Source organism: Kocuria flava, assembly GCF_001482365.1.
GTDB classification, from domain to species: domain Bacteria; phylum Actinomycetota; class Actinomycetes; order Actinomycetales; family Micrococcaceae; genus Kocuria; species Kocuria flava.
Map to the genome: position 1 here is coordinate 3,140,679 of NZ_CP013254.1, position 57,088 is coordinate 3,197,766.

At 74.5% G+C, this 57,088-nt stretch carries 51 protein-coding genes, 3 tRNA genes, 1 pseudogene and 1 riboswitch (2 of these 56 only partly in view); of the genes and pseudogenes, 12 read left to right on the forward strand and 43 right to left on the reverse strand.

Annotation, left to right across the window (positions count from 1 at the left end; genetic code table 11):
• From fusA to AS188_RS14180, 26 genes are all read right to left on the reverse strand, one after another.
• Positions 1–1,231, reverse strand: the 5' portion of a protein-coding gene (fusA, locus tag AS188_RS14055) for an elongation factor G (RefSeq protein WP_058859367.1). The gene continues 884 nt to the left of window position 1, outside the view; 1,231 of the gene's 2,115 nt are visible here — the first part of the coding sequence; its start codon is at positions 1,229–1,231; its stop codon lies off the left edge, out of view.
• A gap of 69 nt (positions 1,232–1,300) precedes the next feature.
• Complete coding sequence (gene rpsG / locus AS188_RS14060) at positions 1,301–1,771, reverse strand: 30S ribosomal protein S7 (RefSeq protein ID WP_058859368.1); 471 nt, start codon at positions 1,769–1,771, stop codon at positions 1,301–1,303.
• Entirely contained in the window at positions 1,771–2,145 is a 375-nt protein-coding gene (gene rpsL, locus AS188_RS14065; protein ID WP_017833291.1) for a 30S ribosomal protein S12, read from the reverse strand. The genes rpsG and rpsL overlap by 1 nt, the downstream gene beginning before the upstream one ends.
• Before the next feature lie 312 nt (positions 2,146–2,457).
• The gene (locus AS188_RS14070; protein ID WP_058859369.1) at positions 2,458–3,270 is read right to left on the reverse strand and encodes an IclR family transcriptional regulator domain-containing protein; all 813 of its coding nucleotides are present in this window, start codon (positions 3,268–3,270) and stop codon (positions 2,458–2,460) included.
• A gap of 185 nt (positions 3,271–3,455) precedes the next feature.
• Positions 3,456–4,148, reverse strand: a complete 693-nt coding sequence (locus AS188_RS14075) for a 3-oxoacid CoA-transferase subunit B (RefSeq protein WP_058859370.1) — start codon at positions 4,146–4,148, stop codon at positions 3,456–3,458.
• 5 nt (positions 4,149–4,153) lie between these two features.
• Positions 4,154–4,846 carry a 3-oxoacid CoA-transferase subunit A gene (locus tag AS188_RS14080; RefSeq protein ID WP_058859371.1) on the reverse strand — a complete coding sequence of 231 codons (693 nt, stop codon included), beginning with the start codon at positions 4,844–4,846 and terminating at the stop codon, positions 4,154–4,156.
• Between the two features lie 34 nt (positions 4,847–4,880).
• Positions 4,881–6,074 carry a thiolase family protein gene (locus AS188_RS14085; protein ID WP_058859372.1) on the reverse strand — a complete coding sequence of 398 codons (1,194 nt, stop codon included), beginning with the start codon at positions 6,072–6,074 and terminating at the stop codon, positions 4,881–4,883.
• Between the two features lie 110 nt (positions 6,075–6,184).
• Positions 6,185–6,592, reverse strand: a complete 408-nt coding sequence (gene pcaC / locus AS188_RS14090; RefSeq protein ID WP_058859373.1) for a 4-carboxymuconolactone decarboxylase — start codon at positions 6,590–6,592, stop codon at positions 6,185–6,187.
• A complete protein-coding gene (locus AS188_RS14095) occupies positions 6,589–7,407 on the reverse strand; it encodes an alpha/beta fold hydrolase (protein WP_058859374.1) in 819 nt (272 codons plus the stop codon). Before AS188_RS14095 ends, pcaC begins: the two co-directional genes overlap by 4 nt.
• Positions 7,404–8,870, reverse strand: a complete 1,467-nt coding sequence (locus AS188_RS14100) for a lyase family protein (protein WP_083529473.1) — start codon at positions 8,868–8,870, stop codon at positions 7,404–7,406. Before AS188_RS14100 ends, AS188_RS14095 begins: the two co-directional genes overlap by 4 nt.
• A 109-nt stretch (positions 8,871–8,979) precedes the next feature.
• Positions 8,980–9,564, reverse strand: a complete 585-nt coding sequence (gene pcaG / locus AS188_RS14105) for a protocatechuate 3,4-dioxygenase subunit alpha (RefSeq protein ID WP_058859375.1) — start codon at positions 9,562–9,564, stop codon at positions 8,980–8,982.
• Positions 9,557–10,378, reverse strand: coding sequence for a protocatechuate 3,4-dioxygenase subunit beta (gene pcaH, locus AS188_RS14110; protein ID WP_058859376.1), 822 nt, complete (start codon positions 10,376–10,378; stop codon positions 9,557–9,559). The genes pcaG and pcaH overlap by 8 nt, the downstream gene beginning before the upstream one ends.
• A gap of 163 nt (positions 10,379–10,541) precedes the next feature.
• Positions 10,542–11,738, reverse strand: coding sequence for a 4-hydroxybenzoate 3-monooxygenase (locus tag AS188_RS14115; protein WP_058859377.1), 1,197 nt, complete (start codon positions 11,736–11,738; stop codon positions 10,542–10,544).
• 96 nt (positions 11,739–11,834) lie between these two features.
• Positions 11,835–12,611, reverse strand: coding sequence for an IclR family transcriptional regulator (locus AS188_RS14120; protein ID WP_204356354.1), 777 nt, complete (start codon positions 12,609–12,611; stop codon positions 11,835–11,837).
• A 157-nt stretch (positions 12,612–12,768) separates the two neighbouring features.
• A complete protein-coding gene (locus AS188_RS14125) occupies positions 12,769–16,659 on the reverse strand; it encodes a DNA-directed RNA polymerase subunit beta' (RefSeq protein ID WP_058859378.1) in 3,891 nt (1,296 codons plus the stop codon).
• Between the two features lie 59 nt (positions 16,660–16,718).
• Positions 16,719–20,228 carry a DNA-directed RNA polymerase subunit beta gene (rpoB, locus tag AS188_RS14130; RefSeq protein ID WP_058859379.1) on the reverse strand — a complete coding sequence of 1,170 codons (3,510 nt, stop codon included), beginning with the start codon at positions 20,226–20,228 and terminating at the stop codon, positions 16,719–16,721.
• Between the two features lie 245 nt (positions 20,229–20,473).
• On the reverse strand, positions 20,474–21,586 hold the full coding sequence (gene gcvT, locus AS188_RS14135) for a glycine cleavage system aminomethyltransferase GcvT (protein ID WP_058859380.1): 1,113 nt from the start codon (positions 21,584–21,586) through the stop codon (positions 20,474–20,476).
• Complete coding sequence (gene gcvP, locus AS188_RS14140; RefSeq protein ID WP_058859381.1) at positions 21,583–24,465, reverse strand: aminomethyl-transferring glycine dehydrogenase; 2,883 nt, start codon at positions 24,463–24,465, stop codon at positions 21,583–21,585. Before gcvP ends, gcvT begins: the two co-directional genes overlap by 4 nt.
• 157 nt (positions 24,466–24,622) lie before the next feature.
• A riboswitch (glycine riboswitch) is annotated at positions 24,623–24,728 on the reverse strand.
• A 159-nt stretch (positions 24,729–24,887) separates the two neighbouring features.
• The gene (gene rplL / locus AS188_RS14145) at positions 24,888–25,274 is read right to left on the reverse strand and encodes a 50S ribosomal protein L7/L12 (RefSeq protein WP_058859382.1); all 387 of its coding nucleotides are present in this window, start codon (positions 25,272–25,274) and stop codon (positions 24,888–24,890) included.
• 96 nt (positions 25,275–25,370) lie between these two features.
• The gene (gene rplJ / locus AS188_RS14150; RefSeq protein WP_058859383.1) at positions 25,371–25,895 is read right to left on the reverse strand and encodes a 50S ribosomal protein L10; all 525 of its coding nucleotides are present in this window, start codon (positions 25,893–25,895) and stop codon (positions 25,371–25,373) included.
• A 292-nt stretch (positions 25,896–26,187) separates the two neighbouring features.
• Positions 26,188–27,327, reverse strand: a complete 1,140-nt coding sequence (locus AS188_RS14155; RefSeq protein WP_058859384.1) for a GNAT family N-acetyltransferase — start codon at positions 27,325–27,327, stop codon at positions 26,188–26,190.
• A 126-nt stretch (positions 27,328–27,453) separates the two neighbouring features.
• Positions 27,454–28,161, reverse strand: a complete 708-nt coding sequence (rplA, locus tag AS188_RS14160; protein WP_058859385.1) for a 50S ribosomal protein L1 — start codon at positions 28,159–28,161, stop codon at positions 27,454–27,456.
• Between the two features lie 91 nt (positions 28,162–28,252).
• Positions 28,253–28,681 carry a 50S ribosomal protein L11 gene (gene rplK / locus AS188_RS14165; RefSeq protein ID WP_058859386.1) on the reverse strand — a complete coding sequence of 143 codons (429 nt, stop codon included), beginning with the start codon at positions 28,679–28,681 and terminating at the stop codon, positions 28,253–28,255.
• Positions 28,682–28,831: 150 nt separating this feature from the next.
• On the reverse strand, positions 28,832–29,632 hold the full coding sequence (gene nusG / locus AS188_RS14170) for a transcription termination/antitermination protein NusG (RefSeq protein ID WP_058859387.1): 801 nt from the start codon (positions 29,630–29,632) through the stop codon (positions 28,832–28,834).
• A 65-nt stretch (positions 29,633–29,697) separates the two neighbouring features.
• Positions 29,698–29,976, reverse strand: coding sequence for a preprotein translocase subunit SecE (gene secE / locus AS188_RS14175; RefSeq protein WP_058859388.1), 279 nt, complete (start codon positions 29,974–29,976; stop codon positions 29,698–29,700).
• A 138-nt stretch (positions 29,977–30,114) separates the two neighbouring features.
• A tRNA-Trp gene (locus AS188_RS14180) sits at positions 30,115–30,187 on the reverse strand.
• Between the two features lie 288 nt (positions 30,188–30,475).
• On the opposite strand from AS188_RS14180, the gene AS188_RS14185 reads away from it, so the two are divergent.
• Positions 30,476–31,681: a pyridoxal phosphate-dependent aminotransferase gene (locus AS188_RS14185; protein ID WP_058859389.1), complete on the forward strand. Its 1,206-nt coding sequence runs from the start codon at positions 30,476–30,478 to the stop codon at positions 31,679–31,681.
• Entirely contained in the window at positions 31,678–32,010 is a 333-nt protein-coding gene (locus tag AS188_RS14190) for a hypothetical protein (protein ID WP_058859390.1), read from the forward strand. Before AS188_RS14185 ends, AS188_RS14190 begins: the two co-directional genes overlap by 4 nt.
• Positions 32,011–32,052: 42 nt before the next feature.
• Here AS188_RS14190 and ppk2 read toward each other — a convergent pair whose 3' ends face one another.
• Positions 32,053–32,964, reverse strand: coding sequence for a polyphosphate kinase 2 (ppk2, locus tag AS188_RS14195; RefSeq protein WP_058859391.1), 912 nt, complete (start codon positions 32,962–32,964; stop codon positions 32,053–32,055).
• A gap of 215 nt (positions 32,965–33,179) precedes the next feature.
• On the opposite strand from ppk2, the gene AS188_RS14200 reads away from it, so the two are divergent.
• Entirely contained in the window at positions 33,180–34,211 is a 1,032-nt protein-coding gene (locus AS188_RS14200; RefSeq protein ID WP_058859392.1) for a 6-phosphofructokinase, read from the forward strand.
• A 160-nt stretch (positions 34,212–34,371) separates the two neighbouring features.
• Here AS188_RS14200 and ygfZ read toward each other — a convergent pair whose 3' ends face one another.
• From ygfZ to AS188_RS14215, 3 genes are all read right to left on the reverse strand, one after another.
• Positions 34,372–35,460, reverse strand: coding sequence for a CAF17-like 4Fe-4S cluster assembly/insertion protein YgfZ (gene ygfZ / locus AS188_RS14205; protein WP_236945134.1), 1,089 nt, complete (start codon positions 35,458–35,460; stop codon positions 34,372–34,374).
• Between the two features lie 5 nt (positions 35,461–35,465).
• Positions 35,466–36,065, reverse strand: a complete 600-nt coding sequence (locus AS188_RS14210; protein ID WP_058859393.1) for a nitrobindin family protein — start codon at positions 36,063–36,065, stop codon at positions 35,466–35,468.
• Positions 36,066–36,181: 116 nt separating this feature from the next.
• Positions 36,182–36,787 carry a hypothetical protein gene (locus tag AS188_RS14215; protein WP_058859394.1) on the reverse strand — a complete coding sequence of 202 codons (606 nt, stop codon included), beginning with the start codon at positions 36,785–36,787 and terminating at the stop codon, positions 36,182–36,184.
• 180 nt (positions 36,788–36,967) lie between these two features.
• Here AS188_RS14215 and AS188_RS14220 point away from each other — a divergent pair, with 180 nt between their 5' ends.
• The 9 genes from AS188_RS14220 to AS188_RS14260 all read left to right on the forward strand — a co-directional run bounded on the left by AS188_RS14220 (position 36,968) and on the right by AS188_RS14260 (position 45,717).
• Complete coding sequence (locus AS188_RS14220; protein ID WP_058859395.1) at positions 36,968–37,654, forward strand: response regulator transcription factor; 687 nt, start codon at positions 36,968–36,970, stop codon at positions 37,652–37,654.
• A gap of 57 nt (positions 37,655–37,711) precedes the next feature.
• Positions 37,712–38,662 carry a mycothiol synthase gene (gene mshD, locus AS188_RS14225; RefSeq protein ID WP_058859396.1) on the forward strand — a complete coding sequence of 317 codons (951 nt, stop codon included), beginning with the start codon at positions 37,712–37,714 and terminating at the stop codon, positions 38,660–38,662.
• Between the two features lie 77 nt (positions 38,663–38,739).
• Positions 38,740–40,935, forward strand: coding sequence for an RNA degradosome polyphosphate kinase (locus AS188_RS14230; RefSeq protein WP_058859967.1), 2,196 nt, complete (start codon positions 38,740–38,742; stop codon positions 40,933–40,935).
• A gap of 223 nt (positions 40,936–41,158) precedes the next feature.
• Positions 41,159–42,145: an NUDIX hydrolase gene (locus AS188_RS14235; RefSeq protein WP_261766185.1), complete on the forward strand. Its 987-nt coding sequence runs from the start codon at positions 41,159–41,161 to the stop codon at positions 42,143–42,145.
• Between the two features lie 32 nt (positions 42,146–42,177).
• Positions 42,178–43,017: a thymidylate synthase gene (locus AS188_RS14240; protein WP_058859397.1), complete on the forward strand. Its 840-nt coding sequence runs from the start codon at positions 42,178–42,180 to the stop codon at positions 43,015–43,017.
• Positions 43,014–43,547: a dihydrofolate reductase gene (locus AS188_RS14245; RefSeq protein WP_236944995.1), complete on the forward strand. Its 534-nt coding sequence runs from the start codon at positions 43,014–43,016 to the stop codon at positions 43,545–43,547. The genes AS188_RS14240 and AS188_RS14245 overlap by 4 nt, the downstream gene beginning before the upstream one ends.
• 206 nt (positions 43,548–43,753) lie before the next feature.
• Positions 43,754–44,146: a GNAT family N-acetyltransferase gene (locus AS188_RS14250; protein ID WP_058859398.1), complete on the forward strand. Its 393-nt coding sequence runs from the start codon at positions 43,754–43,756 to the stop codon at positions 44,144–44,146.
• A gap of 10 nt (positions 44,147–44,156) precedes the next feature.
• Positions 44,157–45,305: an aspartate-semialdehyde dehydrogenase gene (asd, locus tag AS188_RS14255; protein WP_083529478.1), complete on the forward strand. Its 1,149-nt coding sequence runs from the start codon at positions 44,157–44,159 to the stop codon at positions 45,303–45,305.
• Positions 45,306–45,309: 4 nt separating this feature from the next.
• On the forward strand, positions 45,310–45,717 hold the full coding sequence (locus AS188_RS14260; RefSeq protein ID WP_236944996.1) for a GntR family transcriptional regulator: 408 nt from the start codon (positions 45,310–45,312) through the stop codon (positions 45,715–45,717).
• Between the two features lie 64 nt (positions 45,718–45,781).
• Here the strand turns inward: AS188_RS14260 and AS188_RS17565 are convergent.
• The 13 genes and pseudogenes from AS188_RS17565 to AS188_RS14320 all read right to left on the reverse strand — a co-directional run.
• Positions 45,782–45,829: pseudogene (locus tag AS188_RS17565) on the reverse strand (PGPGW domain-containing protein); the annotation flags it as partial.
• Positions 45,830–46,013: 184 nt separating this feature from the next.
• Complete coding sequence (locus AS188_RS14265; protein WP_058859400.1) at positions 46,014–47,129, reverse strand: UDP-N-acetylmuramate dehydrogenase; 1,116 nt, start codon at positions 47,127–47,129, stop codon at positions 46,014–46,016.
• 61 nt (positions 47,130–47,190) lie between these two features.
• The gene (locus AS188_RS14270) at positions 47,191–47,667 is read right to left on the reverse strand and encodes a MaoC/PaaZ C-terminal domain-containing protein (protein WP_373865646.1); all 477 of its coding nucleotides are present in this window, start codon (positions 47,665–47,667) and stop codon (positions 47,191–47,193) included.
• A 2-nt stretch (positions 47,668–47,669) separates the two neighbouring features.
• The gene (locus tag AS188_RS14275) at positions 47,670–48,119 is read right to left on the reverse strand and encodes a MaoC family dehydratase N-terminal domain-containing protein (RefSeq protein ID WP_058859402.1); all 450 of its coding nucleotides are present in this window, start codon (positions 48,117–48,119) and stop codon (positions 47,670–47,672) included.
• Between the two features lie 151 nt (positions 48,120–48,270).
• Positions 48,271–48,344: transfer RNA gene (locus AS188_RS14280), tRNA-Met, on the reverse strand.
• A 61-nt stretch (positions 48,345–48,405) separates the two neighbouring features.
• Positions 48,406–48,477 (reverse strand) — tRNA-Thr (locus AS188_RS14285).
• Between the two features lie 192 nt (positions 48,478–48,669).
• On the reverse strand, positions 48,670–49,104 hold the full coding sequence (locus tag AS188_RS14290; RefSeq protein ID WP_058859403.1) for a hypothetical protein: 435 nt from the start codon (positions 49,102–49,104) through the stop codon (positions 48,670–48,672).
• A 54-nt stretch (positions 49,105–49,158) separates the two neighbouring features.
• Entirely contained in the window at positions 49,159–50,103 is a 945-nt protein-coding gene (locus AS188_RS14295; protein ID WP_058859404.1) for a phosphotransferase family protein, read from the reverse strand.
• Positions 50,104–50,802: 699 nt separating this feature from the next.
• On the reverse strand, positions 50,803–52,677 hold the full coding sequence (locus AS188_RS14300) for an ABC transporter ATP-binding protein (protein ID WP_058859405.1): 1,875 nt from the start codon (positions 52,675–52,677) through the stop codon (positions 50,803–50,805).
• Positions 52,674–53,927 (reverse strand): glycosyltransferase family 4 protein, encoded by a 1,254-nt coding sequence (locus AS188_RS14305; protein WP_083529479.1) that lies wholly within the window; start codon positions 53,925–53,927, stop codon positions 52,674–52,676. Before AS188_RS14305 ends, AS188_RS14300 begins: the two co-directional genes overlap by 4 nt.
• Positions 53,927–55,207: a glycosyltransferase gene (locus tag AS188_RS17265; RefSeq protein ID WP_186815366.1), complete on the reverse strand. Its 1,281-nt coding sequence runs from the start codon at positions 55,205–55,207 to the stop codon at positions 53,927–53,929. Before AS188_RS17265 ends, AS188_RS14305 begins: the two co-directional genes overlap by 1 nt.
• Positions 55,204–56,427, reverse strand: a complete 1,224-nt coding sequence (locus AS188_RS17270) for a glycosyltransferase family protein (RefSeq protein WP_058859406.1) — start codon at positions 56,425–56,427, stop codon at positions 55,204–55,206. The genes AS188_RS17265 and AS188_RS17270 overlap by 4 nt, the downstream gene beginning before the upstream one ends.
• Before the next feature lie 177 nt (positions 56,428–56,604).
• Positions 56,605–57,088, reverse strand: partial view of a response regulator transcription factor gene (locus AS188_RS14320; RefSeq protein ID WP_058859407.1) — the 3' portion only. It continues 185 nt past the right edge of the window; the window shows 484 of its 669 coding nt (coding positions 186–669); the start codon falls outside the window, past its right edge — the gene reads right to left on this strand; the stop codon is at positions 56,605–56,607.

Sequence of the window (57,088 nt, forward strand, 5' to 3'; positions counted from 1 at the left end):
AGGTCATCGACTCGAGCACGATCGGGTTCTGCGGGTCGCAGAGGGTGTCACCGGTGGTGGTGTCCTTCAGTCCGATGGCCGCGTAGATGTGGCCCGCACGGATCTCGTCGACCGGGTTCTCCTTGTTGGAGTGCATCTGGAACAGCTTGCCGATGCGCTCCTTCTTGCCCTTGGTCGAGTTGAGCACCTGCTCGCCGTTGACGGCCTTGCCCGAGTAGACGCGGATGTAGGTCAGCTGCCCGTAGAACGGGTGGGCGGCGACCTTGAACGCGAGGGCGGAGAAGGGGGCGCTGTAGTCGACCGGACGGGTGAGGATCTCCTCCTCGTCGTTCAGGGCGTGGCCCTGCACGTTGGGGACGTCCAGCGGGGAGGGCAGGAAGTCGATGACCGCGTCGAGCATCGGCTGCACGCCGCGGTTCTTGAACGCGGAGCCGCACAGCACGGGGTAGGCCTCGGAGTTGATGGTCAGCTTCCGGATGCCGGCCTTGAGCTCCTCGAGGGTGAGCTCCTCGCCGCCGAGGTACTTCTCCATGAGCTCGTCGTCGGACTCGGCGACGGTCTCGACCAGCTGGTTGCGGTACTCCTCGGCACGCTCCTGGAGATCGGCGGGGATGTCCTCGATCTCGTACTTGGCGCCCATGGTGACGTCGCCCTTGGAGTCGCCGGGCCACACGAAGGCCTTCATGGTCAGCAGGTCCACGACACCGGTGAAGGCGGACTCCGCGCCGATCGGCAGCTGCATCACCAGCGGCTTGGCCCCGAGCCGGTTGATGATGGTGTCGACGGTGAAGTAGAAGTCGGCGCCCAGCTTGTCCATCTTGTTGACGAAGCAGATGCGGGGGACGTCGTACTTGTCGGCCTGGCGCCAGACCGTCTCCGACTGGGGCTCGACGCCCTCCTTGCCGTCGAAGACCGCCACGGCGCCGTCGAGCACGCGCAGGGAGCGCTCGACCTCGACCGTGAAGTCCACGTGGCCGGGGGTGTCGATGATGTTGATCTGGTTGTCGTGCCAGTAGCAGGACGTCGCGGCCGACGTGATCGTGATGCCGCGCTCCTGCTCCTGGGCCATCCAGTCCATCGTGGAGGCACCGTCGTGGGTCTCGCCGAGCTTGTGGCTGATGCCGGTGTAGAACAGGATGCGTTCGGTCGTGGTGGTCTTGCCGGCATCGATGTGGGCCATGATGCCGATGTTGCGGACCTTCTTCAGGTCGGTAAGCACGTCGAGTGCCACGGTGTTTCCCTTCAGGAGATGGTGCCGGCGGCCTGCCGGCCCGGTGGGGCCGGCAGGCCGGAGAAGATTCTACCAGCGGTAGTGGGCGAAGGCCTTGTTGGACTCAGCCATCTTGTGGGTGTCCTCGCGGCGCTTCACGGCGGCACCGAGACCGTTGGACGCGTCCAGGATCTCGTTCTGCAGGCGCTCCGTCATGGTGTTCTCGCGGCGGAGCTTGGAGTAGCCCACGAGCCAGCGCAGCGACAGCGCCTGGGCGCGGCCGGGCTTGACCTCGACGGGCACCTGGTAGGTGGCGCCGCCGACGCGGCGGGACTTGACCTCGAGGGCCGGCTTGACGTTCTCCAGGGCCTTCTTGAGGGTGGCCACGGGGTCGGCGCCGGTCTTGCCGCGCACGCCCTCGAGCGCGCCGTAGACGATGCGCTCGGCGGTGGACTTCTTGCCGTCCTGGAGGACCTTGTTGATCAGCTGCGTGACGACCGGCGAGCCGTAGACGGGGTCGACGACGAGCGGGCGCTTGGGAGCGGGACCCTTACGAGGCATTACTTCTTCTCCTTCTTGGCGCCGTAGCGGGAGCGGGCCTGCTGGCGGCCCTTGACACCCTGGGTGTCGAGGGCGCCGCGGACGATCTTGTAGCGGACACCCGGGAGGTCCTTCACGCGGCCGCCGCGCACGAGCACGATGGAGTGCTCCTGCAGGTTGTGGCCCTCGCCCGGGATGTAGGCGGTGACCTCGACGCCGCCGTTGAGCTTCACGCGGGCGACCTTGCGCAGCGCGGAGTTCGGCTTCTTCGGGGTGGTGGTGTAGACGCGGGTGCACACGCCGCGCTTCATGGGGCTGCCCTTGAGCGCGGGCGCCTTGGTCTTGACGACCTTGGGGGTCCGGCCCTTGCGGACCAGCTGCTGGATGGTAGGCACTGTGTCTCCTGATCGGACGGGCCGCGCCGGCGGCCCGCTGGGATGGTCGGCTCCTCCTCCCCCGGTGCGGGACCGGGGGCGGGGACGGCGTCCCGGGTGCTGCCGGCGCGGCCGGGGCCGCACACCGGTGCCCGGGAGTTTCCGTGGGCAGACGAAAAGGATGGCATTTCGGCACATGCTGCGTGCCGGAGGACCGGGTCCGTTCTGCCATTGATTCCCGCGGTTCCCGCCGCCGCACGGGGCGAGGGCAGGGACCGTGCAATTCCACGACAGCCTATCAGAGAGGCCCCGCCCCCGGAAACCGGGGCGGGCTCAGCGGCCGGCGGCGGCGAGGTCCGCGGAGATCCGGCGGGCGCACTCGAGCAGCGGGGGCACGACGTCGCGCCGGGGGTCGGTGCCCGCGGCCCCCGGCACGCCCACGCGCATGGAGACGTTCACGGCGGCGACCACGCGGCCGGCGCCGTCGTGGACGGGGGCCGCCACGGAGCACAGCCCTGCCTCGAGCTCCTGGTCCACGAGCGCCCAGCCCTGGGCGCGGACCGTGCGCAGGTCCTCCTCGAGCAGGGCGCGGTCGGTGAGGGTGCGGTCGGTGCGGGCCTCGAGGCGGGCGGTGCGGAAGTACTCCGCGAGCTCGTCGGGCCCGAGCCCGGCGAGCAGCACCCGGCCCATCGACGTGGCGTGGGCGGGGAAGCGGGTGCCCACGGCGATGGCCACGGTCATGATCCGGCGGGTGGCGACCCGGGCGACGTAGACGATGTCGGTGCCGTCGAGCACGGAGGCCGAGGTGGACTCCTCCAGCAGCGCGGACAGGGCCTCGAGGTGCGGGCCCGCCAGCGCCGGCAGCGACAGGGCGGAGAGGTAGGCGTAGCCGAGCCGGAGCACCTTGGGGGTGAGCTCGAACAGCCGCCCGTCGGTGCGCACGTAGCCGAGCTCCTCGAGGGTCAGCAGGAAGCGGCGCGCGGTGGCGCGGGTGAGGCCGGTGCGCCGTGAGACGTCGCTGAGGGTCATCCGGGGGTGCCCGGCGTCGAAGGCGGAGATCACCTCCAGCCCGCGTGCGAGGGACTGGACGAACTGGCCGCCGGGGCCCCGCTCCCCCGCGGGCGTGCTCGGCTCGGGCTCGGTCACGGGGGCCTCCTCGGGCGGTGGGACGGCACGGGACGGGCGGGCGGCGGAGCCGGACGGCCGCCGGGACACCGTGTCCCGGCCGGACCGTCCCGGACCGGCGGACCGGCGGACCGCCCGGGCGGGACCCGCCGGGCGGGCGCAGGGCGTCCCCGCGGCCGGCGGGTCCGGCCGGCCGCGGGGACCGGTCAGCCGGCGGCGGGGCGCAGCGGCAGGCCGACGAGCTCCTGGAGCTCCTCGAAGTCGGTGCCGAAGGTCTCGCGCACGCTCAGGCCGTCCTCGTCGACGAGGAACACGGCCCGGTCGGTGTAGACGCGCGAGACGCAGCCGACGCCGGTGAGCGGCATGGTGCACTTCTCCACCAGCTTGGACTGGCCCTTCTTGGTGAGCAGGGTCATCATCACGAAGGTCTGCTTGGCCCCGGTGGCCAGGTCCATGGCCCCGCCCACGGCGGGGATGGCCTCGGGCTTGCCGGTGTGCCAGTTCGCGAGGTTGCCCTCGACGTCCACCTGGAAGGCCCCGAGCACGCAGCAGTCGAGGTGGCCGCCGCGCATCATGGCGAACGAGTCCGCGTGGTGGAAGTAGGAGCAGCCGGGGGTCTCGACGACGGGGATCTTGCCGGCGTTGATGAGGTCCGGGTCGACCTCGTCGCCGTGGGCCTCGCGGCCCATCCCGAGCATGCCGTTCTCGGTGTGCAGCGTGACGTCGTGCTCGGCGGTGAGGTGGTTGGCGACGAGGGTCGGCTGGCCGATGCCCAGGTTGACGTAGGAGCCGGCGGGGATGTCGGCGGCCACGACCCGCGCGAGCTCCTCGGGGCCGAGGGGGTGCTCGGCGGTGCGCGGGACCGCGGTGGTCTGCTCTCGGGTGGTGCGCTCGCTCATGGGGTTCAGAGCTCCTCTCGGGGGTCGGTCTGGGCCGGGGACTCGAGCCGCACGACCGTGTCCACGTAGATGCCGGGGGTCACGACGACCTCGGGGTCGAGCTCGCCGCGCTCGACGATCTCGGCGACCTGCACGATGGAGGTCGTCGCCGCGGCGGCCATGATCGGCCCGAAGTTGCGCGCCGTCTTGCGGTAGACGAGGTTGCCGGCGCGGTCGGCGACGTGCGCCTTGGTCAGGGAGTAGTCGGCCCTGATGGGGTGCTCGAGGACGTAGTGGCGGCCGTCGATCTCGCGCACCTCCTTGCCCTCGGCCAGCGGGGTGCCGTAGCCGGTGGGTGTGAAGAACGCCCCGATCCCGGCCCCCGCGGCGCGGATCCGCTCGGCGAGGTTGCCCTGCGGGACGACCTCGAGCTCGATCTCGCCCGCGCGGTACTTCTCGTCGAAGTGCCAGGAGTCGGACTGGCGGGGGAAGGAGCAGATGATCCTGCGCACCCGCCCGAGCTGGATGAGCTTGGCGAGGCCCACGTCGCCGTTGCCGGCGTTGTTGTTGACGACGGTCAGGTCGGTGGCGCCGTGGTCGATCAGCGCGTCGATGAGCTCGACGGGCTGTCCGGCGACGCCGAAGCCGCCGATCATGACGGTGGCGCCGTCCTCGATCTGCGCCACGGCCTCGGCGCAGCTGGCTGCGATGGTGAGCATGCGGTGTGCCTTCCTTCGGGGTCCGGTCGGGTTCTCAGGCGTTCTGGTTCTCGAGCACGACGGCGAGGCCCTGACCCACGCCGATGCAGATGGCGGCCACGCCCCAGCGCTGCCCGGAGGCCTGCAGGGACCGGGCGAGGGTGCCGAGGATGCGGGTGCCGGACGCGCCGAGGGGGTGGCCGATGGCGATGGCCCCGCCGTGCCGGTTGACGATCGCCGGGTCGATGCCCCAGGCGTCGACGCAGGCCAGGGACTGGGCGGCGAAGGCCTCGTTGAGCTCGACGGCGGCGACGTCGTCCCAGGTGATGCCGGCGCGGCGCAGCGCGGAGTTGGCCGCCTCGACCGGGGCGAAGCCGAAGAACTGCGGCTCGTTGGCGGCGGCCCCGCGCCCGGCGATGCGGGCGAGGGGCTGCAGGCCGGTCAGCTCGGCGGCCTTCTCGGAGCCCAGCAGCGCGGCGGAGGCGCCGTCGTTGAGGGGCGAGGCGTTGCCGGCGGTGACGGTCCCGCCCTGCTCCTCCGGGCGGAAGACGGTCTTGAGCCCGGCCAGCTTCTCGACGGTGGAGGAGGCCCGAACGGATTCGTCCCGGGTCAGCTCGGTGCCGGGGACCTGGACGGTGAGGTCCGCGTAGAAGCCCTCGTCCCAGGCCTGCTGGGTGAGCTGGTGGGAGCGGTACGCGAACTCGTCCATGCGGTCGCGGGTGATGCCGTGCCGCTCGGCGAGCTGCTCGGTGGCCTCGCCCAGGGAGACCGTCCACTCGGGCCTCATCCGCTTGTTCACGAGCCGCCAGCCCAGGGTGGTGGAGGCCAGGGTCATGTCCCCGGCGGGGTAGGGCTTCTCGGTCTTGGGCAGCACCCAGGGGGCGCGGCTCATGGACTCGACGCCGCCGACGAGCACCACGTCCGCCTCGCCCGCGCCGATCTGGCGGGAGGCGATGATGGCGGCGTCGAGGGAGGACCCGCACAGCCGGTTCACCGTGGTGCCGGGCAGCTCGACGGGCAGCCCGGCGAGGAGGGTGGCCATGCGGGCGACGTTGCGGTTCTCCTCCCCCGCGCCGTTGGCGTTGCCGAGCACGACCTCGTCGATCGCGGCCGGGTCCAGGCCGGGGGCGCGCCCGACCTGCTCGCCCAGCACGTGGGCGGCGAGGTCGTCGGGGCGCACGCCCGCCAGGGCGCCGCCGAAGCGGCCGAAGGGGGTGCGGACGGCGTCGTAGATGTAGGCCTGGGTCATGGTGTTCCTCGCTTGCGTCGTTGCAGGTCGGTCACGGGGTCTCGGGGCCAGGGGTGCCGGTGGGCACGGGGCGGGGCCGGCACGGGGCGCCGCCCCGCGCCGGACGGGCCTCAGGCGTCCTCGGCGTCGAGGGCGTCGAGGACCTGCTTGGCGTGCTTGAAGGCGTTGTTGGCCGAGGGCACGGAGAGGTAGATCGCCGACTGCAGCAGGACCTCCTTGATCTCGTCCCGGCTCAGGCCGTTGCGCAGGGCGGCGCGCACGTGCATCTCGAACTCCTCCCAGTGCCCTGCGGCGATCAGCGCCGTCAGGGTGATGGCGCTGCGCATCCGCCGGTCCAGGCCGGGGCGGGTCCAGATCTCGCCCCAGGCGTAGCGGGAGATGAAGTCCTGGAACTCGGTGGTGAACCCGTCCTTGGCCGCCTCGGCGCGGTCCACGTGGGCGTCGGAGAGGACCTCGCGGCGCACGGCCGTGCCCTCGGCGTGGGCCTGCTCCTCGGTGCGGCGGGAGTCGCTGCTCATGCTCGTGCTCCTTCGGGGTGGGGGTCGGCGGCGAAGTGCCCGGTCAGCAGGCGGGCGACCTCGGCGGGCGCCTCGGCGGGGATCAGGTGGGCGGCGTCCTCGAGGACCACGGCCCGCCCGCCCGTGCCCGCGGCCAGGGCGGCGGCGTCCTCGGGCGGGGTCGCGGCGTCGTGCGCGCCGGCGACGGCGAGGACCGGGGCGCGCACGGCCCCGAGCCGGTCGCGGGCGTCGAAGTGCTCGAGGGCCTCGCAGACCCGGGCGTAGGAGAAGCGGTCGGCGCCCTGCAGGTCGTGCAGCAGCGCGGTGGCCGTGACGGGCTCGCGCTCGAGGAAGCCGGGGGCGAACCAGCGCTGCGCGGAGCCGGTGACCTGGGTGGGCGTTCCGGCCGCGGCGACGAGGCGGGCGCGCTCGGCCCACGCCTGCGGCTGCCCCACCCGGGCCGCGGTGCCCAGGAGCACGGCGGCGAGGACCCGGTCGGGGGCGTCGAGCAGCAGCTGCTGGCCGACGCAGCCGCCGACCGAGTTCCCGGCGTAGTGGAACGGTCGTCCGCTCAGGTCCTCGGTGCGGTCGAGGGCCTCGAGCACGCCGCGGGCGAGCTCGGCCATGGTGAAGGGCTCGTCCGTCGCGGCGGAGGCGCCGTGGCCCGGCAGGTCCCAGCCCAGGACCCGGCGGTCCCGGCCGAGCTCACGCGCGACGGCGCCCCACAGCGCGGTCACCGAGGTGCCGAGGGAGGGCCCGAGCACCACGGGCGGGACGTGCGGGGCGGGCCGCGGGCCGGCGGCGAGCTCGACCAGGGCGAGGGCGGGGACGGTCATGCGGTGCCTCCGGGGATCGTGCCGGCGGCCGGGCCGGCGGTGGACGCGCGCTCTGCCGGACCCTCGGGCCCGGCGGCGAGGACGCGGTCGACGAGCAGGTCCGCGGCCCCGAGGTAGCCGGCGGGCTCCAGCAGCCGCCGCACCCACGGCTCGTCCACGGGCCCCCCGTCGGGCCGGCTCCGGCCGGCGAGGCCGACCAGCGCGCGGACGAGGGCGTCGGCGTCGTGGGCGTGCTCCCGCACGGCGGCCTGGACGCGCTGCTTGCCCGTGGCCCCGTCGGCGGCGGGCACGAGCGGGGCGAGGGCGGCGCTGATGCGCTCCGCGAGCACGGCGGGGCCGGAGGCCTCGAGGTTGGCGCGCATCCGGTCCGCGTCCACGCCCAGGCCCTCGGCGAGCTCGGCCGCGTGCGAGGCCGCCGCGACGGCCAGCCGGGCGAGCTCGCGCAGCGCGGGCCACTCCGTGTGCCAGGCCCCGTCGGGCCGCTCGTCGACGGCCAGCCCGGCGGCCAGGTGCAGCTGCGCCACGAGCTGCGGGGCGCTGAGCGCGGTGCGCTTGAGCAGCACCGACAGCACCGGGTTCTGCTTCTGGGGCATGGCGGAGGACACCCCGCGCCCCTCGGCGGCGGGCTCGCGCAGCTCGCCGATCTCCGGCCGGGCCAGGACCAGGACGTCGTTGGCGATCCGGCCCAGCGCGGCGCAGACCCCGGCCAGGGCCTGGCCGGCGCGCAGCACGGGCCGGCGGGTGGTGTGCCACACGTGGCCCGGCAGCTCCAGGCCGAGCTCCCGGGCCCAGTGCCCGGCCAGCTCCAGGGCGCGTGCCGCGTCCGGGGCCTCCTGAGCCCCGGGCCGGTCCGCGAACAGGGCGGCGCTGCCCGCGAGGGAGCCGACCGCCCCGCCGTAGGAGACGGGCGTGCGGGTCAGGTCCGCGAGGTCGTCCCGCAGGTCCTGCACCCCGGCCAGCCAGCCGGCCGCCTTGAGCCCGAACGCGGTGGGCAGGGCGTGCTGGGTGAGGGTCCGGGCGGCCATCACGGTGCCGCGGTGCGCCTCCGCCAGGCGGGCCAGGGCCGCCCGGGTGCGGGCGAGGTCGCTGGCGAGGGGCTCGGCGGCGCGGCGCACGAGCAGCATCATGGCGGTGTCCAGCACGTCCTGGCTGGTCAGCCCGCGGTGCACCCAGCCCGTCGCGTCCGGGTCGAGCCGCTCCACGCGGCGCCGGTAGTCCGCCAGCAGCGGGATGACCGGGTTGCCGCCGCCCTCGGCGCGCCGGGCGATGTCCGCGGCGTCGTAGTCGGCGGCCCGGGCGGCCGCGCGGGCCGCGTCGGCGGCGGCGGCGGGCGCGAGCCCGGCGCGCACCTGCGCCGCGACCCAGGCCGCCTCGGTGTCGAGCAGCGCCTGGAGCACGGCCGTGTCGTCCGTGGGCCCGGCCCCCCGGTGCGCGCCGGGGGTGAGCAGTCCGACGTCGGTCATGCCGTCCTCCTGGGGTGGTGCTCCGGGCTCGTCCCGGGGCCGTGCGGTGGTGCCGTGCGGTGGTGCCGTGCGGTGCCCCGGGCGGGCCGGGTCACCGCACGCGGGGAGCTCAGTCAGCGAGGTTGGGGTAGGTGAGGAAGACGGTCTCCTCCTCGCCCTGCAGGCGGACGTCGAAGCGCAGCGAGCCGTCGGCCTCGCGCCGGGCGATGAGCGTGCGGCGCCGCTCCGCGGGCAGGGAGCGCAGCAGCGGGTCCGCCGCGAGCGCCGCGGTGTCCTCGGGCAGGTAGATGCGGGTGAACAGCCGGTTGAGCAGGCCGCGGGCGAAGACCGTCAGCGTGATGAAGGCCGCCCTGCCCGGCTCGGTCGGCCCCGGGTCGACGGTGGTGAACGTGTAGTGGCCCACGTTGTCGACGGCCGCGCGGCCGAAGCCCGTGAAGGTGTAGCCGTCCCGCACGAGGGAGCCGTCCGCGGTGGGCACCGCGCCGGTGCCGTCGGCCTGCCAGATCTCCAGCAGGGCGTCGGGGACGACGGCGCCGTGCCCGTCGGTGACGACCCCGTGCAGGCGCACCGCCTGCGGGTGGGACGGGTGGACGAGCTGCTCCCCCTTCTCGTAGGGCAGCGCGTAGCCGTAGAACGGCCCGATGGTCTGGCCCGGGGTCGCGGCGAGCCCGGTGCGCGCGGTGTTCTCAGACATTGGAGTCGCCTTCCGTCCAGGTGCGGTTCGAGCCGCTGAGCACGATGTCCCAGGTGTAGCCGAGCAGCCACTCGTGCTCGGAGACGTCGTGGTCGTAGCGGGCCACGAGCCGCTCACGGGCCTTGGGGTCCACGATCGACCGGCAGATCGGGTCGAGCGCGAACAGCGGGTCGCCCGGGAAGTACATCTGGGTGATCATCCGCTGGGTGAAGTCCGTGCCGAACAGGGAGAAGTGCACGTGCGCGGGCCGCCACGCGTTGTGGTGGTTCTTCCAGGGGTAGGGGCCCGGCTTGATGGTGACGAACTCGTAGGAGCCGTCGTCGCCGGTCAGGCACCGGCCCACGCCCGTGAAGTTGGGGTCGATGGGCGCCGGGTGCTGGTCGCGCTTGTGGATGTAGCGCCCGGCGGCGTTGGCCTGCCAGATCTCCACGAGCTGGCGGCGCACGGGGCGGCCGTCGCCGTCGAGGACCCGCCCGCGGATCCTGATCCGCTCGCCGATGGGCTCGCCGCCGGACTGGATGGTGAGGTCCGACTCGAGGCGGTGAACGTCGCGCTCGCCGAAGGCGGGGGCGTGCAGCTCGATGGTCTCGGGGTCGGCGTGGTGCAGGTCCTTGGTGGGGTGGCGCAGGATCGAGCTGCGGTAGGGCGCGTAGTCCAGCCGCGGCTGGGTCTCGGTGCGCCCGGAGGCCTCGTACTGCTCCGCGATCTGCGCCATCTCCCGGTCGAGGTCGGCCTGGGTGTCCGCCGCGTCGTCGGGGCCCTTGGGGGTGAGGTGCACGAACGCCTCCTCCTGCCCCTGGTCCTGGTCGGTCATGGAAGTGCTCCTTCGCTGGTCGGGGCCGTCGGACCGGGCGGGAGGCCGGCCGCGGCGGCGGGGTCGCCGGCGCGCCCTGCGGAGATCTGCTCCGAGGATACGCAACTGTGCATCATTCGCACAACTGTTCGCTGTGCGAACAGAAAATGCGGGGGCCGCGGGCTCAGGCGTCGGGCCAGCCGGTGTAGGACTCGGCGAAGTAGGCCGAGCCGTGCACCGAGCCGGTGACGGCCGCGAACTCGCCGTAGCGCCGCTTCTGCTCGAACGGGTTCTCGTCCCGGCGCACGTGCATGAGGTTGGTGGCCCAGTACGAGAAGTTCTGCGCCTTCCAGACCCGCTCCAGCGCCGTCGCCGAGTACGCGGCCAGCCCGGAGTCGTCGCCGTCGCGCAGTGCGGCGACGAGGGCGGGGGCGAGCACCCGCACGTCGCAGAAGGCGAGGTTCAGCCCCTTGGCCCCGGTCGGCGGGACCGTGTGCCCGGCGTCGCCGACGAGGAAGAGGTTGCCGTGGCGCAGCGGCTCGCACACGTAGGAGCGGAACTTCAGCACGGTCTTGTCGAAGATCGGACCGCGCTCGAGGCGGAACCCGTCGGGCCCGTCCACGCGGCGCTGGAGCTCGTCCCAGATGCGCTCGTCGTCCCAGGCCTCGACGTCCTCGTCGGGGTCGCACTGGAAGTACATGCGCTGGACCGTGTCGCTGCGCTGGGAGATCAGCGCGAAGCCGTGGTCGGAGTTGGCGTAGATCAGCTCGGGCGCGCTCGGCGGGGCCTCGGTGAGGATGCCGAACCAGGCGAAGGGGTACTCGATGAAGTGGTCGGTGCGGGCCTCGCGCGGGATGGCGCGGCGGCAGATGCTCTGTGAGCCGTCGGCGCCCACGAGGACCTCGCAGCGGATCTCGACGGGCGTGCCGTCCGCGTCGGTGAACCGGATCCGCGGGGTGTCGCTCTCGAGATCGAGCACCTCGGTGTCGGTGACGGACCAGCGGACGTCGCCGCCGTCGCGCTCGCGGGCGGCGGCCAGGTCCCAGAACACCTCGTTCTGCGGGTACAGCCACACCGACTCCCCGACGAGCTCCTGGAAGTCGATGCGGTGGCTGTGCCCGCGGAAGCGCAGGACGGTGCCCTCGTGCTCGTGCCCCTCGGTCAGCACGCGCCCGTCGACGCCCTCCTCGGTGAGCATGCGCACGGTGCCGGCCTCGAGGATGCCCGCGCGGTGGGTGGCGTGGATCGCGTCCTTGTCCCGCTTCTCCACCACGACGGACTCGATGCCGGCGCGGGCCAGCAAATGGGAGAGCATCAGCCCGGCGGGGCCGCCGCCGACGATGCCGACACGGGTGGTGAGGACGGTGCGCGCTGCGCTCATGGGTTCTCCTGGTGATACGGCGGGGATCGCCTCCAGTGTTCCAGCGCACTGTGGGGGCCACCACAGGCGTCCCGTTGATCGGGACGGCGTCGGCGCTCAGGCCTGCCGGTCGCGGCCCGTCTCCCGCAGCGTCCGCCGGATCCCGTGGGCGGCGGTGTGCAGGGCCTGCACGATCGCGGCCGCCCGCCCGCCCGGGTCCCCGGCGGGGGTGATCACCCCCAGCCCGGCGAGCACCTGCTCGCCGCGCCCGCGCACGGGCACGGCGATCCCGGTCGTCTCCGGCTCGAGGTAGCCGGTCTGCACGGCGTGGCCCCGGGCGCGGATCCGCTCCAGCTCCGCGGCGACCTCGTGCGGGTCGGTCGGCGAGAGCGGGGTGAACGCCGCCAGGGGCCCCTCGAGGTAGGCCTGCTGGACCTCGCCCGGGGCGTGGGCGAGCAGCACGAGCCCGGTGGCCGACAGGTGCAGGGGCAGCCGCCCGGCCACGGAGGCGCGCACGGGCACGGCCCCGGGGTGGGAGAGGCGCTCGAGCAGCAGCACCTCCCGGCCCTCCATGATCCCCAGCTGCACGTGCTGGCACAGCACCGCGTGGATGTCGCCCATGAAGGGCCGTGCGGTGCGGGCCAGCGTCAGCTCCCGGGAGGCGCGGTTGGCCAGCTCCCACAGCCGGGTGCCCACCACGTAGCGCCCGCCCTCGACCCGCTCGAGCCATCCCTGGCGGGCCATGTCCCGGGCGAGCCGGTGGGCGGTGGCCGGGGGCAGGCCCGCCAGCACCGCGAGCTGCCCGCCGGTCAGGCGGGAGTGCTCCGCCGTGAAGGCGGCCAGGATCCGGTCCATCCGCTCCAGCACGGACTCCCCCGTCGGTGAGTTCGCCATCGCCTCGCCCTCCTGCCGGCGCGCCCTGGGCTCGGCCCCTCCCCCGGGCGCGCTGAGGGGGAGGGTCGGGACGGGGACAGCCCCGCCCCGGACCGTGGTCCGGGGCGGGGCTGCCGTGGTGACCGCCGCGGCGGTCACCTCCTGCGGTGGACCGGCCTCAGTTGGAGCCGAAGTCGTAGTCCTCCAGCGGGATCGCCTGGAACTCGGCGGGGGTCTGCCCGGAGTTCTCGTCGGCGTAGCTGAAGTCCGAGAACGACCCGGGCTCCGTGAACAGCGAGGCCTTCGCCTCCTCGGTCGGCTCCACGTCGACGTTGTTGTACCGCGCAAGCCCGGTGCCGGCCGGGATGAGCTTGCCGATGATGACGTTCTCCTTGAGCCCCACCAGCGGGTCGGACTTGCCCTCCATGGCGGCCTGGGTGAGCACGCGGGTCGTCTCCTGGAAGGACGCGGCGGACAGCCACGAGTCGGTCGCCAGCGACGCCTTGGTGATGCCCATCAGCTCCGGGCGCCCGGCCGCGGGGCGCGCGGTCTCCGCCACGGCCTTGCGGTTGGCCTCCAGGAAGCGGACGTTCTCGACGAGCTCGCCCGGCAGCAGGTCGGTGTCGCCGGACTCGATGATCGTCACGCGCCGCAGCATCTGCCGCACGATGACCTCGACGTGCTTGTCGTGGATGCCCACGCCCTGGGAGCGGTACACGCCCTGGACCTCGTCCACGAGGTGCTTCTGCGCCTGCCGCGGACCGCGGATGCGCAGCACCTCCTTCGGGTCGACGGCGCCCGAGACCAGCTGCTGGCCGACCTCGACGTGGTCGCCCTCGGTCACGAGCAGCTTCGCACGGCGCAGCACCGGGTAGGCGATCGCCTCGTCCCCATTGTCCGGGGTGACGACGACCTTCAGCGCCTTGTCGGTGTCCTCGATGCTCACGCGGCCGGCGACCTCGGAGATCGGGGCGACACCCTTGGGGGTGCGCGCCTCGAAGAGCTCCTGGATGCGCGGCAGACCCTGGGTGATGTCGCCGTCCGAGGACGCGACACCGCCGGTGTGGAAGGTGCGCATGGTCAGCTGCGTGCCGGGCTCGCCGATCGACTGGGCCGCGATGATGCCGACGGCCTCGCCGATGTCCACGAGCTGGTTGGAGGCCAGCGAGCGGCCGTAGCACGCCGCGCACACGCCCACCGCGGACTCGCAGGTCAGCACCGAGCGCACGCGCACCGTGTCGACCCCCGCCTCGAACAGCGCGGCGATCAGGGCGTCGGAGAGGTCCGCGCCGGCCTCGGCCACGACCTCGCCGTTGGCGTCGGCGACGTCCACGGCCAGCACGCGCCCGTGCACCGTGTTCTCGATGTCCTCGTGCAGGGTGCGCGCCCCGGACTCCGCGACGTCGGCGACGGGCAGGGTGAGCCCGCGCTCGGTCATGCAGTCCGCCTCGCGCACGATGACGTCCTGGGAGACGTCCACGAGACGACGGGTCAGGTAGCCCGAGTTCGCCGTGCGCAGCGCGGTGTCGGCCAGGCCCTTGCGGGCGCCGTGGGTCGCGATGAAGTACTCCAGCACCGACAGGCCCTCGCGGTAGGAGGACTTGATCGGGCGGGGCATGATCTCGCCCTTCGGGTTGGACACGAGCCCGCGGATGCCGGCGATCTGGCGCACCTGCATCCAGTTGCCGCGGGCGCCGGAGGAGACCATCCGGTTGATCGTGTTCAGCGCCGACATGTTCTCGCGCATCGCCTCGGCGACCTCGTCGGTGGCCTTGGTCCAGATGTCGATCAGCTCCGAGCGGCGCTCGTCGTCGTCGATCAGACCGCGGTCGTACTGGCCCTGGATCTTCGCGGCCTGCGCCTCGTAGCCCTCCATGATGGCGGGCTTGGTGGGCGGGGTCGCGATGTCCGAGATCGCCACGGTCACCCCGGAGCGGGCCGCCCAGTGGAAGCCGGCGTCCTTGAGCTCGTCGAGGGTGCGCGCCACGGAGGCCATGGGGTAGCGCTCCGCGAGGTCGTTGACCAGCGCCGAGAGGTGCTTCTTGTCGGCGACGGCCTCGTCCCACGGGTAGTCCTCGGGCAGCGTGTCGTTGAACAGCACGCGGCCCAGGGTGGTCTGCACGCGCACCGGCGTCCCGGGCTCCCACCCCTCGGGGGCCTCCCAGCCCTCGAACGGCACGAAGTCCTCGAGCTCGATCGTGCACAGGGCGTTGAGGTGCAGCTGCCCGGCGTCGTGGGCCATGATCGCCTCGGCCACGGAGGAGAACGACCGGCCCTCCCCCTCGGCGCCCTCGCGGACGGTGGTGAGGTGGTAGAGCCCGATGATCATGTCCTGCGAGGGCAGGGCGATCGGCTTGCCGTCCGAGGGCTTGAGGATGTTGTTCGAGGAGAGCATCAGGATGCGCGCCTCGGCCTGGGCCTCCGGGGACAGGGGCAGGTGCACGGCCATCTGGTCGCCGTCGAAGTCGGCGTTGAACGCGCCGCACACGAGCGGGTGGAGCTGGATGGCCTTGCCCTCGACGAGCTGCGGCTCGAAGGCCTGGATGCCCAGGCGGTGCAGGGTGGGCGCACGGTTGAGCAGCACGGGGTGCTCGGTGATGACCTCCTCGAGCACGTCCCACACCTGGGGGCGGTAGCGCTCGACCATGCGCTTGGCCGACTTGATGTTCTGCGCGTGGTTGAGGTCCACGAGCCGCTTCATCACGAAGGGCTTGAACAGCTCCAGCGCCATCTGCTTGGGCAGGCCGCACTGGTGCAGCTTCAGCTGCGGGCCCACCACGATGACGGAGCGGCCCGAGTAGTCCACGCGCTTGCCCAGCAGGTTCTGGCGGAACCGGCCCTGCTTGCCCTTGAGCATGTCGGACAGCGACTTCAGCGCACGGTTGCCCGGCCCGGTGACCGGGCGGCCGCGCCGGCCGTTGTCGAACAGCGAGTCCACGGCCTCCTGGAGCATCCGCTTCTCGTTGTTGACGATGATCTCGGGGGCGCCGAGGTCCAGCAGCCGCTTGAGGCGGTTGTTGCGGTTGATCACGCGCCGGTAGAGGTCGTTGAGGTCGGAGGTCGCGAACCGGCCGCCGTCGAGCTGGACCATCGGGCGCAGCTCCGGCGGGATCACCGGGACGGCGTCGAGGACCATGCCCAGCGGCGAGTTGTCCGTGGTCAGGAACGCGTTGACGACCTTCAGCCGCTTCAGGGCCCGGGTCTTGCGCTGGCCCTTGCCGGTGGCGATCGTCTCGCGCAGCGACTCGGCCTCGGCCTCGAGGTCGAAGGACTCGAGGCGCTTCTTGATCGCCTCGGCGCCCATGGAGCCCTCGAAGTACATGCCGTAGCGGTCGACCATCTGCCGGTACAGGGCCTCGTCGCCCTCGAGGTCGTTGACCTTGAGGTTCTTGAAGCGGTCCCAGACCTGCTCGAGGCGGTCGATCTCCTGGTTGGCGCGCTTGCGCACGTTGGCCATCTGGCGGTCGGCGGCGTCGCGCAGCTTGCGCTTCTCCGCGGCCTTGCCGCCCTCCTCCTCGACGCGGCCGAGGTCGGCCTCGAGCTCACGGGCGATCGCCGCGATGTCGGCGTCGCGGGTGGACTCCATCTGGGCCTTCTCCCGGTCCACGGCGGCCTGCAGGTTCGGCAGGTCGTCGTGGCGGGCGTCCTCGTCCACCGAGGTGATCATGTACGCCGCGAAGTAGATGACCTTCTCGAGGTCCTTCGGGGCGAGGTCCAGCAGGTAGCCCAGGCGCGAGGGCACGCCCTTGAAGTACCAGATGTGGGTCACGGGCGCGGCCAGCTCGATGTGGCCCATGCGCTCGCGACGCACCTTGGCGCGGGTCACCTCGACGCCGCAGCGCTCGCAGATGATGCCCTTGTAGCGCACGCGCTTGTACTTGCCGCAGTAGCACTCCCAGTCCCGGGTCGGGCCGAAGATCTTCTCGCAGAAGAGCCCGTCCTTCTCCGGCTTGAGCGTGCGGTAGTTGATGGTCTCCGGCTTCTTGACCTCGCCGTAGGACCAGGTCCGGATGTCGTCCGCGGTCGCAAGACCGATCCGCATGAGTCCGAGTGAGGATTCGTTGGACATGAGGGTCCTTTATCTCTTTCTCTAGAAAGCTTGACGTCTCGTCGGGTGGGCGGAGGGTCTCAGACCTCTTCGACCGAGCTGGGCTCGGAGCGGGAGAGGTCGATGCCGAGCTCCTCGGCCGCCCGGAAGACCTCGTCGTCCGAGTCGCGCATCTCGATCGTGTTGCCGTCGGCCGAGAGGACCTCGACGTTCAGGCACAGGGACTGCATCTCCTTGATGAGCACCTTGAAGGACTCGGGGACCCCCGGCTCCGGGATGTTCTCGCCCTTGACGATGGCCTCGTAGACCTTCACGCGGCCGTGGACGTCGTCCGACTTGACCGTCAGCAGCTCCTGCAGCGTGTAGGCGGCGCCGTAGGCCTCCAGGGCCCACACCTCCATCTCGCCGAAGCGCTGGCCGCCGAACTGGGCCTTACCGCCCAGCGGCTGCTGGGTGATCATCGAGTACGGGCCCGTGGAGCGCGCGTGGATCTTGTCGTCCACGAGGTGGTGCAGCTTCAGGATGTACTGGTAGCCCACCGAGATCGGCTCCGGGAACGGCTCGCCGGAGCGGCCGTCGAACAGCCGCGCCTTGCCGCTGCGGTCGATCAGGCGGTCGCCGTCGCGGGTCGGGTTGGTGTGGTCGAGCAGGTCGAAGATCTCCTCCTCGCGCGCGCCGTCGAACACCGGGGTGGCGACGTTGGTCGGCCCGGACTTCGCGGGGAAGTTCGGCAGGCGCTCGACCCACTCGGGGCTGCCCTCGAGGTCCCAGCCCTGCTTGGCCAGCCAGCCGGTGTGCACCTCGAGGACCTGCCCGAGGTTCATGCGGCCGGGCACGCCCAGCGGGTTGAGGATGATGTCCACCGGGGTGCCGTCGGCCAGGAACGGCATGTCCTCGAGCGGCAGGATCTTCGAGATGACGCCCTTGTTGCCGTGGCGGCCGGCGAGCTTGTCGCCGTCGGTGATCTTGCGCTTCTGGGCCACGTAGACCCGCACGACCTGGTTGACGCCCGCGGGCAGGTCGTCGTCCTCGTCGTCGCGGTCGAACACGCGCACCCCGATGACGGTGCCGGACTCGCCGTGGGGCACCTTCAGGGAGGTGTCGCGCACCTCGCGGGACTTCTCGCCGAAGATCGCCCGCAGCAGCCGCTCCTCCGGGGTCAGCTCGGTCTCGCCCTTCGGGGTGACCTTGCCGACCAGGATGTCGCCGGCCTGGACCTCCGCGCCGATGTGGATGATGCCGCGCTCGTCGAGGGCCGAGAGCACCTCCTCGGAGACGTTGGGGATGTCGCGGGTGATCTCCTCGGCGCCCAGCTTGGTGTCGCGGGCGTCGATCTCGTGCTCCTCGATGTGGATCGAGGTCAGCACGTCGTCGGAGACCATGCGCTGGGACAGGATGATGGCGTCCTCGTAGTTGAGGCCCTCCCAGGACATGTAGGCCACGAGCAGGTTCTTGCCCAGCGCGAGCTCGCCGTGGTCGGTCGAGGGGCCGTCGGCGATCACCGAGCGCTCCTCGACGCGGTCGCCCTCGGAGACGATGACGCGCTGGTTGTAGGTGTTGCCCGGGTTCGAGCGGACGAACTTGTTGATCGGGTAGACCGTGGTCGTCCCGTCGTCGTTGAGCACGCGCACGAGGTCCGCGGAGACCTCCTCGACCACGCCCGGCTTGCGGGCCAGGACGGAGTCGCCGGCGTCCAGGGCGGCGTAGCGCTCCATGCCGGTGCCCACGAGCGGGGCCTCGGACTCGAGCAGCGGCACGGCCTGACGCTGCATGTTGGCGCCCATGAGCGCGCGGTTGGCGTCGTCGTGCTCGAGGTACGGGATCAGGGCCGTCGCCACGGAGACCATCTGGCGCGGGGAGACGTCCATGTACTGCACGGCGGTCGGGTCGACCAGCACGGCCTCGCCGGAGCCGTCGGCGGCACGGGCGAGCACGGCGTCCTCGGCGAAGCGGTTCTCGTCGGTCAGCGGCGCGTTGGCCTGCGCGATGGTCACCCCGCGCTCGTCGTCGGCGGTGAGGTACTCGACGTCGTCGGTCACCACGCCGTCCACGACCTTGCGGTACGGGGTCTCGATGAAGCCGAACGGGTTGATCCGCCCGTAGGTCGCCAGCGAGCCGATGAGGCCGATGTTGGAGCCCTCGGGGGTCTCGATGGGGCACATGCGGCCGTAGTGCGAGGGGTGGACGTCGCGGACCTCCATGCCCGCGCGGTCGCGGGAGAGGCCGCCGGGGCCCAGCGCGGACAGGCGCCGCTTGTGGGTCAGGCCCGCGAGCGGGTTGTTCTGGTCCATGAACTGCGACAGCTGCGAGGTCCCGAAGAACTCCTTGATCGCCGCCACGACGGGACGGATGTTGATCAGGGTCTGCGGGGTGATCGCCTCGACGTCCTGCGTGGTCATGCGCTCGCGCACCACGCGCTCCATGCGGGAGAGGCCGGTGCGGATCTGGTTCTCGATCAGCTCGCCCACCGCGCGGATGCGCCGGTTGCCGAAGTGGTCGATGTCGTCGACGTCCACGACGATCTCGCGGGCCTCGCCGTCGCGCACGCCCTGGACGGTGGTGCCGCCGGCGTGCAGGGTCACGAGGTAGCGGATCATCGCGACGATGTCCTCGACCGAGAGCACGGAGGCGTCGTCGTCGCCGAAGGACTTGTCCAGGCCCAGCTTCCGGTTGAGCTTGTACCGGCCCACCTTGGCGAGGTCGTAGCGCTTCGGGTTGAAGTACATGTTGTCCAGCAGCGACTGGGCCGCCTCGACCGTGGGCGGCTCCCCCGGGCGCAGCTTGCGGTAGATGTCCAGCAGCGCGTCCTCGCGGGTGTCGACCGTGTCCTTCTCCAGCGTGGCGCGGATGGAGTCGAAGTCGCCGAACTCCTCGAGGATGCGGGACTCGGTCCAGCCGAGGGCCTTGAGCAGCACGGTCACGGACTGCTTGCGCTTGCGGTCCAGGCGCACCCCGACCTGGTCGCGCTTGTCGATCTCCAGCTCGAACCACGCCCCGCGGGAGGGGATGATCTTCGCGGAGTAGATGTCCTTGTCCGAGGTGCGGTCCTGGCCGCGCTCGAAGTAGGCGCCCGGGGAGCGCACGAGCTGCGAGACGACCACGCGCTCGGTGCCGTTGATGACGAAGGTGCCCTTCTCGGTCATCAGCGGGAAGTCGCCCATGAACACGGTCTGCTGCTTGATCTCGCCCGTGTTGTTGTTCATGAACTCGGCCTTGACGTACAGCGGCGCCGAGTAGGTGGCGTCGCGGTCCTTGCACTCGTCCATCGTGTACTTGGGCTCGTAGAACTCGGGCTCCGAGAAGGACAGGGACATGGTGCCCTGGAAGTCCTCGATCGGGGAGATCTCCTCGAAGATGTCGGCGAGGCCGGAGGTCGTGGCGATGCCCTGCTCGCCGGCGTCGAGGGCGGCCTGCACCCGCGCCTGCCAGCGCTCGTTGCCGACGAGGCGGTCGAAGCTGTCCGTCTGGAGGGCCAGCAGGTTGGGCACGTCCAGCGGCTCGTGGATCTTGGCGAAGGAGACGCGGCCCGGGAGATTGCCGTCGGCCGGCCGGTTAGCGGTTGAGTTCGATTCGGTGCTCGAGGCGACCAAGATGGATTCCTTCCACAGATCTGCAGTTGAATCGCGCAGTTCCCGATCGGGTTCGCGGGAGGTCGGGGACCGGTCCGGTGAGGGGTCGGTCCGCGTCCCGGCGGCGCCCACCGCTATATGAAGGCACGCAGAATGAGGGACAACGCAAATGACCAGTCTAGGGCCGCGGCGCAGGTCTGTCCACACGGCCGGTGGACGCCGGGCGTCCACCGGCCGTAGGATGAGGAATTTTCGTGGTGCGCGTCTCAGCCCCGCCGGTAGAACGGCAGCTCGACGACCTCCACGGGGGCGCGCCGGCCGCGCACGTCGGCCTCGAGCGCCGTGCCGGGGGCGGAGACCTCCGGGCGCACGAGGGCCATCGCGACCGGGTGGCCGAGGGTCGGGGACGGCACCCCGGAGGTGACCTCGCCGACCTGCTCGTCGCCGGAGACCACGGCGTTGCCGGCGCGCACCGGCCGCCGCCCCAGCCCCCTGAGCCCCACGAGCACCCGCGCGGGCGCGGACGCGGCCTGCGCCTCGAGCGCGGCGCGGCCGGTGAACGGTCCCTCCTTGGTCCGCAGGGCCGCCTCGACGAGCCGGCCGAGGCCGGCCTCGGCGGCCGTGGTCCCCGTGCCCAGCTCGTGGCCGTAGAGCGGCATCCCGGCCTCCAGGCGCAGCGAGTCGCGGGCGGCCAGGCCCGCGGGCACCACGCCCCGGTCCTCCCCCGCCGCCAGCAGCGCGTCCCAGACCGTGCGGGCGTGCTCGGGGGCCGTGTACAGCTCGAAGCCGTCCTCGCCGGTGTACCCGGTGCGGGCCACCAGCGCGGGCACGCCCGCGACCTCGGTGGGCACGCACGCGTAGTAGCGCAGGGCGCGCACGGCCTCCGCGTCGGCGCAGCCGGCGGCGAGCAGGACGTCCTCGGCCGCCGGGCCCTGGACGGCCACGAGGGCCGTGGCCTCCGTGCGGTCCTCGACGACGACGTCGAAGCCCTCCGCCCGCGCGCGCAGCTCCCGCAGCGCGGTCGCCGTGTTGGCGGCGTTGGGCACCACGAGGAACCGGTCCTCGGCGAGGCGGTAGGTGATCAGGTCGTCGAGCACCCGCCCGTCCTCGTCCACGAGCAGGGTGTACTTGGCGCGGCCGGGGGCCAGGACGCTCATCCGGGAGACGAGCGCGGCGTCCAGGAACTGCGCCGCCTGCGGGCCCTCGACCGCGATCTCGCCCATGTGGGAGAGGTCGAAGAGCCCGGCGGCCCGGCGCACCGCGTGGTGCTCGGCGACGTCGTTGGCGTACTTCAGCGGCATCTGCCAGCCGCCGAAGTCGGTGAACACGGCGCCGGCCTCCCGGTGGGCGGCCTCGAGCGGGGTGGTGCGGGCGCTCACCGGGCGGCCTCCTGCTCCAGGGCCTCCTCGCGCTCGGCGCGCTCGGCGGCGGCGAACGCCTCGATCGGCGGGCAGCTGCAGACCAGGTTGCGGTCGCCGGCGGCGTTCTCGACGCGGCCCACGGGCGACCAGTACTTGCCCAGGCGCAGCTCGGGCAGGGGGTAGGCGGCCAGGGAGCGCGGGTAGGCCCGGTCCCAGTCGTCGGCGGTGAGCACCTCGGCCGTGTGCGGGGCGTGGCGCAGCACGGAGTCCTCCACCGCGACCTCCCCCTCGGCGACGGCCGTCATCTCGGCGTGGATGGCGCGCATCGCGTCGACGAAGCGGTCCAGCTCGGCGAGGTTCTCCGACTCGGTCGGCTCGACCATCAGCGTGCCCGCGACGGGGAACGCGAGGGTCGGGGCGTGGAAGCCGTAGTCGATCAGCCGCTTGCACACGTCCTCGGCGGTGACCCCGGAGGCCTTGGTCAGCGGGCGCAGGTCGAGGATGCACTCGTGGGCGACGAACCCGCCCGGGCCCGTGTAGAGCGTCGGGAAGACGTCGGCCAGGCGCGCCGAGACGTAGTTCGCCGCCAGGATGGCGGTGCGCGAGGACTCGGTGAGGCCCTCCCCGCCGGTCATGGCGATGTACATCCAGGAGATCGGCAGCACCCCGGCGGAGCCCCAGCGGGCCTGGGAGACCGGGAACGCCTCGGCCTCCGGGTCGGCCGCGGCGGCCGCCGGGTCCTCGGGCAGGAACGGCACGAGGTGCTCGGCCACCGCGACGGGGCCCACGCCGGGCCCGCCCCCGCCGTGGGGGATGCAGAAGGTCTTGTGCAGGTTCAGGTGGGAGACGTCCCCGCCGAAGCGCCCGGGCCGGGCCAGGCCCATGAGGGCGTTGAGATTGGCGCCGTCGACGTAGACCTGGCCGCCGGCCTCGTGCACGGCGGCGCAGACCTCGGTGACCTGCTCCTCGAACACCCCGTGGGTCGAGGGGTAGGTGATCATGATCCCGGCGAGCTCGTCGCCGGTCTGCGCGATCCGCTCCCGCAGGTCCGCCATGTCCACCGAGCCGTCGGCGGCGGTGGCGACGACGACGACCTTGAGGTCGGCGAGCACGGCCGAGGCCGCGTTGGTCCCGTGGGCGGAGGAGGGGATGAGGATCGTCTTGCGCTGCCGGTCGCCGCGGGAGAGGTGGTAGCGGCGGATCGCGAGCAGCCCGGCCAGCTCGCCCTGGGAGCCGGCGTTGGGCTGGACGGACACGGCGGCGTAGCCGGTGATCTCGGTCAGCCAGGTCTCGAGCTGGCCGATGAGCTCCTGCCAGCCCAGGGTCTGGTCCTCGGGGGCCAGCGGGTGGATCGAGGCGAGCTCGGGCCAGCTGATCGGCTCCATCTCGGCGGCGGCGTTGAGCTTCATGGTGCACGAGCCCAGCGGGATCATCGTGCGGTCCAGGGCCAGGTCCTTGTCCGCCAGCCCGCGCAGCCAGCGCATCATGGCGGTCTCGGAGCGGTGGGTGTTGAACACCGGGTGGGCGAGGTAGCCGTCGGTGCGCAGCAGGGCCCCGGGCAGCGCCCACGCGCCCTCCGGCGCGTCCTGCTCGGGGGCGGCGGCGCCGAAGGCCGCGAGCACGGCGTCGACGTCGCGCTCGTCGTGCGGCTCGCCCAGGGAGACGGAGACCCGGTCGGCGTCGACGCGGCGCAGGTTGATCCCCCGCTCGGCGGCGGCGGCGACCACGGCGTCGGCGCGGCCGGGGACCTGCGCGAGGACGGTGTCGAAGAAGTGCTCGTGCACCACGGTGGTGCCGGCGGCCGCCAGGCCGGTGGCGAGGCGGGCGGCGAGCCCGTGCACGCGCTCGGCGATCGCGCGCAGCCCGTCGGGGCCGTGGTAGGCGGCGTAGGCGCCGGCCACGACGGCCAGCAGCGCCTGGGCGGTGCAGATGTTGGAGGTGGCCTTCTCGCGGCGGATGTGCTGCTCGCGGGTCTGCAGCGCGAGCCGGTAGGCGGGCCGGCCGGAGGAGTCGGTGGACACGCCCACGAGGCGGCCCGGCAGGTTGCGCTCGAAGCCCTTGCGGCAGGCGATGAACGCGGCGTGGGGGCCGCCGAAGAACAGGGGCACCCCGAAGCGCTGGGCGGAGCCGACGGCGATGTCCACGTCCTGCTCCCCCGGGGAGCGCAGCAGGGTCAGCGCCAGCAGGTCGGTGGTCGCGGTCACGAGCGCGCCGGCGGCACGGGCCTGCTCGACGCGGGGGGCCAGCTCGGCGACGTCGCCGTCGACGCCGACGTGGGCCAGGACCACGCCGAAGAACTCGCCCTCGGGCAGCTCCGCGGTGAGGTCCGCGACGACGAGCTCGACGCCCACGGCCCGGCAGCGTCCGCGCAGCACGGCGAGGGTCTGCGGCAGGGTGCGGGCGTCGACGAGCACCCGGTCGCTCGTCGAGCGCCGGTTGGCGCGGCGCATCATGAGCACCGCCTCGGCCACGGCCGAGGACTCGTCCAGCAGGGAGGCGTTGGCGAGGTCGAGGCCGGTGAGGTCCATGACCGCGTTCTGGAAGGTCAGCAGGGCCTCGAGCCGGCCCTGGGAGATCTCCGGCTGGTACGGGGTGTAGGAGGTGTACCAGGCGGGGTTCTCGAGGATGTTGCGCCGCAGCACCGGCGGGGTCACGGTCTCGGCGTAGCCCTGGCCGATCATCTGGGTCATCACGCGGTTCTTGGCCGCGATCCGGCGCAGGGCCGTGAGGGCCTCGTGCTCCGACATCGGCGCGGGCAGGCGCAGCGGGGCGTCGGCGACGATCCCGCGCGGGACCGCGCGGGCGACGAGGTCGTCGAGGTCGGCCGCGCCGACCGTCTCGAGCATGGTCCGGGTCTCGGCCGCGTCGGGGCCGAGGTGGCGTGCCAGGAAGGACAAGGTCAGCTCCTCGTTCTCGAGGCCCCGGTCGGGGCCCGTCCGGTCTCCCCGCTCTGTTCGCTGACCTGAGAGTTTTCGCCGCCCGGGGGCGGCCTGCACCGTCGGTGGCCGGCACCCCCGGCCGGTGGCCGGGGAGGCGGGACCTCTTCAGAGTGGCCTGCTCGCGGCGGTTCTGGGGCCTGAGAGATTCCCGGGGAGGAGTTGCTCCTTCGGCGCCGGTCCCGTCCTCCGCGGGCGGTTCCGGACTCTCCCGCCGCGCGTGGTCGGCCGAGATGTGGTTGTGCCTCCAGTGTCGCACAGATGCCCCGCCGCTCCCCCGCCCCGGACGGACCGCCGGGAGGCCCGGGCAACGGCACGAGGCCCCGGACGCGGTGCGTCCGGGGCCTCGGCAGGGCGCGTCCGCGAGGGGCGCGTCCGGGGTGCTACTTGAGGGTGACGGTGGCGCCGGCGCCCTCGAGGGCCTCCTTGGCCTTGTCCGCGGTCTCCTTGTTGGCGCCCTCGAGCACGGCCTTGGGGGCCGAGTCCACGAGGTCCTTGGCCTCCTTGAGGCCGAGGGAGGTCAGCGCGCGGACCTCCTTGATGACCTGGATCTTCTTGTCGCCGGCGGCCTCGAGGACGACGTCGAACTCGGTCTGCTCCTCGGCCTCCTCGGCGGCACCGGCGGCCGGGGCGGCCGCGCCGGCGACGGCCACGGGGGCGGCGGCGGTGACGTCGAAGGTCTCCTCGAACGCCTTGACGAACTCGGAGAGCTCGATCAGGGAGAGCTCCTTGAAGGCGTCGATCAGTTCTTCGGTGGTGAGCTTGGCCATGGTTGTGGCTCCTTTTCGATGGGGTGCCCCGACCGGGTTCGTCGGCGCGGGACGGGACGTTTCCGTGGTGAGAATGTGCCTCGCGGCGGGTGCTGGTTAGGCGCCCTGCTCCTCGACCTTGGCGCGCAGCGCCTCCGCGGTGCGGACGGTCTTGGACAGCGGGGCCTGGAACAGCGCGGCGGCCTTGGACAGCGACGCCTGGGCGGCGCCGGCGACCTTGGCGAGCAGCACCTCGCGGGACTCGAGGTCCGCGAGCTGCTTGATCTCGGCCTCGCTGAGCGCCTTGCCCTCGAGGTAGCCGCCCTTGACCACGAGCTGCGGGTTCGCCTTGGCGAAGTCACGCAGGCTCTTGGCGGCCTCGACGGGGTCGCCCGAGACGAAGGCGATGGCGCTCGGGCCGGCGAGCTGGCCGTCGAACGCGTCGATGCCCAGCTCCTTGGCCGCGATCGCGGTCAGCGTGTTCTTCACCACGGCGTATTCGGCGTTCTCACCGAGCGAGCGGCGCAGCTCCTTGAGCTGGGCCACGGTGAGACCGCGGTACTCAGTCAGGACAGCAGCGTCCGAGTTGGAGAACAGCTCCTTCAACTCGGCGACCGCGGCTGCCTTTTCCGGGTTCGCCATGGTACTCCTTCCGGTCTTCGATGCCGGTGCGCTGCCGAGGGGCCCGGACACGGAAAAGGCCCCGCGCAGATGCCCGGGGCCGGCCGCTGCGGGCCGTGGAGAGGCGCGCGCGGCTGTGCTGGTTCACCTGCGCTGGCCGTTCCGGGAACGGAACTCTTACGGCTGCTCCCCCGGCGCACCGCGTCCCGAACGGGATGCGGCAGGCATGGGGAACCACGACCGGCGGTCTTTGGTGCCCCCACGCTACCGCACGGGGGCGCGGGGACCAAATCGGGCCGCGCCGGCCCGGACCTCACAGGGCGGGGACCTCGCGCGACCACACGCCGCTGCGCCCGGCGACCCGGAAGCCCAGGCGGGCGTTGACCCGGCCCATCCGGTCGTCGCCGCTGTGGCTCCACGTGTACACGGTCCGCACCTCGGGGGCCTCCGCCTCGAGGCGGCGCAGGTTGGCCAGCTTGAGCCGGGTGCCGAGCCACCGGCGCCGGTGCTCGCGCAGGACCACGGTCTCGTCCTGCATGGCGATCGTGGGGTGCGGACCGGCCAGGACCAGCTCGGTCATCCCCACGAGCCGGCCGCTGGGCGCGTGCTCGGCGACCGCGATGAGGGAGCGGTGCCCCGCCTCGGCGCGCAGCTGCTCGGTGCGCCGCACCCGCTCGGCGTCCCACGGGTCGGGGTCGGGGGCCGCCGGCGGGAGGTAGGAGTCCCCGGCCATGCGCGAGTGCAGCACGGCGAGCTCGTCGAGCCAGCGCTCCGGGGCCGGGCCCGACCAGGTGTGCACGCGGTAGGGACTGTCCTGCCCCGTGGGCGCGAGCAGCCGCCGGACCCGCTCCTGCGGCAGGGGCAGGTCCAGGACCGCGAAGTCGCTGACCGACTCGAGCCGGTAGCCGGCGGCCAGCGCGAACCGGGTCTGCCGGTTGGACAGGGGCAGGCGCCCGGAGCCGTCGGCGGCGTCGACCCACTCGACGGTCTGCGGGGTGATCATCGGCAGCACGCCGGTGACGCTGCCGTCCCCCTCGATCTCGGCGGGACCGGGGTGCTCGGTCTGGATGCGGAACCGCCGGCGGGACTCCCCCAGCGCGAGCTGCTCGGCGGCGGCGAGCAGCTCGCTGCCGGTGCCCTGCGAGGTGACCGAGGGATCGACGTCGACGACGATGTGGGCGGAGTCGGTGGCGCCCATCAGGGGCATCCGCACCTCGGCGCGGCCGGCGAGGCGCCCGTCGACCTCGGCGCGCAGGATCGCCACCCGCTCGAAGGGGTCCTTGAGGTCCCGGTAGAGCTCCTCGGGGCCGGCGGTGAGCTCGCTGATGCCCCACACGTGCTGGCGGGAGCGGCGCACCAGCTCGACGACCTCGCCCAGGCGGCGCCGGGCGTCGTCGTCGAACGCGTCGGGGATGCGCATCAGCTCGATGTGCACCGAGGGGTGCTCGCTCACGGTGGTTCCTTCCGGTGCGCTGGGGGACGCGGTCCGGGCCGGGGCCCGGGAGGACGGCGAGGGGCCCGGCCGCGATCCGGCCGGGCCCCTCCCGGTGGGCCCGCGAGGGGCCCGGGGGTGCCGGTGTCAGGCGCCGACGACGACCTCGGTGACGTTCGGGTCCACCGGGATGCCGGGGCCGAAGGTGGTGGTGACGGTCGCCTTGGTGATGTAGCGGCCCTTCGACGCGGACGGCTTCAGGCGGAGGATCTCCTCGAGCGCCGCGCCGTAGTTCTCGGCGAGCTGGGCGGCGTCGAAGGAGGTCTTGCCCACGATGAAGTGCAGGTTCGAGTGCTTGTCCACGCGGAAGTCGATCTTGCCGCCCTTGATGTCGGTCACGGCCTTGGCGACGTCCATGGTCACGGTGCCGGTCTTCGGGTTCGGCATGAGGTTGCGGGGGCCGAGGACCTTGCCCAGGCGGCCGACCTTGCCCATCATGTCCGGGGTCGCCACGGCGGCGTCGAAGTCGGTCCAGCCGCCCTGGATGCGGGCGATGAGGTCGTCGGAGCCCACGATGTCCGCACCGGCGGCCTCGGCGGCCGCGGCCTTGTCGCCGGTCGCGAAGACCACGACGCGCGCGGTCTTGCCGGTGCCGTGCGGCAGGTTCACGGTGCCGCGGACCATCTGGTCGGCCTTGCGGGGGTCGACGCCGAGGCGGAGGGCGACCTCCACGGTCGAGTCGGTCTTGGCGGTGTCGATCTCCTTGGCCAGGGCGACGGCCTCGGCGGGGCTGTAGAGCCTGCCCTGCTCGACCTTGGCCTCTGCCGCCCGGTACGCCTTGCTGCGCTTCGCCATCTGCTTCTTCTCCTTGTGCAGTTGTGGTCTGCGGGCCGCGCTCGGCCCTGCCACGGGATAACGGTGTGGGGTGGGGATCAGCGGGTGCTGATCACTCGACCTCGATGCCCATGGAACGGGCGGTGCCGGCGATGATCTTGGCCGCGGCCTCGACGTCGTTGGCGTTGAGGTCCTCCTTCTTGGTCTCGGCGATCTCACGGACCTGGTCCATGGTGAGCTTGCCGACCTTCTGGGTGTGCGGGACACCGGAGCCCTTGGCGACGCCGGCGGCCTTCTTGATCAGCTGCGCGGCGGGCGGGGTCTTCGTGATGAAGGTGAACGAGCGGTCCTCGTAGACCGTGATCTCGACGGGGACGATGTTGCCCCGCTGGGACTCCGTGGCCGCGTTGTAGGCCTTGCAGAATTCCATGATGTTGACGCCGTGCTGACCGAGAGCCGGACCCACGGGAGGAGCCGGGTTGGCGGCACCTGCCTGGATCTGCAGCTTGATCAGGCCTGCGACCTTCTTCTTGGGAGCCATGTGCTGGTCCTTCTCTTGCTGGACGTACCGGCGCACAGGAGCGTACGACGGCGGGTGGCCGCCGTGGCGCGGCGGCCGCACGGCCCCTGCCCGCGAGAGCGTGCGCGGGCGGGAGGCCGGGGTCTGGGGTGCGGGCCGGGGCCCGCGGGGTCAGATCTTGGAGACCTGGTTGAAGCCGAGGGTCACCGGCGTCTCGCGCTCGAAGATGGACACGAGCACGACGAGCTGCTGGGACTCGACCTTGATCTCGGAGATCGTGGCGGGGAGGGTCTCGAACGGGCCCTCCTTGACGATGACGGACTCACCGACCTCGAAGTCGACGTCCACCTGCGGCTGGGCGCTCGGGCGCTCGGCGGCCTCGGCGCCGGCGGCGGCCGGGGTCTCGAAGGTCGGGTTGAGCATCTCGACGACCTCGTCGAGGCGCAGGGGCACGGGGTTGTAGGCGTCCTGGCCCACGAAGCCGGTCACGCCCGGGGTGTGGCGCACGGCGCCCCACGAGGCGTCGGTGAGGTTCATCCGCACGAGCACGTAGCCCGGGATCCGCACGCGGCGCACGGTCTTGCGCTGCGCGTTCTTGATCTCGACGACCTCCTCCATCGGCACCTCGATCTGGAAGATGTCCTCCTCCATGTTGAGGGACTGGATACGGGTCTCGAGGTTCGTCTTCACGCGGTTCTCGTAGCCGGCGTAGGTGTGGATGACGTACCAGTCGCCCTCCTGGCGGCGCAGCTGCGACTTGAACTCCTCGAGGGGGTCCACGGCCGGCTCGGGGGTCTGCTCGGCGGCCGCGGGCTCGTCCGCGTCCTGCACGGCGACGCCCTCGGCGGCCTGCGGAGCCTCGGCCTGCTCGGTCGCGGCCTGCTCGGTCGCGTCGGCCTGCGTCTGCTGCTCGGCGGCGCCCTCCGCCGCCTCGGCGGTCTCGGTGCCGTTGTCGAGCTCGTGCTCGGTCACTGGATCTCCCTGCTGTGGTCGTGGTCGGTCGTGCTCTGGTGCGCCCTGCGGCGCACGCGCGGGGGTCAGCCGCCGGCGGCGTTGCTCCCCTGCCCGAAGACCCACAGGGCGGCCTGGCCGAACGCCAGGTCCAGGACGGAGATCAGCACCATCATGAACGCGACGAACACGAGGACGACCAGGACGTAGTTGACCAGCTCGCGCCGGGTCGGGGTGACGACCTTCCGGAGCTCGCCCACCACCTGGCGCAGGAACAGCAGGAGCCGGCCCAGGATCCCGCGGGACCCCTCGGCGCCGGGGCCGGAGGGCTGTCCCGGGACCCGGCCGGCGGTGGTCTGCGACATCGGCTCTCCCTGGTGGACTCGTGCGCGCCGTGCGGCGTCGCCTGCTCGTCCGGACGGCGTGGCCCTGCGCGGGCCGCCGCGGGCCCGGGCGGGCACCCCCGCTTCCACGGGAGCGCCCGGACCCGGCCCGGACTGGAGCAGGGCAGACAGGACTCGAACCTGCAACCTGCGGTTTTGGAGACCGCTGCGCTACCAATTGCGCCACTGCCCTGTGCGCCTCGTGGGCCGCGCCCGGCGCGCTGCGCCGGGGCCGCTCACCAGGACCCGGTCGCCGACTCTACCACCCGGCCCCCGCCTGGGGGGCGCGGCCGGTTCGGGCGCCGACGACACCAGTCGACCATCCTAGGCGCAACGGGTGCACCGGTGCAATCCGCGGCCGCGCCCGCGCGCCGGGGCCGGGGCCGTCCCCGCGGGCGGCGTCCGCCGGGACGTAGCATGGGGACCGTCCCGGCGGGCGCCCCCCGGTCCCGCCCGTCCCCGTCCCAGGAGGCCCCCGGTCATGACCGCATCCCGCATCTCCCGGCGCGTCGGCGCCATCGCAGAGTCCGCGACGCTCGCGGTCGACGCGAAGGCCAAGGCGCTCAAGGCCGCCGGCCGGCCCGTGATCGGCTTCGGCGCCGGGGAGCCGGACTTCCCGACCCCGCAGTACATCGTCGACGCCGCGGCCGAGGCCCTGCGCGACCCCGCGAACTTCCGCTACTCCCCCGCCGCCGGCCTGCCCGAGCTGCGGCGGGCGATCGCCGAGCAGACCGCCCGGGACAGCGGCCTCGACGTGGACCCGTCCCGGGTGCTCGTGACCAACGGCGGCAAGCAGGCCGTCTTCCAGGCCTTCGCGACCGTCGTGGACGAGGGCGACGACGTGCTGCTGCCCGCCCCGTACTGGACGACCTACCCGGAGGCGATCAAGCTCGCCGGCGGCCGGCCCGTCGAGGTCTTCGCCGGTCCCGAGCTCGGCTACAAGGTCACCCCCGAGCTGCTCGAGCAGGCGTGGACGCCGCGCACCAAGGCGCTGCTGTTCTGCTCGCCGTCGAACCCCACGGGCGCGGTGTACACCCCCGAGGAGACCGCGGCCGTGGGCCGCTGGGCCGCGGAGAAGGGGATCTTCGTCCTCACCGACGAGATCTACCAGCACCTGACCTACGACGGCGTGCCGTTCACCTCGATCGCCGCCGCCGTCCCCGAGCTGGGCGAGAACGTGGTGCTGCTCAACGGCGTGGCCAAGACCTACGCGATGACCGGCTGGCGCGTGGGCTGGCTGATCGGCGCTCCGGACGTCGTGAAGGCCGCGACGAACCTGCAGTCCCACCTGACCTCCAACGTCAACAACATCGCCCAGCGCGCCGCGCTCGCCGCGGTCTCCGGGCCGCTGGACGAGGTGCACCGGATGCGGGAGTCCTTCGACCGCCGGCGCCGGGCGCTCGTGGCCGGCCTCGACGCGATCGAGGGCGTGCAGTGCCCCGTGCCGACCGGCGCCTTCTACGCCTACGCCGACGTGCGGGGGCTGCTGGGCCGCCGCTTCGGCGACGTGACCCCGCGGACCTCGGCGGAGCTCGCCGGGCTGGTCCTGGAGCGGGCGGAGGTCGCGGTGGTCCCCGGCGAGGCGTTCGGGCCCTCCGGGTTCCTGCGCCTGTCCTACGCCCTGGGCGACGACGACCTCGCCGAGGGCGTGCGCCGGCTCCAGGAGCTGCTCGGGAGCGCGGCGTGAGCGCCGCGGCCGCCGTGCGCACCCTCGACGCCGTCCCCGCCTCCGCGGCCGTGACCGCGGGGCTGCTGGGCGGCTACGCGACCGCCCGCGCCACCGGGGTGCGCCCGCTGGGCGGCGCCGTGCTCGCCGCGGCCGGGGCGGTCGCCGCCCACCGGTGGTGGCACCGCGGCGGGCCCGCGGTCACGGCCGGGCTCGCCGGGCTCTACGTCCTGGGCTTCGGGGCCTCCCACCCGCTGGCCAGGCGCCTCGGGGCCTGGCCCTCGGTGCTCGCGGTCACCGCCGCCAACGCCACGGCCAACCTCGTGCTGGTGGACCGGCCCGGCCGCTGAGGCCCGGACCGCCGTGTCCCGGGTCCGCTCCGCACGGCGGGCTCAGTCGCCGACCGCGTCCCGGCCCCGGCGCACGATGAGCGGGTCCGGGGCGTGGACCACCTCCGGGTCCTTGTCCTCGTAGTCGAACTGGTCCAGGAAGTATCGCATCGCGTTGAGCCGGGCGCGCTTCTTGTCGTTGGACTTCACCGTGATCCACGGGGCGTGGTCGGTGTCGGTGCGCAGGAACATCTCCTCCTTCGCCTCCGTGTAGTCCTCCCACCGGTCCAGGGACGCCAGGTCGTTGGGGGAGAGCTTCCACCGCCGCACCGGATCGATCTGGCGGATCGCGAAGCGGGTGCGCTGCTCCTGCTGGGTGACGGAGAACCAGAACTTCGTCAGGTGGATCCCGGAGTCCACGAGCATCTTCTCGAACACCGGGGCCTGGGCCATGAACTGCTCGTACTGCTCCGGGGTGCAGAAGCCCATGACCGGCTCGACCACCGCCCGGTTGTACCAGGAGCGGTCGAACATCACGATCTCCCCGGCCGTGGGCAGGTGGCCGACGTAGCGCTGGAAGTACCACTGCCCCCGCTCCCGGTCCGAGGGCGTGGTCAGGGCCACGACCCGGGCCGCCCGGGGATTGAGGTACTCGGTGAAGCGCTTGATCGTCCCGCCCTTGCCCGCCGCGTCGCGGCCCTCGAAGACGATCACGTGCTGGAGCTCGTGGTCCTGGGCCCAGTACTGGAACTTCAGCAGCTCGATCTGCAGCCGGTACTTCTCCAGCTCGTAGTCCTCCCGCGACATCAGCTCGTCGTAGGGATAGTCCTCCCGCCAGGTCTGAACCGCCGAGCCCCCCGGGTCGACCAGGTCGGGGTCGGGCGACTGCCCGTCGCGCACCGTGTAGCCCTGCCCGACGATCTTGTCGATGAACTCCCGCAGGTTCTCCCGTCCCGGGTCCGCGCCCTCGGCCATCCGCGTGCCTCCTCCCGGCCCGGTGCGGGCCACGTCGTCCCCGCAGTCTAGGCGCGCCCGCACCGGACGCCCGTGCGGACGGGGGCACCCGGGCCCGGCCGGGCCCGTTCACTAGACTGGGCGGACCGGGTGCGCCCGGTCCGCACGAGCCCGCCACCCGGCACCGCCCACGACCCGTGGTCCGGCGCCGGGCGACCCCGGAGGAGACTGCACGGATGAAGATCGGACTGATGACCAGCGGTGGCGACTGCCCCGGGCTGAACGCGGTGATCCGCGGCGCGGTGCTGCACGGCATCAAGACCTACGGCCACGAGTTCGTGGGCTTCCGCGACGGCTGGCGCGGGGTGCTCGAGGGCGACGTCGTGGACCTGCCCCGCACCCGGGTCCGCGGTCTCGCGCGCGAGGGCGGCACCATCCTGGGCACCTCCCGCACCAACCCCTACGACGGCCCCCACGGCGGGCCCGAGAAGATCGCGGTGACGCTCGAGCGCCACCACGTCGACGCGGTCGTGGCCATCGGCGGGGAGGGCACCCTGGCCGGGGCCAAGCGCCTGGCCGAGGCCGGGCTGCCCGTGGTGGGCGTGCCCAAGACCATCGACAACGACCTGCAGGCCACCGACTACACCTTCGGCTTCGACACGGCCGTGCAGATCGCCACCGACGCCATGGACCGGCTGCGCACCACCGGGGAGTCCCACCACCGGGCCATGGTCGCCGAGGTGATGGGCCGCCACGTCGGGTGGATCGCGCTGCACTCCGGGATGTCCGCCGGTGCCCACGCCGTGCTGATCCCCGAGCAGCAGGTGCCGATGGAGCAGGTCGCCGAGTGGGTCACGGAGGTGCACGAGCGCGGCCGCTCGCCGCTGGTCGTCGTGGCCGAGGGCTTCATCCCGGAGGGCATCGACGAGGTCGTGGCCGGCAGGGGCACCGAGGCCTCCGGGCGGCCGCGCCTGGGCGGGGTCGGGGAGTACGTCACGGAGCGGCTCGAGGCGATGACCGGGATCGAGACCCGCAACACGATCCTGGGCCACATCCAGCGCGGCGGGGCGCCCACGGGCTTCGACCGGGTGCTGGCCACCCGCTTCGGGCTGTCGGTCGTCGACCTCGTCCACGAGAAGCAGTGGGGGAGGATGGTCGCGATCCGCGGCACCGACATGGTCCGGGTGCCCTTCGACGAGGCGCTCTCCGGGCTCAAGACCGTCCCCCAGCACCGCTGGGACGAGGCGAAGGTGCTCTTCGGCCGCTGAGCGCCCGGTCGCCCGCGCCCGGACGGCGTGACGACGGCGCCCCGGTCCCCTCGGGGGCCGGGGCGCCGTCGACCGGGCGGCGCGCTCCGGGAAGGCGCGGGACCCGCGAGGAGCAGGTGGTGCCGTCGGCGGCGGACGGCCCCGGGGGCGGTCGGTGCGCTCAGGCGCGGGGACCGCGCAGGAAGCCTCCCTGGCGGCGGCCGACGACCTGCCCGGCGTCCGGGGCGACGATCACCTGCTGGGCGGCGGCCCAGCGCTCGTTGCCGTCCACGACCTCGAGCACCGCGGCGGGGTCGGTCGTGCGCTTGAGCACGGCCAGCGCGATCGGGCCCTCCTCGTGGTGCAGCTGCGCGGAGGTGACCCGGCCGACGACCCGCTCCCCCGCGCGCACCTCGGCGCCGGCGGGGGGCAGCGTGTGCTCGGAGCCGTCCAGGTCCAGCAGCACGAGGCGGCGGGGCGGGTGGCCGAGGTTGTGCACCCGGGCGATCGTCTCCTGGCCCTTGTAGCAGCCCTTCGCCAGGTGCACCGCCGTGCGCAGCAGGTCCAGCTCGTGCGGGATCGTGCGCTCGTCCGTCTCGGCGCCCCAGCGCGGGCGCCACGCGGCGATGCGCAGCGCCTCAGCGGCCCACACCCCGGCCAGCGGCAGGTCGCGGGTGCGGACCTCCAGCTCGGCGCGCGGGACCAGGTGCTCCCACCAGGTGCGCCGCTCCCCCGGGTGCGGGCCCTCGGGGTGGGCGTAGCTCCACCCCCCGGGGGCGATCCCGGGCCAGGGGTCGCGCCACGACGGGCCGTCGGCGCCGGGCACGGGCCCGGTCGCGCCGAGCACGGCCCAGTCCGCGGTCCGGTCGGCGACCTCGACGCGCAGGGCGAAGCGCATGGACTCCAGCCACCCGGCGAGCGGGGCGGTCTCCCCGGCCTCCGTGATCAGCCACGTGGTCGCGCCGTCGTCGACGACGTGGGGGGCGGTCTCGATCCGGCCCTGCACGGAGAGGAAGAGCGTCTCGGTGCCCTGTCCGGGTGCGAGCCCGGTGAGCACCTGGGAGGAGAGGGTCGTCAGCCAGCTGAGGCGGTCCGGGCCGGTGACCGTGACCACGCCCTTGTGGGAGAGGTCCACGACGGTCCCGGGGGTGCGCTCGAGGGCGCGCTGCTCGCGCAGGGGGTCGCCGTAGTGGGCGGCGACGCCGCGGTCGGCGCCGCCGGCCTCGACGGCCCCGGGCCGGGCCAGCAGCGGGGAGCGGTAGCCGGTCACGGCGCTCACCCGACCTTCCGCAGCTGGGCCGAGGCGTGGGTCGCCAGCGGGTCTCCCAGGGCGGCCATGTCCCAGGCCCAGAACAGGTCCCCGTGCACCAGCCCGTACATCCGGGTGGCGGCCGAGTACTCCTTGGCCCCCCGGGCGCGGACCACGGCGTCGGTGGCCAGGTCGATGCGCGGGCCCTTGATCTGACCGACGTAGAGCTCCGCCATCCCGCCGGGGTGGGTGAGGGTCACGAGCACGTCGAAGCCGCCGTCGGCGTTGCGCAGCCGCTCGACGTCCTCGGCGTTGCGCAGCACCGGCACGACGTCCGGCGGCAGCATCCCGGGGCCGACGTCGCCGTCCTCGAGCGGGCGGTCGAGCTGCCAGAACCCCTGCTCCGCGGTGGCCGGGCGCAGCGGCTGCCCCTCCTCGTCGAGGAGCGTGGTCTCCGCCCGGTACTGCAGGAAGGGCAGGCCGTTCTGCTCGAAGCTCACGCGCTGCCGGAAGGGACGCTGCTCGACGTCCCCGTAGCCGAGGAACCCCTCGCCCTCCCACGTGCCCAGCAGCCAGGCGAACGGGACGAGCTCGGGGGTCAGATCCGAGGGGATCTCGATGGGCACGGAACTAGTGCTGGCCCTTGAACAGGCCCATGATCACCTTGAGGGAGATCCCGGCGATGAACAGTCCGGCGATGCCCAGGAGGGCGAGGTAGAAGATCTCGAGTGCAAGCATGGGCCTAAGCTACCACGGCGCCCAGCACGCGGGCCGTGAAGACGGCGCCCACGCCCAGGAAGGCCACGGGGGTCACGCCGAGGGCCACGACGCCCCGCCGCGGCGAGGTCCGGGGGGCCGCGGCGATCACCCGGGCGCCCACGAGCGCCACGAGCCCGGCGAGCACCGCGCCGACGCCGACGAGCAGGCCCGGGTCGGCCCCGGCGGCCCGGTAGTCGGCGGCGAGGGCGATCCAGCCGGAGGAGCTGACGGCGGCCAGCACCCCGGCCGTGGAGGCGATCGCCGACTCCAGCCGCTGGGCGGCGCCCTCCCCGCGCACGAGCTCGGCCAGGAAGACGGTCATGAGCGCGACCCCCACGACCGCGGGCAGCCACACGAGCTGCTGGCCGGGCAGCACCTGCACCAGGGCCGCCGCCACGACGCCGGCGGCGCTCATGACGACGTTGTGCCGGTGCCGGGCGGGGATCCCGGTGGCGGCGGGCCAGCCGAAGCCGATCACCACGGACATCGCCACGGCCAGCAGCAGCGGCACGGGCGGACCGGCCGCCACCGCGCCGAGCGCCGCGAGCAGGGTGAGGACGCTGCAGGCGGCGATCATGGCGTATCTCATGCGCACCTCGTGGACGGTCGGTCCGGGCCCGGCCGGGCAGCCGGCGGGGGCCGGGCCGGCGGCCCGGGCACCTGCCACGATAGCGGCTGGCCCGCGCCCGGGCCCGCCGCGCGCCGGGACCGGCGGACGGGCCGACCTATACTGACAGCTCACTGCGTCCGGCGAAGGGAAGAGACCCGCGTGTTCCAGATCCTGCTGCTGACCGACGCGGACGGACCCTCGACCTCGGTGCTGCCGGCGCTGGACCTGCTCAACCACCGGGTGGTGGCGCTGCCCACGCGCGCCGTCTCGGGCGGGCTCGACGGCCACGAGCCCGACGTGGTGCTGCTGGACGGGCGCAGCGACCTGATCACCGCCCGCAACCTCGCCCAGCTGCTCACCGCGAAGGGGCTCGAGGCGCCGCTGCTGATGGTCCTCACCGAGGGCGGGATGGCGGCCGTGGCCGCGAACTGGATGGTCGACGACGTCGTGCTCGAGACCGCCGGCCCCGCCGAGGTCGAGGCCCGGCTGCGCCTGGCCTCCGCCCGCGGCGCCGTGCCGGAGACCGAGGACGGGACGCTCATCCGGGCCGGGGCCGTGACCATCGACGACGCCGCCTACTCCGCCCACGTCAACGGCCAGCCGCTGAACCTGACGTACAAGGAGTTCGAGCTGCTCAAGTACCTGGCCCAGCACGCCGGGCGCGTGTTCACCCGGGCCCAGCTGCTGAGCGAGGTCTGGGGCTACGACTACTACGGCGGCACGCGTACGGTGGACGTGCACGTGCGGCGGCTGCGGGCCAAGCTCGGCGCCGACCACGAGAACCTGATCACGACCGTGCGCAACGTGGGCTACAGCTTCTCCACGGCCCGCGGCCGCACCCCCTGAGCGGGGCCGCACCCCGCGCGACCCGCCCGACCCGTTCAGCCCGCAGGAGGCCCTCCCGTGCCGCAGCCCGCGCCGCACCGACTCGATCGCCCCGCCGTCCCGCCCGCCGCGGAGCTCGCCGCCCTCGCGGCCCGGGCCGCGGCCGCCGACGGAGACCCGCCGTTCTCCGACCAGACCCTCGTGGAGCTGCGCTCGGGCGGTCCGGGCCGGGTCCGCACCGTCCTGGGCCGGGATGCCGGCGGCGAGCTCGCCGGCGCCGCCGTGGCCGTGCAGGACGCCGGGGTCCCCGTCGTCGAGCTGGTCGTGGACCCCGCCCACCGCGGGCACGGGCTGGGCGGGGCGCTCGCGGCCGCGCTCGCCGCGGAGCTCACCGGCCCCGTCCGCGCCTGGGCCCACGGCGGGCACCCCGGCGCCGCGGTGCTGGCCGCCCGCCACGGGCTGCGGCCCGTGCGCGACCTGCACCGGCTGCTGCGCCCGCTGCGCGGCGCCGCGGACCTGCCGCTGCCCGACGCCCTGCCGGCCGGCTTCCGGCTGCGCGCGTTCGAGCCGGGCCGGGACGAGCAGGAGTGGCTGCGGGTCAACGCCGCGGCCTTCGCCGACCACCCGGAGCAGGGCCGGATGAGCCTCGAGGACCTGCGCGAGCGCGAGGCCGAGGCCTGGTTCGACCCCGCGGGGTTCCTCCTGGCCGTGCCCGAGGACGACCCGGGGACCGTCGCGGGCTTCCACTGGACCAAGATCCATCCCGGCGAGGACGGACGCCCGCCGCTGGGCGAGGTCTACGCCGTGGGCATCGCCCCCGAGCACCAGGGGGCGGGGCTGGGCCGGGCGCTCACCGCCGCCGGCGTCAACCACCTGGCCCGCAGCGGGCCCGCCGAGGTCATGCTCTACGTGGACGGGGACAACACCGCGGCGATGCGCCTGTACGAAGCGCTGGGCTTCCGCCCCTGGCACCTCGACGTGATGTACGCCGGGGAGCTGCCGGCCCGCGGGACCGGGGAGGACGCGTGAGCGCCCCGCGGCAGGACGGCGGGGGCGCCCGCGGGGCCGCCGCGCCCGGCGCACGGGCCGGGGACGGCACGGACTCCGTGACCGGCGGGACCGGCGCCGCCCCCGGGCACCCGCGGGGCCACGGCGACCGGGACCGGATCGACGACCCCCTGCCCGCGGTCCCGCAGGTGCTCGACGGCCACCACGGGCCCGAGCGCTTCCTCGACCGGGAGGCCAGCTGGATCGCGTTCAACACCCGGGTCCTCGAGCTCGCGGAGGACCCCGAGCTGCACCTGCTGGAGCGGGTGCAGTTCCTGTCCATCGTCGCCTCGAACCTCGACGAGTTCTTCATGGTCCGCGTCGCGGGGCTCAAGCGGCGCATCGCCACCGGCATCGCCCGGCCCGCGGCCTCGGGGCTGTCCCCCGCCGCGCAGATGGAGGAGATCGCGGCCCGCGCCCACGAGCTCATGGCCCGCCACGCCCGCGCCTTCCACGAGCTGGTCCGGCCCGAGCTCGCCCGCGAGGACATCCACCTCGTGGGCTGGGCGGACCTCGACGAGGACGCCCGGCGGCGGCTCTCCCAGGACTTCCGGCAGCGGGTCTTCCCGATCCTCACGCCGCTGGCGGTCGACCCGGCCCACCCGTTCCCCTACATCTCCGGGCTCAGCCTCAACCTCGCCGTGCTCGTGCGCAACCCCGTGTCCGGCAAGCGGCTCTTCGCCCGCCTGAAGGTCCCCGACCAGCTGCCCCGGTTGCTGTCCGCGGACGGGCCCCGGGCCGGCTCCCGGCCGGGGCGGCAGGTGCGCTTCATCCCGCTCGAGGACGTGATCGCCGAGCACCTCGACGAGCTGTTCCCCGGCATGGAGATCGAGGAGCACCACGCCTTCCGCGTCACCCGCAACGAGGACCTCGAGGTCGAGGAGGACGACGCCGAGAACCTGCTGCAGGCCCTCGAGAAGGAGCTGCTGCGCCGCCGCTTCGGCCCGGCCGTGCGCCTGGAGGTCACCGACCGGATCGGGGCGGAGGTCCTGGACCTGCTCGTCTCCGAGCTGGGCATCGACGAGACCGAGATCTACCGGCTGCCCGCGCCCCTGGACCTGCGCGGGCTCGGGGTGATCGCCGGCATCGACCGCCCGGAGCTGCACTACCCCCGGCACGTGGCCCACACCTCCCGCTACCTCAACGCCGCCGAGACGGCCAAGGCCGCCGACGTCTTCGCCGCGACCCGGGCCCAGGACGTGCTGCTGCACCACCCCTACGACTCCTTCGCCACGAGCGTGCAGGCCTTCCTCGAGCAGGCCGCCGCCGACCCGCGGGTGCAGGCGATCAAGCAGACGCTCTACCGCACCTCCGGGGACTCCCCGATCGTCGACGCCCTGATCGACGCCGCCGAGGCCGGCAAGCAGGTCCTCGCGCTGGTGGAGATCAAGGCCCGCTTCGACGAGCAGGCCAACATCTCCTGGGCCCGCAAGCTCGAGCAGGCCGGGGTGCACGTGGTCTACGGGATCGTGGGGCTGAAGACCCACTGCAAGCTCTCCCTGGTGGTGCGCCAGGAGGAGCACGGGCTGCGCCGCTACGTGCACATCGGCACCGGCAACTACCACCCCTCCACCGCCCGCTACTACGAGGACCTCGGGCTGCTGACCTGCGACCCGGAGGTCGGGGAGGACGTCTCGAGGCTGTTCAACCAGCTCTCCGGCTACGCGCCCAAGACCGAGTTCCGCCGCCTGCTCGTGGCCCCGCGCTCGGTGCGCTCGGGGCTGATCGACCTCGTGGAGGCCGAGATCGCCCACCACCGGGCGGGACGGCCGGCGCGGATCCGGGTCAAGTGCAACTCGATGGTCGACGAGGCCGTCATCGACGCCCTCTACCGGGCCTCCCAGGCCGGGGTGCCGGTCGACGTGGTCGTGCGCGGGATCTGTGCGCTGCGCCCCGGGGTGCCGGGGCTGTCGGAGACGGTGCGGGTGCGCTCGGTGCTGGGCCGGTTCCTGGAGCACTCCCGCGTCTACGCGTTCTGCAACGGCGGGGACCCGCTGGTCTACATCGGCTCGGCGGACATGATGCACCGCAACCTGGACCGGCGCGTCGAGACGCTCGTGCGGATCACCGCCCCCCACCAGGCCCGCGCCCTGGTGCGGCTGCTGGAGCGCTACGCCGCGGACACCACGAGCAGCTGGCACCTGGACGCGGACGGCACCTGGACCCGCCACCACCGCGACGAGCACGGCCGCCCGCTGGAGGACGTCCAGGAGTGGCTGCTGCGCAGCCGGGTCTCCGGGCTGCGGACGCTGTGACCGGGCCCTCGGGCGCGGGCCGGGCGGCGGCGCGGCCGGTACCATCGGACAGGCGCCGCCGGACGGCCCGGTTCCCGGGTCCCGGCCGGGGCGACGGCCACGGACCGGGACGACCCCCGGCCCGCCAGCACGGACAGGGGACGGGAGGGCGACCATGCCCAGGACCGCCGGGACACGCGCGACGACGACCGCGGAGCGCGGCACCGGGAGCCGCACGGTGAGCATCCCGTCGCGCAGCTCGTCGCGCACGGCCTACCGCAGCTCCGAGCCGGGCCCCGACGGGCCCCCGGCCGACGTCCTGGCGGCGGGCTGCCTGTGCTGGCGCCGCGCCGGCGAGGGCCTGGAGGTCCTCCTCGTCCACCGGCCCCGCTACGACGACTGGTCCTTCCCCAAGGGCAAGCAGGACGACGGCGAGACGCTGCCCGAGACCGCCTGCCGCGAGGTGCGCGAGGAGGTCGGGCTGCTCCCGCGCCTCGGGGTCCCCCTGCCGGCGATCCGCTACCCCGTGGGGGACTCCGTCAAGGACGTCCTGTACTGGGCCGCGGAGTTCGGCCCCGGCGCCCGGCCGGCCCCGGACGGCAAGGAGGTCGACGAGGTCCGCTGGGTCGACCCGGACGCGGCCCGGGGGATGCTCGGCAACCGCTCCGACGTGGCGCCCCTGGACCGTCTCGTGGCCCTGCACGGGGCCGGCGACCTCGCCACCCGCCCCGCGATCGTGGTGCGCCACGCCAAGGCCAAGCCGCGCTCGTCCTGGTCCCGCGCCGAGGGCGACCGCCCGCTCGCGGCGACCGGCAAGCGCCAGGCCCTGGCCGTGACCCGCCTGCTCCAGGCCTGGTCCCCGGAGCGGGTCCTCACCTCCCCGTGGCTGCGCTGCCTCTCCACCGTGGTGCCCTACGCCCGCAAGGCCGGGGTCAAGGTCCGCGAGCGCCCGCAGCTGACCGAGGCCGCCCACCGGCGCCACCCCCGCAAGGCCGCCGCCGTGGTGCAGACGGTCCTGGACAAGGACGCGCCCGTGGCCCTGTGCACGCACCGGCCCGTGCTGCCCACCGCCCTCAGCGTCCTCGCCCGGCAGATGGACCCGCGGCTCGCGGCGCAGCTGCCGCAGAAGGACCCGTGGCTCTCCCCCGGGGAGCTGCTCGTGCTGCAGGTCTCGCGCCGGCACCGCCGCCGGGTCGTGTCCGTGGAGCTCGTGAAGCCCTTCGACGACTGATGCCCCCTCTTCCGATCCCAGGAGCCGCCCGCATGACCGCCCCCGCCTCCCCCGGGCCCGTGCCCACGCCCTACGAGGACCTCCTGCGCGAGGTGCTCGAGCAGGGGGTGCACAAGGCCGACCGCACCGGCACCGGCACGCGCAGCCTCTTCGGCCGCCAGATCCGCTTCGACCTCGCGGAGTCCTTCCCGCTGCTGACCACCAAGCGGGTGCACTTCCGCTCGGTGGCCCTCGAGCTGCTGTGGTTCCTGCGGGGCGAGTCCAACGTGCGCTGGCTGCAGGAGCGCGGGGTGAGCATCTGGGACGAGTGGGCGGACGAGGACGGCGAGCTCGGCCCGGTCTACGGCGTCCAGTGGCGGTCCTGGCCCGTCCCGGGCGGCGGGTCGATCGACCAGATCGCGAAGGTCGTGGAGCAGATCCGCACGACCCCCGACTCCCGCCGCCACGTCGTGACGGCGTGGAACCCCGCCGAGGTCGACGAGATGGCGCTGCCGCCGTGCCACGCGCTGTTCCAGTTCTACGTCGAGCCCCGCCCGGAGGGACCCGCACGGCTGTCCTGCCAGCTCTACCAGCGCTCCGCGGACATGTTCCTGGGGGTGCCGTTCAACATCGCCTCCTACGCGCTGCTCACCGTGCTGGTCGCCCAGCAGACGGACCTGGTGCCCGGGGAGTTCGTGTGGACCGGCGGGGACTGCCACGTCTACGACAACCACCTCGAGCAGGTCCGCGAGCAGCTCTCCCGCGAGCCCTACCCGTACCCGCGGCTGCGCCTGGCCCGCCGCCCGGCGACGGTCTTCGACTACGCCTACGAGGACTTCGAGCTCCTCGGCTACCGCCACCACCCCGCGATCCCGGCCCCGGTGGCGGTGTGAGCGGCGGGCGCGGCCCCGTGGTCGGGGCGATCTGGGCACAGACCCCCGGCGGGGTGATCGGCCGCGACGGCGGGATGCCCTGGTCCGCGCCGGAGGACCTCGCGTTCTTCCGCCGCACGACCACCGGCCACCCGGTCGTGATGGGCCGGCGCACGTGGGAGTCGTTCCCCGAGCGCTTCCGCCCCCTGCCGGACCGGACGAACATCGTGGTCACCTCCGCCCCGGAGCGGGTCGCCGGGGAGGGCGTGCTGACCGCCGGGTCGTGGGCCGGGGCCGTGGAGCGGGCGCTCGCCGCCCCGGGGGCGGAGCGGATCTGGGTCATCGGCGGGGCCGTGCTCCTCGCCGAGGCCCTCGCGGACGGGCCCCACCCGGTGACCGAGGCGCTCGTGACGACGATCGGCCTCGACGTCGAGGGCGACACCTTCGCCCCCGTGCTCGACGACGCCGTCTGGGACACCGAGCCGGTCGTGGCGCCCTCGGTCTCCCGCGGCGGACCCACCTGGCGCGTGGACCGGCGCACCCGGCGCTGAGCCGGGCCGGCACCGCCGTCGTCCCCGGTCTCCCGCGGCGGACCCACCCGGCGCGGGGACCGGCGCACCCGGCGCCGAGCCGGGCCGGCACCGCCGTCGTCCCCCGGGTCCGCCCCGCCCCTGCCCGGGGAGGGGGCGCGCCGCCGTTCCCCCGGCGGCGGAGCTCGGGTAGCGTGATGATCCCCACAGCGACCAGGAGGCCGACCGTGACCGACCAGCATCCCGCGCCGAGGATCCACGAGGACCCGAGCCTGCGCGTCGTCCGCAACGACGACCGCGAGCGCTTCGAGCTGTGGCGGGACGAGCAGTTCATCGGCTTCGAGGCCTTCGAGGAGCACGAGGACGGGACCGTGGAGCTGCGCACCACGATCGTGGGCGAGCAGTTCGGCCGCCAGGGCTACGCCCGCACGCTCGTGACGATGCTGCTCGAGGACGCCCGGGCGCAGGGCCGGCGCGTGTGCGCCACCTGCCCCTACGTGCAGGAGTACCTGCACCGCTTCCCCCAGTACCAGGACCTGCTGGCGCCGTCGTGCGAGCTGCCGCCCGCCCCGGCCGTGCGCGAGAAGCGGCGGCGGTGGTCCCTCCCTCGCGCCCACTAGACTGGGGGCCATGACTTTTCGCTCGGGTGACCAGGTAGGGTTCGTCGGCTGGCGCGGCATGGTGGGCTCCGTGCTCGTGCAGCGCATGCAGGAGGAGGGGGACTTCGCGGGCATCGACCCGGTGTTCTTCTCCACCTCCAGCGCCGGGCGCACCGCACCGGACCCGGCCGGGACGGGCGACCCCGGCGTGCTGCAGGACGCCTACGATCTCGAGGCGCTCTCCCGGCTGCCGGTGGTCGTGACCGCCCAGGGCGGGGACTACACCAAGGACGTGCACGCGAAGCTGCGCGCCTCGGGCTGGGACGGGCTGTGGATCGACGCCGCCTCGACCCTGCGGATGTCCGAGGACGCGATCATCGTCCTGGACCCGGTCAACCGCGACGTCATCGACCGCGGCCTCGAGCGCGGGGTGAAGGACTTCGTGGGCGGCAACTGCACCGTCTCCTGCCTGCTCATGGGCCTGGGCGGGCTGTTCCGCAACGACCTCGTGGAGTGGGCGACCTCCATGACCTACCAGGCGGCCTCCGGCGGCGGGGCCCGGCACATGCGCGAGGTGCTCCAGCAGTTCGGGGACCTGCACGGGGCCGTCGCGGGCGAGCTCGCCGACCCGGCCTCGGCGATCCTCGAGATCGACCGCAAGGTCCTGGCCGCCCAGCGCGGCGACGCCCTGGACACCACCATGTTCGGCGCGCCCCTCTCCGGGTCCCTCATCCCCTGGATCGACGCCGACCTCGGCAACGGCCAGTCCCGCGAGGAGTGGAAGGCCGCCGCCGAGACCAACAAGATCCTCGGGCGCACCGACCGGTACGCCCAGGACTGGGTGCCCATGGACGGGCTGTGCGTGCGGATCGCCACGATGCGCTCCCACTCCCAGGCGCTGACGATCAAGCTGCGCGAGGACCTGCCGGTCGAGGAGGTCGAGCGGATCATCGACGCCGACAACGAGTGGGCCACGGTCGTGCCCAACACCAAGGAGGACACGGTCCGGGAGCTGACCCCCGTGGCGACCTCCGGGACCCTCACCATCCCGGTGGGGCGGATCCGCAAGCTCTCCGTGGGGCCGGGCTACATCAGCGCCTTCACGATCGGCGACCAGCTGCTGTGGGGCGCGGCCGAGCCGCTGCGCCGGATGCTGCGCATCGCGACCGGGACCCTCTGAGCCCGTGACCGCCGACGCGGAGGGCATCCCGGCCGGTCTCTCGGTCGACCCCGCGGACCCGGCCCCGCCCTCCGAGCAGCTGCGCCGGGCGGTGCTGCGCGGCCGGGAGGACGGCACCCTGCCGGCCGGCACGCGCCTGCCGCCGGTGCGCCGGCTCGCCGAGGTGCTGGGCCTGGCCGCCAACACGGTCGCCAAGGCCTACCGCGAGCTGGAGGCCGCCGGGGCGATCGAGACCCGCGGGCGCCGGGGCAGCTTCGTGCGCGGCGGGGAACCGGCCGAGGAGCGCGCGGCCCGGGCGGCCCGCCGGTACGCCGAGGAGGTCCGGGCGCTGGGGCTGGCCCCGGAACGGGCCCTCGCCCTGGTCGCCGCCCAGCTGGGGCGTTCCACGCCTGCCAGCGCCGCCACACCGTGAGCACCTGCCGCTTGGCCCACAGGTTCAGCCGGTGCGCCCAGTGGAACTCCGTTCCCCACACGCCCAGGCCCAGGAAGATCGCGACCCACCCCGGGCCGGGGGTGACGAGCATGATCAGCCCGGCCAGCACGAAGATCCCGCCGAGCACGGTGACGAAGGTCTTGTACGCGGCGAACAGCGCCGGGTGCCCGCGCGACCAGGTGCGCAGCCGGCCCAGGGCCTGGCGCACCCGGCCCTGGGAGCTCTCGCCCTGGGCGATCTCCTCCTCGATGCCGCCGCTCACGGGGACCGCCGCCTCAGACCGCCGTGCCCACGAGCACCGGCTCGGCCACGAGCTCCACGCCGTAGACGGAGGCGACCCCGTCGCGCACGGTGCGGGCCAGGGCCATGAGGTCCGCCGCGGAGGCTCCGCCCCGGTTGGTCAGGGCCAGCGTGTGCTTGGTGGACAGGGCCGCCCGCCCCCCGGCGACGTCGGCCCCGTCCAGGCCCAGCCGCTCGTTGCGGGTGCCCGGCAGCCCGAAGCCCCTGCCGAAGCCGGCGTGGTCGATCAGCCACGCCGCCGAGAGCTTGACGCGGTCCTCGACCGGCCGTCCCCGCGCGTCCACGACCGGGAACCGGGGGGCGTCCTGCGGGACCCGGTCGCCGAGGGCGCCGAGGGCCAGGACCGGGTTGGTGAAGAAGGAGCCGGTGCTGTAGGTGTCCCGGTCGGCGGGGTCCAGCACCATGCCCTTGCCGGCGCGCAGGGCCAGCACGGTCTCGCGCACCTGCCGCAGCGGGGCCCGCTCCCCCGCGGCCACGCCGAGACGGCGGGCCAGCTCCGCGTAGCGCACGGGCGCGCTCTCGGCGCCGCGGCCGAGGCGGAAGCGCACCGCGAGGACCACGTGGCGCGGGGAGCCGTCCACGGTGGTCCGCTTGAGCAGGGAGTCGCGGTAGGAGAAGGCGAGCTCGCCGGGACCGAGCTCGCGCACCCGCCGGTCCTGCCGGTCCCAGACCCGCACGAGCTCGATGGTCTGGGCGACCTCCTGGCCGTAGGCCCCCACGTTCTGGACGGGGGTCGCCCCGGTCGTGCCGGGGATGCCGGAGAGCGCCTCGACGCCCACGAGCCCGTCCCGGACCGCGCGGGCCACGAGCTCGTCCCAGGAGTGGCCGGCCTGCACCTCGAGCAGCACGGAGTCCGCGTCCTCGGCGAGGACCTCGACCCCCCGGGAGACGACGTGCACGACCGTGCCGGCGAACCCGGCGTCGGCCGCGATGAGGTTCGAGCCGCCGCCCACGAGCAGCACCGCCCGTCCGGCGTCGTCGGCCGCGGCGACGGCGTCGACGAGGCCCTGCTCGTCCTCGGCGCGCACGTAGTCCTGGGCGGGCCCGCCCACGGCGGCCGTGGTGAGCTCTGCGATGCGGGGGGCTGTCATGGGCGCCAGTCTAGCGAGCACCGTGCCCCGGGGGTGCCCGGGCGCGGGCACGCCCGGGGGGTCAGGGCAGGCGGACGACGGCCTGGGCCTTGACCAGGACCTTCAGCGCCGGCGCGGTCCCCGGGTCGGCGCCCTCGGCGGAGAGGTCGGGGGCGGTGACGGCCAGGTCGACGCGCGCGGTGCGGGTCTCGGTGTCGAGCGCCCCGATCGTGCCGGTGACGGTGAGGGCCGTGGAGGGCTCGACCTCGGTGCCGAAGCGGTTGGGCACGACGACGGGCTTGGTGAAGCGCGTCTGGTAGTCGACGACGGCGCCGGGGTCGCCGGCCCAGTCGACGACGAGCTGGACCGCCGCGCCCATGGTGAGCATGCCGTGGGCGATGACGTCGGGCAGGTCGACCGAGCGGGCGAACGCCTCGTTCCAGTGGATGGGGTTCAGGTCGCCGGAGGCCCCGGCGTAGCGCACCAGGTCGGCGCGGGAGAGCTCGATCCGGCGCGTGCCGATCTCCTGCCCCTTGGCGAGGTCCTCGAGTGCGGGCACGGTCACTGCTCCTCTCCGCGCACCAGCAGGGACGAGACGGTCGTGGCGACCCGCTCCCCCGCGGTGGTGCTGATCTCGGTGCGGGACGTCACCATCGCCCCGGCGCCCATCGCGCGCACCTGGTCCACGTGGACCTCGGCGACGAGCTCGTCGCCGGCGACGACGGGGCGGTGGTGGGTGAAGCGCTGGTCGGCGTGGACCACGCGCGAGAAGTCGATGCCGGCCTCGGGGTCGGCGACCAGGGCGGCGTCGGCCCGCTGGGCGACGACGATGGCGAAGGTCGGCGGGGCGACGAGGTCGGCGTGCCCGAGCGCGCGGGCGGCGCCGACGTCGTGGTGGGCCGGGTGGTCGGCGCGCACGGCACGGGCGAACTCGCGGATCGCCTCCCGTCCCACGCTGTAGGGCTCGGCCGGCGGGTAGCTCCGTCCGACCAGATCGGGGTTCACGGGCATGGCAGCTCCTCACCGGCGGGACCGCCCGCCGGACGGCGGGCGCCCGCCCAGTCTACGGCCGTGCCGCGGGGACGCCGGGCGCGGTGCCCGGCGCAGATCCGACTCGGAACGGGAACAGGCCCGCGACCGGTGGGTCGCGGGCCTGTGGCCGTAGCGGTGGACGGGCTCGATCCGTCGACCTCACGATTATGAGTCGTGCGCTCTAACCAGCTGAGCTACACCGCCAGGGATGACGAGAACCCGCGGTTCCCGGCCGCAGGGCCGGGCCGCGGGACCTCATCAGGAGAGCCCCGACCGGGAATCGATCCCGGGACCTCCATCTTACCAAGATGGCGCTCTACCACTGAGCTATCGGGGCAACGACGAAGACTCTACCAGCACGTTTCGGCAAATGAGAAATCGGCGCCGGTCCGCGCCCGGCCCGCCTCCGGGAGCCCTCCGTGGGCCCTCCGTGGGCCCTCCGGGGACGTCCCGGCGCCGCCTCCCCGCGGCACCGGCCGTGGCCGGCCACCGCCGGGCACGGGGCAGGACGGAGGGCGCGGGGCCGGGCTCAGTCGTCCCCGTCGTCGTCCCGGTCCTCGTCCCGGTCGTCGTCCGCGTCGTCGTCGCCGGCGGGCGGTGCGGGCTGGACGGGGACCGGCACCTGTTCGGGCGCCGGGGCGGGCGGGAGGGCGGGCGGCGCCACGGCGGAGTCGTCGGGGGCGCCCCCGGCCGCCGGGGCGGGCCCCCCGGTGTCCTGCGCGGGTGCACCGGCGTCCTGCGGACCGGCCGGGGGCGTGGAGGCGCCGGCCTCCGGGTCCGCGGTGCGGACCGTGCCGGGCTCCGGGGTGCCGGAGGTGCCGGAGGTGCCGGGCTCCGGGGTGCCGGTCACGGACACCCCGTCGCGCACGACCTCGACGCGGTCGGGCTCCCGGGCGGCGGTCCACAGCAGCACCGCGAGCACCGAGACGAGCAGCAGGCCGAGCACCGGCCACAGGATCTTCATGGCACCCATCGTCGCCCACGGGCTTGAGACCGGCATGAGAACATGAGAACCCTCTCAGCGGTCCCCGGGCCGGACCGGGTCGAGGGGCCCGTCCGCGAGCGCGGCGTCGAGCAGCTGCTGGGCCAGGGGGCGCCAGCGCGGCCGGAACGCGTAGACGCAGGCCAGGCGCAGGCGGGTCGCGGCCGCGTGGACGGCCAGCCGCGCCGGGTCCACCGCCAGCTCGTCCGCGACGGCGGCCACGGCCGCCCGGCCCACCGCGCGCCGGTCCGGGCCGAGCAGCCCCTGGGCGTGGCGCAGGTCCAGGTGCACGGCCAGGTTGGCGAGGTCCAGGGCCGGCTCCCCCACCGCGGCGGTGTCGAGGTCCAGGGCCCCGATCCGCTCGCCGTCGAAGAGCAGCTGCTGGTCGTGCAGGTCCCGGTGCAGGACGGCACGGTCCCGCCGGGGCGCGGGCAGGCCGGTCAGCCGCCGCCCGAGCCGGACGGCCAGGGCGCTCACGGCCCCGGGCGGGGCGTCGAGGAGCCCGGGGAACGCGTCCAGGTGCGCGGCCCAGCGCGCCAGCGTGCGCGCCTCGTCCTCGGCGGCGTGCTCGGGCAGCAGACCCGGTGCCGGAAGGGCGCGCGCGAGCCGCGGCCACGCCGCGGCCCAGGCCGCCCAGGCGGCGTCCACCTCGCCGCGGGGACCCTCCGCGCCCAGGGCGTGCAGGCTGCGGCCGGGCAGCACGGCGAGCTCCAGGGCGTGCTCCCCGGCGCGCAGCACGCGGGGCACGGCCAGCCCGGCCGCCGCGCCGAGGACGCGCACCCGCTCGGAGAGCTCGGCCGCCCGCGGCGCCCTGCCGCGGGCGAGGAGCTTGACGTAGCGCTCCGGGGCCGCGACCACGGCGCGGCGGCTCAGCCGGTGGACGACGAGCTCCCCCGTCCGCGCCGCGGCGGGCAGCCCCGGCAGCCGGAGGTCCCGGGCGAACGGGCTCAGGCGGACGAGCCGGCCCGCGGGCCCGGGCACGGACTCCCCCGCCCATCGGCGCTACGTACCGGGCGGGCGCGCCCGGGTCCCCGCCGGCCCGGGCGGCGAGGTCGCCGTCCCCGTACCAGGGGTAGTGCAGCACGTGCGCGGAGCCCGGTCCGGCGAGCGGACGGGGCGGGGCCGCGGGGGCGAGCACGGGGATCCCGGCGGCGGCCAGGCGCGCCAGCAGCCGCGGGTCCACCGGGGACGGGCGGGCGGTGACCTTCGTGACGAGAGCGCCGCCGGGTCCCTCCCGGCGCAGCACGGCGCGGCGGCGGGGGTTGTAGCGCAGCAGGGTGCCCGGCTCCCCGTGCCCGAGGCCCCGGGCGAGCCGCGGGTCGAGCCGGGCGAGGTGGACCGCGAGCTCGGGGTCGGCCCCGGCGCGGCCCAGGGCCACCCGGTGCCCGGCGGCGCCGGGGGCCTCCCGGACCAGCACGGCGCCGTCGTCGTCGAGGGCGCGCCGGCCGCGGCCGGCGAACTTCTGGAGCAGGGCCCCCGAGGCGGTCGTCGCGGCCCAGTGCACGGCCCCGGTGCGGGGGCAGCGCACGCGCACCACCGCCGAGACCCCGGGCTTGTAGCGCAGGGCGCCCGTGACCGGCGGCGCTCCGAGCACGTCGGCGAACAGCTCCCCGAGGCGCGCCGGGTCGAGCAGGACCGCGAGCCCGGGCAGGGAGGCGGCGGTGGCGGGCAGCCCGGCGCTCACCGGAGGACCTCCGGCCGCTCGTGCGCGCCGGGACCGGGCGCGGCCGCCCCCTCGTCCCGCCGGGCCCGCTGCTGCTCGACCCAGGCGGCGAAGGGACCGTCGGGGTCGGCGAGCAGCTCCGCGGGGGTGCCGTCGAGCAGGATCCGCCCGTCCTGCAGCCACAGCACCCGGTCGGCGGACAGGGCCAGGGCGGCGTCGTGGGTCACGGCCAGGGAGGTCCGCCCGCGCACGAGCCGGCGCAGCGCGGCGACGACCTCGCGGGCCGCCTCGGGGTCCAGCCCGGTGGTCGCCTCGTCGAGCACGACCACGGGGGCGTCGCGCAGCAGGGCTCGGGCGATGGCCAGGCGCTGGCGCTGCCCGCCCGAGACGGTCGAGCCCCGCTCCCCGACCGGGGTGTCGTAGCCCCGGGGGAACGCGGAGACGAACCCGTGGGCCTGCGCGGCCCGGGCGGCCTGCTCGACCTCGGCGTCCGTGGCGCCGGGGCGGCCGAGACGGATGTTCTCTCGCACGCTGCCGTGGAAGAGCACGGAGTCCTGCAGCAGCAGGGCCACGCTCCCGCGCACGGTGGCCAGGCTCAGCAGGCGCAGGTCGTGGCCGTCGAGGGACACGGACCCCGCCACGGGGTCCATGCTGCGCACCAGCAGGGCGGCGAGCGTGGACTTCCCGGACCCGGAGGGCCCGACGACGGCGACGTGCTGACCGGCGGGGACGCGCAGGTCGATCCCGCGCAGCACGGTGGGCGCGCCGGCGGCGGGGTCCCCGTGGGCGGCCTCGACGCCGGCGAGGACGAGCTCCCCGCGGACCCCCTCGAGGGTGCGCGCACCGGGGAGCTCGCGGACGTCGGGGACCTCGTCCACCAGCTCGGCGACGCGCTCCCCGGAGGCGGCGGCGCGGGCGATCCGCCCGGTGTACTTGGCCAGGTCCCGCAGGGGCTTCATGCAGGTCTTGAGGTAGGTGGTGAACAGCACGAGGTCGCCCAGGGTCATCGCCCCCTCCAGCACCCGCAGCCCGCCGCCGACCACGACGGCCGCGGTGGCCACGCCCACGATCACGTCCGTGGAGCGCTCGAGGCCCGCGGCCAGGCGCCGGGAGCGCACGCCCTCGGTGAGGGCCTGGCCGTTGGCGGCGCGGAACGTGCGGGCCGTGGCCTCCTCGAGCCCGTAGGCCTGCACGGTGCGGATCGCGCCGAGGGCCTCGTGGGCGGTGTTCGCGAGCGCCGCCTCCCCCTGGCGGGTGCGGCGGGAGGCCTGGGTGATCCGGGCGGCGGAGCCGCGCCCGACGGCCAGGAACGCGAGCAGGGCCAGGACGACGACGGCGGCCAGCAGCGGGTCCAGCACGACCATGACCGTGCACATGGCCACGAGGGTGACGACGTTGGCCAGCAGCGGCAGCCCCGCGCCGACGGCGGCCTCCTGCAGCCGGCCGATGTCGGAGACGAGACGCTGGACGGTGTCCCCGGTGCGGGCCACCGCGTGGTAGCGGGCGGAGAGGGCCTGGACGTGGTCGAAGACCCGGGCGCGCAGCACGGTGGTGACGCGGGAGCCGACGAGGGCGAAGGCGACCGTGGCGAGGAAGCTGCACAGCGCCCGGAAGCCCGTGATCGCCACGGTGGCCAGCCCGGCCGCGAGCAGCAGCTCCCACGAGGCCTCGGGGATCCAGCCGTCGACGTTCTGCGCGCCGAGGGAGCGGGAGAGCGCGTCCACGACGACCTTCAGCGGCCAGGGCTCGAGCACCCGGAACGCGACCTCCGCCAGGAGCACGAGCACCCCGCCCGCCACGAGCAGGCGGTGCTCGCGCACGTGCGGGCCGATCAGGGCGAGGGTGCGCCGCACCGCGCGGAGGTCGACCCGTGCCCGGTCCCCGCGGCTCACGCCGGCACCGCCCCGGTGCGCCCCGCCGCACGCCGTCCGGCGGCGGGCGGCGGGGCGGCCCGGCCCCCGGGGTGCTCGAGGGCGGTGCCGGCGAGGACCCGGCCCAGCACCGCGTCCCAGGAGTGCCGGTCCACGGCCTCGCGGCGGGCGGCCCGGCCCATCCCCCGGCGCCGCGCCGGGTCGGCGACCAGGGCGTCCACGGCGCGGGCGAGGGCGGCGGGGTCGGAGCCGGGCACGAGCAGGCCGGTGGTCCCGTCCTCGACGACCGAGGGGATCTGCCCCACCGCGGAGGCGACCACGGGCAGCGCCGCGGCGGCGTACTCGTAGAGCTTCAGCGGCGAGAAGTACTGCTCTTCCGCCGCCCGGGCCGCCGGGTAGGGGGCGGCGGCGACCGCGCAGTCGTGCAGCAGCCCCGGCACGGCGGCGGGGGCCACGGCGCCGGTGAACTCGACGGTAACGCCCAGCGCGGCCGCGAGCCGCTCGAGCGCGGCCCGCTGCGGGCCGTCGCCGACGATCCGCAGCCGCCAGTCGCGCGCGGCCGCCGCCCGGGCGCGCACGAGGTGCTCCACACCGTGCCAGGGCTTGAGCGTGCCCACGAAGACGACGACGGGCGGGGCCGGGTCCGGGCCCTCGGCGGCGGCGTCGGCGCAGGGCCCGACCCGCCGGGGGTCGACCCCGTTGGGGGCGACCACGACCCGCCCGGCCGGGGCGCCGGTGCGCTGCCGGACCCACCGGGCGACCGGGGCGGAGACGCACGCGGTGCGCTCGGCGGCGGCGACCTGGGCGGCCAGGGCGGCGTGGGCGGCGGCCCCGTCCACGAGGTCCCGGTGGGTGCGCTGCTCGTCGATCAGCGGGGCGTTGACCTCGAGCACGCCGGGGACCCCGAGGCGGGCCGTGACCTCGGCGAGAGCGGTGGAGAACAGGGAGTAGCGCTCGTGGACGGCGTCGGCGCCGTCGGCCGCCGCGCGCTCGGCCAGCAGCCGGGCGGCCCGGGCCTGGGCGCGCTCCCGGGCCGCCACCCGGGCGGTGCGGTCCGCGTCCCCGGTCGCGGGCGGGGCGGGCACGGGGACGTGGACGACGGGGACCTCGCGCAGGTCGGCGGGCACGTCCTCGCCGAGGCGCGTCGCGTAGAGGCGGACCTCGGCGCCGCGGGCCCGCCAGGCGCGCAGCACCTCCTGGACGTGCACGGAGGCGCCCTTGGTCCCGAACACGGGCACGCCGGGATCGGCGCAGAGATAGGCCAGACGCATCAGCGCAGCGCTCCTTCGGGGGCGGGGGCCGCGGGGGCCGGGTCGGTCGGGCGGGCGGGGGGCGCGGGCGGCAGCAGCGCCCGCAGCGCCGCGGCCTGCCGGGCGCCGTCGTGCTCGCGCTCGACGAGGGCGCGGGCGGCGCGCGCCGTGCCGACCCGGTCGAAGCCGGGGTCCGCGGCGCGGGCGAGCGCCCGGGCCAGGGCCGCGACGTCGTCGGCGGGCACGAGCAGCCCGGTGCGCGGGGGCCCCTCCCGCACGGCCTCGGGGATGCCGGTGACGTCGGTGGCGACCACGGGCACGCCCATGGCCATCGCCTCGAGCAGGACGGTGGGCAGCCCGTCGGCGTTGCCGTCGGGACCCACGACGCAGGGGGCGGCGAAGACGTCGGCGGTGCGCAGCAGGGCGGCGACCTCGGCCTGGGTGCGGGGGCCGAGCAGCTCGACGGCGTCCTCGAGGCCCAGCCGTGCCGCGAGCGCCCCCAGCGGCCCGGCGAGCTCACCGCCGCCGGCGATGCTCAGGCGCAGGGACCGGCCCTCGGCGCGCAGGCGGGCGGCGGCGTGCAGGAGCCGGTCGAAGCCCTTCTTCGGCACGAGCCGGCCCACGGCGGCCACGTGCAGCCGCTCCCCCGGCGGGCGCGGGTCCCGGTAGGGGAAGCGCTCGAGCTCGAGGCCGTTGCGGACCAGCCGCAGCGTCGCGGCGTGCTCGGGGAACCGGCCGGCCAGGTGGCGGCGGTTGTGCTCGGAGATCGCCACCACGGTCCGGGCCCGCGCGAGGGTGCGCCGGAGGCGGTCCGGGTCCACGGACTCGTGGAAGATGTCCTTGGCGTGGGTCGTGACGGTGAAGGGCACGCCGGTGAGCCGGGAGGCGATCTCGGCGACGCGGGCGGCGAGGGACGCGAAGTGGGCGTGCAGGTGCGTGATCCCGTGCTCCACGACGGCCGTGGCCAGGGCCACCCCCTGGTGGACCTCGGAGGCCTCGGTGCGGGCGAGCTCCGGCAGCAGCGCGGCCAGCCGCCCGGCGAAGCCGGGGACGACCTCCGCGGCGCGGGCGAGCACCGCCCAGCCCTCCGCGGCCCGCTCGGGCCGGCCGACGTGGGTCACCGGCGCCTGGACGCGGGCCGGTTCGGGGTGGAAGCGCGGGTCGGTGCTGTGGCGCAGGGAGAAGATCTCCAGCTGCTCGCCCTGGGCCTCGCGGGCGAGGATCTCGGAGACCACGAAGGTCTCGGAGAAGCGCGGGTAGACCTTCAGGACGTAGCCGACGCGGTGTCCGGGGGCGCTCACCGGGCACCTCCGGCGTACGAGGGGGCGGGGGCCTCCGGCGCCGCGGGCGGGCCGGCGGGGCCGCGGGCCGCGAGCAGCCCGGCGGCGAGCACGGGCACCGTGCGCAGCCCGTCGAGGGCGAGGTGGTGGCGGGTCCGCACGGTCCCGACGGCGCGGTGCAGCCACGCCTCGACCGCCCCGGTGGTGAGCGCGCCGGGGCTCAGCACGTCCACGGCCCCGCGGGCCTGCAGCGCCCGGGCGCGGATCAGCTGCTCGCGGCGGGGCCGCTCGCGCGGGACCACGAGGGCGGGGGTGGTGGTGGCGAGGACCTCGGCGACCGAGTTGTAGCCGCCCATCGAGACCACCGCCGCGGCCTCGCGGACCTCGGCCAGGGCGTCGGGCACGCTGGGCAGCACGGTGGTGCCGGGCCGGGCGGCCGCGCGCACCCGGGCGAGGTCCGCCGCCGGCATCTGGGGCCCGGCGACGACGACGTGACCGTGGCCGTGGGGCACCCGGGCCCGGGCCGCGGCGAGGGTCAGGGCGGCGCCGTCGGAGCCGCCCCCGGCCATGGACAGGACGTAGGGCCGGCCCGTGCCGCTCGTGCGGGGCCCGGCCTCCCGCCCGGTCGCGAGGTAGCCGGTGTGCCGCACCAGGTCGGCGAGCCGGGCGGGGACCTCGCTGGTGGCGACGGGGTCGTGCACGGCGGGGTCGCCGTAGACCCAGACCTGGTCGTAGACGCGGCGGACGAGCTCGAGGTCCCCGAGGGCGGCCCACTCGCGGGCGGCGGCGGCGGGCTCGTCGAGCACCTCCCGCAGGCCGAGCACGACCGCCGTGCCCGGGTGCGCGGCGCGCAGGCGCAGCAGCGGTCCGAGCAGCTCCCGGTCCACGCCCCAGGCGTGGCGGTCGACGACGACGAGGTGGGGCCGGAAGCCGGTGAGGGCGGCGTCGAGCAGGCCCGAGCGCAGGGCGGTGAGCCGGTCCATCCCGACGGCGAGGCCCCGGGGGGCGTAGCCGCCGCCGGTCTTGCGGATGCCCGGCAGCACCACCCGGTCGAAGCCCTCCGGCAGTCCGGGAACGGCGGTGGCGTCGACCCCGGTGAGCAGCATCCCGGAGACCCGGCGGCCGGTCGTGGCGGGCAGGGTGCGGGCCAGGGCCCGGGCCAGCGCCAGGTTCCGGCGGGTGTGGCCGAGGCCCTGGGAGTCGTGCGAGTACAGCACCACCCGCAGTTCGGTCTCGCGCATCGTGTCCTCCTCGGCGGGGCGCCGGCGTCTCCGGCGCTGTCCGTGGGTTCCCACGGTGCCGGACGAACATGATGCGAACATGAGCCGTTCATGAAAAGGCTCTCATCCGCCCGCCGGTGCTCCGCGCACCGGCGGTGGGGTTCCCCGGGGTCCGGCCGCGGTGCCCCCGCGGTGCGCTCAGCGGGCGGCGAGGCGGTAGCCGGCCCCCCGCACGGTGACGATCCGCTCGGGGCCCAGCTTGGTGCGCAGGTAGCGGACGTAGACGTCGACCACGTTGGAGGAGCCCTCGAAGTCGTGGCCCCAGACCTTGTTCAGCAGCTGCTCCCGGGTCAGCACCTGCCCGGGGTGCTGCACGAAGGCGCGGGCCATCGCGAACTCGCGGGCGGAGAGCTCCACCTCCCGTCCCTCGACCACCGCGCAGCGCGTGTTGACGTCGAGGGAGAGCGAGCCGCAGCGCAGCTCCTCGCGGGCCGGGTCGTGGGCGGCCCGCTCCCGCAGCCGGGCCCGGACGCGGGCGAGCAGCTCCTGGAAGCGGAAGGGCTTCGCGAGGTAGTCGTCGGCGCCCTTGTCCAGGCCGGCGACCGTGTCCTCCACGGAGTCCCGGGCCGTGCACATGATCACCGGCAGGGTGAAGCCCATCGAGCGCAGCACGGAGAGCACG

Coding starts and splice junctions, on each gene's coding strand:
- rpsG (WP_058859368.1), bottom strand. CDS start 1,771: ATGCCTCGTAAGGGTCCCGCTCCCAAGCGCCCGCTCGTCGTCGACCCC.
- AS188_RS14075 (WP_058859370.1), bottom strand. CDS start 4,148: ATGAGCGAGCGCACCACCCGAGAGCAGACCACCGCGGTCCCGCGCACC.
- AS188_RS14080 (WP_058859371.1), bottom strand. CDS start 4,846: ATGCTCACCATCGCAGCCAGCTGCGCCGAGGCCGTGGCGCAGATCGAG.
- AS188_RS14085 (WP_058859372.1), bottom strand. CDS start 6,074: ATGACCCAGGCCTACATCTACGACGCCGTCCGCACCCCCTTCGGCCGC.
- pcaC (WP_058859373.1), bottom strand. CDS start 6,592: ATGAGCAGCGACTCCCGCCGCACCGAGGAGCAGGCCCACGCCGAGGGC.
- AS188_RS14095 (WP_058859374.1), bottom strand. CDS start 7,407: ATGACCGTCCCCGCCCTCGCCCTGGTCGAGCTCGCCGCCGGCCCGCGG.
- AS188_RS14100 (WP_083529473.1), bottom strand. CDS start 8,870: ATGACCGACGTCGGACTGCTCACCCCCGGCGCGCACCGGGGGGCCGGG.
- pcaG (WP_058859375.1), bottom strand. CDS start 9,564: ATGTCTGAGAACACCGCGCGCACCGGGCTCGCCGCGACCCCGGGCCAG.
- pcaH (WP_058859376.1), bottom strand. CDS start 10,378: ATGACCGACCAGGACCAGGGGCAGGAGGAGGCGTTCGTGCACCTCACC.
- AS188_RS14115 (WP_058859377.1), bottom strand. CDS start 11,738: ATGAGCGCAGCGCGCACCGTCCTCACCACCCGTGTCGGCATCGTCGGC.
- AS188_RS14120 (WP_204356354.1), bottom strand. CDS start 12,611: ATGGCGAACTCACCGACGGGGGAGTCCGTGCTGGAGCGGATGGACCGG.
- AS188_RS14125 (WP_058859378.1), bottom strand. CDS start 16,659: ATGTCCAACGAATCCTCACTCGGACTCATGCGGATCGGTCTTGCGACC.
- rplL (WP_058859382.1), bottom strand. CDS start 25,274: ATGGCCAAGCTCACCACCGAAGAACTGATCGACGCCTTCAAGGAGCTC.
- rplJ (WP_058859383.1), bottom strand. CDS start 25,895: ATGGCGAACCCGGAAAAGGCAGCCGCGGTCGCCGAGTTGAAGGAGCTG.
- rplA (WP_058859385.1), bottom strand. CDS start 28,161: ATGGCGAAGCGCAGCAAGGCGTACCGGGCGGCAGAGGCCAAGGTCGAG.
- rplK (WP_058859386.1), bottom strand. CDS start 28,681: ATGGCTCCCAAGAAGAAGGTCGCAGGCCTGATCAAGCTGCAGATCCAG.
- secE (WP_058859388.1), bottom strand. CDS start 29,976: ATGTCGCAGACCACCGCCGGCCGGGTCCCGGGACAGCCCTCCGGCCCC.
- AS188_RS14185 (WP_058859389.1), top strand. CDS start 30,476: ATGACCGCATCCCGCATCTCCCGGCGCGTCGGCGCCATCGCAGAGTCC.
- ppk2 (WP_058859391.1), bottom strand. CDS start 32,964: ATGGCCGAGGGCGCGGACCCGGGACGGGAGAACCTGCGGGAGTTCATC.
- AS188_RS14200 (WP_058859392.1), top strand. CDS start 33,180: ATGAAGATCGGACTGATGACCAGCGGTGGCGACTGCCCCGGGCTGAAC.
- AS188_RS14215 (WP_058859394.1), bottom strand. CDS start 36,787: ATGAGATACGCCATGATCGCCGCCTGCAGCGTCCTCACCCTGCTCGCG.
- AS188_RS14240 (WP_058859397.1), top strand. CDS start 42,178: ATGACCGCCCCCGCCTCCCCCGGGCCCGTGCCCACGCCCTACGAGGAC.
- asd (WP_083529478.1), top strand. CDS start 44,157: ATGACTTTTCGCTCGGGTGACCAGGTAGGGTTCGTCGGCTGGCGCGGC.
- AS188_RS14265 (WP_058859400.1), bottom strand. CDS start 47,129: ATGACAGCCCCCCGCATCGCAGAGCTCACCACGGCCGCCGTGGGCGGG.
- AS188_RS14275 (WP_058859402.1), bottom strand. CDS start 48,119: ATGCCCGTGAACCCCGATCTGGTCGGACGGAGCTACCCGCCGGCCGAG.
- AS188_RS14290 (WP_058859403.1), bottom strand. CDS start 49,104: ATGAAGATCCTGTGGCCGGTGCTCGGCCTGCTGCTCGTCTCGGTGCTC.
- AS188_RS14305 (WP_083529479.1), bottom strand. CDS start 53,927: ATGCGTCTGGCCTATCTCTGCGCCGATCCCGGCGTGCCCGTGTTCGGG.
- AS188_RS17270 (WP_058859406.1), bottom strand. CDS start 56,427: ATGCGCGAGACCGAACTGCGGGTGGTGCTGTACTCGCACGACTCCCAG.